The organism is Neisseria sicca, from assembly GCF_017753665.1.
In the GTDB taxonomy this organism is placed as follows: Bacteria; Pseudomonadota; Gammaproteobacteria; order Burkholderiales; family Neisseriaceae; genus Neisseria; species Neisseria flava.
In genome coordinates, this window is the sequence record NZ_CP072524.1 from 1,383,108 (window position 1) to 1,440,778 (window position 57,671).

The following is a 57,671-nucleotide window of genomic DNA, read 5'->3' on the forward strand; positions in this document are numbered from 1 at the left end:
CAAACCGAAGACATCGACATCCTGCGCGGCTTTTTCAATACCGTCAGCCATCGTTTGAAGAAGAAAGACTGAAAAAGGTCGTCTGAAAACTTGATTGCAAGTTTTCAGACGACCTCAGCCAAACTATCAACCAGATACAGCCATGAACTACGCCCTAGATGCCCTATGGTGGAAACTCACCACCCCGTCCGTCCGCGATCTCGCCAGCCTACTGACCGCTCCGCCGCTTTGGCAAAGCGGCTGTGAACTGAGCGTGCGCGAACTGTTGGGCGAACGCGGCTTCCGCTATCTTTTGGATTTGGACGGTAATCCCGCCCCGCTCAACGACTATCTCGCCGAACACGCCCCCTTCGGCAACCGACTCGGCATCTACGCCGAACGCCTGCTCGCATTTTGGTTCACCCACGCGCCGCATACCGAATTGCACGCCTATAATCTGCCCGTGTTTTCAGACGACCTCACGCAAGGCGCCGCCGATTTCATCACCTCCATCAACGGCAAACCCTACCACATCGAACTGACCTGCAAATATTACGGCAGCGACAGCGGCAAATCCGCAGAGATGCATGGACTCAATGCCAAAGACACCCTCGCCACCAAAGCCGCCAAACTGCCCCGCCAACTCGCCCTGTTTCAATCCTCCAATGGCAGCGAAACCCTGCGGCAAAACCGCCTCCCCGACGCGCCGCAACCCGCCTCAATAATACGTGGCATCGGCTTTTTCTCCATCGGTGCAGATTCCGCCGAAGCCCCGTTGAACCCATACTGCTGGCGCGGCGTCTTTATCCGAGACTGGTCGACATATCCGACCCACGACGGCGCACGTTACCACCTCATCGACCGCATGGCATACCTTGCCCCCGCCCGCGTTACCGAGGCGCAAACCCTGTCCGAGCGAGACGTCCGCCAAATCGAAAGCGGCTTAATCGCCAAACTCGAATTGCGCCCCGACGGCTTTTGGCATGAAATCGAACGCATCATGAAAGTTGTTTGAGTCCAAAGCATCCACACCTACAAACCATATAGCAAACATACTTAACTTTAAATACAGCATGCCATCAAATTCCGTCATTCCCGGTGAGTTGCGTATCGAAAATAAAGTAATTTAGCTGTATTTTCCAAATTGCCGATACAAAAAGGTCGTCTGAAACCTTTTGAGACCTTTGCAAAATTCCCCAAAATCCCCTAAATTCCCACCAAGACATTTAGGGGATTTTCCATGAGCACCTTCTTCCAGCAAACCGCACAAGCCATGATTGCCAAACACATCGACCGCTTCCCACTATTGAAGTTGGATCAGGTGATTGATTGGCAACTGATCGAACAATACCTGAATCGTCAAAGAACCCGTTACGTCCGAGACCACCGCGGCCGTCCCGCCTATCCCCTGTTGTCCATGTTCAAAGCCGTCCTGCTCGGACAATGGCACAGCCTCTCCGATCCCGAACTCGAACACAGCCTCATCACCCGCATCGATTTCAACCTGTTTTGCCGTTTTGACGAACTGAGCATCCCCGATTACAGCACCTTATGCCGCTACCGCAACTGGCTGGCGCAAGACGACACCCTGTCCGAATTGCTGGAACTGATTAACCGCCAACTGACCGAAAAAGGCCTAAAAATAGAGAAAGCATCCGCCGCCGTCATTGACGCCACCATTATTCAGACCGCCGGCAGCAAACAGCGTCAGGCCATAGAAGTCGATGAGGAAGGACAAGTCAGCGGCCAAACCACACCGAGTAAGGACAAAGATGCCCGCTGGACAAAGAAAAACGGCCTCTACAGACTCGGTTACAAACAACATACCCGTACCGATGAGGAAGGCTATATCGAGAAACTGCACATCACCCCCGCCAATACCCATGAGTGCAACCACCTGTTGCCTTTGCTGGAAGGTATAGCCGAAGATACGACCGTCTATGCCGACAAAGGCTACGACAGTGCGGAAAACCGGCAACATCTGAAAGAGCATCAGTTGTTAGACGGCATTATGCGCAAAGCCCACCGCAACCGTCCGCTGACGGAAGCGCAAACCAAACGTAACCGATATTTGTCGAAGACCCGTTATGTGGTGGAACAAAGCTTCGGTACGCTGCACCGTAAATTCCGCTACGCCCGGGCAGCCTATTTCGGGCTGATTAAAGTGAGTGCGCAAAGCCATCTGAAGGCGATGTGTTTGAACCTGTTGAAAGCGGCTAACAGGCTAAGTGTGCCTGTTGCCGCCTAAAAGGTGGCCCGGATGCCTGATTATCAGGCATCCGGGGAGGATTAAGGGGGTATTTGGGTAAAATTAGGCGCAATTAGGGGCGAAAACAGCCGAAAACCTGTGTTTGGGTTCCGGCTGTCGGGGGAAGGGCTTTTTTGCAAAGGTCTCCTTTTATCTAAAATAAAGGTTTCAGACGACCTTATCCGTCAGGCTGAGGATTGTCCCGCCCTACTCTTTCTTACCGGCCAAACCGATTTCCTGAATTTTACCGCCGTCGTTGATTTTAGCCTTACCGGCAATTTCTTCGGCTTTACTGCCGAAAAGCTTCAGCTCGTAACTGCCTTTTTCCACCCCATCCTTTATAGCCTTGCCGCTCAAGCCTGAGCCGTTGCCCATGGCTTGGATGTCGGTTTTCGCCAATTCGACGTTATAGCCGCTATGCATTCCGCTGATGCTGCCGCTACCTTGTTTCTTCTCAAAATCAACCGTGTAAGACAAATGCCCGCTGCGGTCGTCGCCGTTGAACGCGATACCTTTGTAGTTTATTTGTCCCAATTTAGGCAGATTACCGAAAGCAATGTCCTGCCCCTGAATTTCGTTAACATGAAAATCGAAAGCCTCGGAACGTGTGCCATCTTTCGGATTGGTTTTCTGCTTTGCCAAAGTGGCGGCAACGATGGAATGGTTTTGTTTATACACCAAGAAATCACCGCGTTCCAATTCGATAAGTTGTCCGTTTACATTGATTTTTTTCACATAGTCAAAATCGGAAACACGGTCGTTTTTCAGATAACCCGTATCCAAAACCCCGCCTTTTTTCAGGGTTTGGGTTTTACCGCCCCTGTCGGTCAACTCCAGTACGCCGCCGTCGGGAACAGATTCGGAAACAGTCAGTTGCTTCCAATCTTTTACATTAGGATCAAACGGCTTGGTCAGTCCGTCCGCCAAACTGCTGCCTGCGCTGCTGCAAGCGGACAAAATGCAGGTGGCAGCCAAAACCGCCAATAAAGATTTCGCTTTCATTCGTTTCCTTTCATTATCATGATTCATGACTATTGTGCCTCCGTATTTCGGCGGCAATGTCTGCAAACAAAATCCGTCCGAATCTTCGGATACACTCCATAAGTTATACTATAACGATTTTATGATGATATTCATGATTTAAATCAAAATAAATATACTGCATTATATCAATCCTCTTTTCTGCTTTTCTTGCCATTGCTCCCGCCCTGACCGGTAAATACCTTATGTGCTTATTTTTCCACTACAATCCGCTACAAAGCAAACAGATCGTCTGAAATTTGACGGCACTCTGCCTTGGTGCTATTAATAATTCCTATTTACAAACAAACAGGAATAAATATGAAAAAAGTTGGTAATAAAGTAGTGGTTGTAGGCTTAGGCGCGGTCGGTGTCAGCTACGCCTATTCCATGCTCAACCAAGCCTTGTGCGACGATATGGTTTTAATCGACATCAACCGTACGCGCGCGGAAGGCGAAGCGCGCGACTTCCGCCACGGAATGCCTTATGCCGCCTCGCCCGCGCGTATTTACGTCGGCGATTACGATGATTGCTCGGATGCAGATATCGTGTGTATTTGTGCGGGCGCGGCGCAGGCTCCCGGCGAAACCCGTTTGGACTTAATCGACAAAAACCTGCGCATCTTCCGCGACATCGTTTCGAAAGTCATGGCTTCGGGCTTTGACGGTATCTTCTTGGTCGCCTCCAATCCGGTGGACGTACTGTCTTATGCCGTCCTGCGCTTTTCAGGCCTGCCCAAAGAGCGCGTTATCGGCTCGGGCACTATCCTTGACTCCGCCCGTTTCCGCGTCTGTCTGGGCAACGAATTCGACGTCGCGCCTTGGAGCGTCGATGCCATGATGATCGGCGAACACGGCGACAGCATCATTGCGCTTTGGAGTACCGCCAACATCGCCGGTATGTCGGTTCAGAAGATGTTGGAACAATCAGAAGACGGGCAGGAGCGTATGGACAAAATCTATAACAACGTGCGCAATGCCGCCTACGAAGTCATCGCCGCCAAAGGTTCGACCAGCCACGGCATCGGTATGGGCTTGAGTCGTATCTCCAACGCCATCCTGCACAATCAAGGCGTCGTGTTGCCCGTTTCTACCCTGCTTGAAGGCGAGTTCGGACAAAACGGTGTGTATATCGGCGTACCGACCGTCGTCAACCGCCAAGGCGCGGTACGCATCATTGACCTGCAACTTTCAGACGACGAAATCGAACGCTTTGCCCGCTCGGCGGAGCTGTTGAAAAGCTATCAACGCAAAGTCGATGAAATGGTCGGATAAACAGAATAGCTTCTGAATAAAACGTCGTCTGAAAACTGGAAATTTGGTTTTCAGACGACGTTTGCTATGTAGGGGAAGTTAATCCGTCAATATTGTAAAAATACCTATACCGCAGCGGAAATCCGGACTTGCAATGTTCAAAAGTGTTTGAAGATTACTTTAATGGCAGACTGACGGATTCAGGACGTGCAAGCATGACGGCACTGACCCGCCCATGAAAAAACGTCGTCTGAAAACCGCATTTCCAGTTTTCAGACGACGTTTTTTGTACGCAAACCTAAGTCCTATTTTTCTGCTTTCAACACTCTTTGCCGGCGCGTTTCGCTCAACACCATGCCTGCGCTGACGGAGACGTTCATGCTTTCGACCATGCCGAACATGGGTATCGACACCAGCATGTCGCAATGTTCGCGCGTCAGGCGGCGCATGCCTTCGCCTTCGTTGCCCATCACCCATGCCGCGCTGTCGGGCAGGTCGCAGTGATAGAGGTCGGCGTCGCCGCCCATGTCGGTGCCGATGATCCAGATGCCGTATTCTTTCAGCTCGCGCAGGGTGCGGGCGAGGTTGGTTACGGTGATGTAGGGAACGGTTTCCGCCGCGCCGCAGGCGACTTTGCTGACGGTGGCGTTCAGTCCCGCACTTTTGTCTTTCGGCGCGATGACGGCGTGTACGCCCATTGCGTCGGCGGTACGCAGGCACGCGCCGAGGTTGTGCGGGTCGGTGATACCGTCGAGTATCAGCAATAGCGGCGGTTCGCTGAGATTTTCCAATACGTCTTCGAGGTGGACGTGGTTTTTGGAAGCGTCGATAAATCCGACCACGCCCTGATGCCGCGCGCCTTTGCTGATGGCGCTGAGGCGGTCGGCGTCGGCAAAGTGTACGCGCACGTTTTCGTTTGCCGCTTTTTCCAGTACATCACGCGTGCGGGCATCGTTTTTGCCTTCTTGGATGTAGAGTTCGGTAATCGATTTCGGGTTTTGCCACAGGCGGGCGTTGACGGCGTGGAAGCCGTAGATGAGTCTTTGGTTTGCCATGATTTTGCTTTATAAAAAATTTCAGACGACGGCGGATTCGCATTTGAAGTGCAACTTTCCCTAACAGGAAAAGGCCAGTATGCGGTAGCATACGGCCTTTCCTGCAAGAAAGATTGCCATGAGCTACACGCAACTGACCCAAGACGAACGATACCACATCCAATACCTGTCCCGCCACTGCACCATCGCCGAAATCGCCAAACAGCTTAACCGACACAAAAGCACCATCAGCCGCGAAATCAGACGGCACCGCACCCAAGGGCAGCAATACAGCGCCGAAAAGGCCCAGAAGCAGAGCCGGTCTATCAAGCAGCGTAAGCGACAACCCTATAAGCTCGATTCGCAGCGGATTCAACACATCGACACCCTTATCCGCCGCAAACTCAGTCCTGAACAAGTATGCGCCTACCTGCGCAAACACCACCAAATCACGCTCCACCACAGCACCATTTACCGCTACCTTCGCCAAGACAAAAGCAACGGCGGCACGTTGTGGCAACACCTCAGAATATGCAGCAAACCCTACCGCAAACGCTACGGCAGCACATGGACCAGAGGCAAAGTGCCCAACCGTGTCGGCATAGAAAACCGACCCGCTATCGTCGACCAGAAAACCCGCATCGGCGATTGGGAAGCCGACACCATCGTCGGCAAAGGACAGAAAAGCGCATTACTGACCTTGGTCGAACGCGTTACCCGCTACACCATCATCTGCAAATTGGACAGCCTCAAAGCCGAAGACACTGCTCTGGCAGCCATTAGGGTATTAAGGGCACATAAAGCCAGAGTGCACACCATCACTATGGATAACGGCAAAGAGTTCTATCAACACACCAAAATAGCCGAAGCATTGAAGGCGAAAACCTATTTTTGCCGCCCCTACCATTCTTGGGAGAAAGGGCTGAATGAGAACACCAACGGACTCATCCGCCAATATTTCCCCAAACAAACCGATTTCCGAAACATCAGCAATCGGGAGATACGCAGGGTTCAAGATGAATTGAACCACCGGCCAAGAAAAACACTTGGCTACGAAACGCCAAGTGTTTTATTCTTGAATCTGTTCAAACCACTGATACACTAGTGTTGCACTTGAAATCCGAATCCAAGGACATTATAACAAGATAAGGTCGTCTGAAAGGGAAAGGTCGTCCCGTCAGGAGGCTGCGCACTCTGAAAACAAGTGTATCCAGTTTCACTCAAATGCAACCACCTACCGCATCAAATACCCCAACAACCCCGAACTGCCCACGCCGATCAACACGGTAACCAACATAGAAAACCTACTAGCGGCAAGCACGGTCAGCGCAATGGCAATCAACTCGTGCGGCTTGTCGGACACGAAATAAGGCGCGATGACAGAAATCAACACGCAACCCGGCGCGGCTTCCATCACAATTTGTGCACGGCGGCTTAAAGTGCGATTGCGCAAGGCGAAAAAACCGATAAGGCGGGTGGAATACGTTACCGCCAGCATGCTGGCAAACAGCAGGAACGACTGCCAAGACAGCAAATCCTTCATTCCTTCTCTCCCCAAAGATAGGCGGCAAGCAGGCCGGAAATCGCGCCCATCGGCACATACCAATGCCCGTCCACCGACAAATAAGTCCCGCACGCCACAATCAGGCTGACAAACCAAGGGCGTGCCGCCTTAAAGCTTTTCCACATTCCGCGCAGCAGCACCAAAAACACGGCGGGAAATGCCATGCCGAAGCCCCATGCCGCGACATCGCCGAACATCGGTCCGACCGCCGCGCCAAACGCCGCAAAGCCGATCCAAGTGGTGTAGAGGATGAAACACACGCCCGCATAAAACGGCATATTGAATGCCGGCAACCCCATCGCCTTGCGTTTTTGGATTTCCGCAAACGCCATCGCCCAACTTTCGTCACACATAAAAAATAACGCAGGCATGGCTTTTTTCAGCGGCATATCGCGCATATAGGGCGCGATTGCCGCCCCCATCAGAATATGGCGCGAATTAATCATGAAGGTAACGGTGGCAATGAGCAGAATCGGCAACGGGTTTACCCACAGGTTGACCGCCGCAAATTCCGAGCCGCCGGCGAAATTCATGCCCGTCATCATCAGCATTTCCAGCCAACTCATGCCCTTCTGACCGCCCTGCATACCCAATATCAACGCCCACGGCAAAAGCCCGATGAGCATGGGCGAGGTTTCTTTGATGCCGCGTAGAAATTCGGATTGCGGGGAATTGGGGTGTGTCATTTTATTGGGGAGCTTAAAGAGGGTTTGAAGATAGAAAATGAGGGAAGGTATTATACACAGTCGGACAAACTTAAAAAGGTCGTCTGAAACGGGCTTCGATAAAGCAAAAATCATCTCCGCAAGACTTTAACACTTTTTAATCCTTGACAGGCATTTCACTATGAAAATATGCTAAATTTTTGATTAAAAACATCATTATTCATTAAGATAAACATTACGTTCAGCTTCGCACGGCAACCGCCCGGTCAATATGTTTCACACAAACAACAAAGTAAGCTACAATCCCAAGCATTTCCTTCCCTTTAGAAGCAAACCCTATTGCGCCCTACAAATAAAAGGTTTTCTTATGTTACAAGGCAGTTTGGTTGCCCTGATTACACCCATGAATCAAGACGGCAGCATCCATTACGAACAACTCCGCGATTTGATCGACTGGCATATCGAAAACGGTACTGACGGCATCGTCGCCGTCGGCACGACAGGCGAATCCGCCACCCTCTCCGTCGAAGAACATTTAAGCGTAATCGAAGAAACGGTCAAACACGTCAACAAGCGCGTTCCCGTCATCGCGGGCACCGGTGCCAACAACACTCTCGAAGCCATCGCGCTCTCCCGCGCCGCCGAAAAAGCCGGCGCAGACTACACCCTCTCCGTCGTCCCCTATTACAACAAGCCCTCCCAAGAAGGCATTTACCAACATTTCAAAACCATCGCCGAAGCCACTTCGATTCCGATGATTATCTACAACGTACCCGGCCGCACCGTCGTCGGCATGACCAACGACACCATCCTGCGCCTTGCCAAAATCCCGAATATCGTCGGCGTCAAAGAAGCCAGCGGCAACATCGGCAACAATCTCGAACTGATCAAACACGCGCCCGAAGGTTTCACCATCCTTTCCGGCGACGACCCCACCGGCCTGCCCTTCATGCTCTGCGGCGGACACGGCGTCGTTACCGTTGCCGCCAATGTCGCCCCCAAACTCTTCGCCGACATGTGCCGCGCCGCCCTTGCAGGAGATATTGCGACCGCTCGTCAATTAAATGACCGCCTGATTCCGATTTATAACACTATGTTCTGCGAACCAAGCCCTGCCGCGCCCAAATGGGGCGTATCCGCGTTGGGCAAATGCGACCCTTATGTCCGCCTGCCGCTCGTTCCCCTGACCGAAGCCGGACAGGCAAAAGTCCGCGCCGCATTGCAAGAATCCGGACAACTCACCGCATAAACCGCAAAGGTCGTCTGAAAACCGTTTCCAAATTTTCAGACGACCTGCCGTTAACCCATCACATCCCACAGGAAACCAATATGGCCTATATGAAACCTGTCGTCGTAGCAATCGCCCTGATCAGCATGACTGCCTGTTCAGGCAACAAAAAAGACCTGCCCAAGCTGGATTACCAAACCCAGACCCGCAAAATCGTCAAATTAGAAGTACCGCCTGATTTGACTAACCCCGATCAAGGCAATCTTTATCAAGTACCTGCGGGCAGCGGTGCCGTCCGTGCCAGCGACCTGAGCCGCCGCACATCCGCAGCCCAACAAGCCGCGAATTCCGACGTCCTTAAATCCGTCAAAGGTGTCCGTTTGGAGCGCGACGGCAACCAACGCTGGGTTGAAGTCCAAGGTAAATCCCCTGCCGAAATTTGGCCTCTGCTGAAAGCATTCTGGCAAGAAAACGGTTTCGACATCAAATCCGAAGAACCCGGTATCGGTCAAATGGAAACCGAGTGGGCTGAAAACCGCGCGAAAATTCCTCAAGACGGCCTGCGCCGCCTCTTGGACAAAGTCGGCTTAGGCGGCATCTATTCCACCAGCGAGCGCGATAAATTTATCATCCGTATCGAACAAAGCAAAAACGGCACGACCGACGTCTTCTTCGCCCACAAAGGCATGAAAGAAGTTTACGCAGACAAAAACAAAGACACGACCACATGGCAGCCTGCCGCCAACGACCCAAATCTTGAAGCCGCCTTCCTCGCACGCTTCATGCAATATATGGGCGTCGATCAGCAACAAGCCGAAAACGCGCTGACCCAAAGCGTTGCCAAACGCAGCGGCAACGAATTGGCGCGAATCGACGGCAACACCCTGCTCGTCTCCGGCGACTACGGCCGCAACTGGCGCCGCACCGCGCTCGCCCTCGACCGCATCGGCTTGAATGTCTTAGGTCAAAACATCGAACGCCACGCCTTCTTGGTTCAACAGGCACCTAACGAAAGCGAAGCCGTTTCCACGAAAAAACCGGGCTTCTTCGGCCGTATGTTCGGCAAAGGCAAAAAAGTTGAGAAACCGGCAGCCTACCCCGAAATCATCGTATTCGTCGAGCCTATCAACGGCGGTTCACGAATCCGCCTTCTCAACAAAGACGGCAGCGCATACAACGGCAGCGATGCCTCTACGCTCATCAGTCGCCTGCATACCGAATTGCGCTAACCCGCTTTTCAAAACCTCCTGTCCGCAGGAGGTTTTTTTTGCGCTTATCAAAAGCGACAAGCAAAATACAGTCATTCCCAAAATAGACCTGTCAATTTATGATTCAAGTATAAAATGAAGACATCAGATTGATTTTAAGGACGATTGACGCTTAAACATCAGCTAAGCGAAAGGTCGTCTGAAAACAGAAATCCTGTTTTCAGACGACCTTTCGCTTAAGCTTACCGTTTGATAATATTGCTGAATATCTTGCCCATATCGTTTAAGAAACGGGGTTCGCGCTGGATCAGGTAAACAATCAGGGGGATATTGCCGATGGCGACGATCAGGTAAAGCAGGGAAATGCTGTCGAACAGCATCAAGAGTACCGCGCTTAAAATGGCAGCCGATACCATGAACACGCCATTGATAATGTTGTTGGCGGCGACGGCGTGGGCGCGGAAGGATTCGCTGCTGGCGGTTTGCAGCCAAGTGTAGAGCGGGACGGAGAAGAAGCCGCCGAAGAAGCCGATCAGCGTCATGACGAGCATGACGGGATACGCCATGCCTTGCGACAGGAACCAGGTGATGCCGTTGAGTTCGGTAAAGCGTTGTCCTTGGGTCAGCCATACCAAAATCAAGCCGAATACGGTCAAACCGGTCGTGCCGACGGTTACCAAGCCCAAGAGCAGGCGTTCGTGGCTGAGTTTGGCGCACAACACCGAGCCGGCGGCGATGCCGATGGAGAATAGGGCGAGCATGAGGTTGAAGACGTTGTCGTTGCCGCCCAAATGGATTTGCGTGAAAGTCGGCAGTTGGGTGGTGTAAACCGAGCCGATAAACCAAAACCATGAAATGCCGATGATGGATGTGAAGACGGAATCATATTGCGCGGTTTCGCGCAGGAGCGCGTGCGTACCTTTGACGATGTTCCATTCGATTTTGGTGTTGGGGGCTTTGGCGGGGACGTTAGGCATGAAGAAGCTGGTCAACGTGCCACCGATGGCGACGAGCAAGACTAAGATACCGACGACGGAGGGCGGCAAGCCTGCGACGGACGTGCCTAAAATCTGACCGAACAAAATGGCGATAAATGTTCCCGATTCGATCAGGCTGTTGCCCATAATCAGCTCTTTGTCGTTGAGGTAATCGGGCAGGATGGCGTATTTCAGCGGGCCGAACAACGTCGATTGCGCGCCCATGCAAAACAGGCAGACCAAAAGCAGCGGGGCGGACTGGATATAGAAGCCGAACGCCGCCACCGCCATGATGACAATTTCCAATACTTTGATCCATCGCGCTAAGACGGCTTTGTCGAATTTGGTGCTCAATTGTCCCGACAGCGTGGAAAACAGGAAATACGGCAGGATAAACAGCAATGCGCCCAAGTTCAGCATTTGGCTGGCGGGCAAGAAGTCGTTTTTGCCCAAACCGTAAAAGCTGATCATCACAAACAGCGCGGTTTTGAACATATTGTCGTTGAACGCGCCCAGAAACTGCGTGCCGAATAATGGGGCGAAACGGCGGCTGGTCGGGAAATTCAGATTGTCTTTTTTGATGCTCATTTTTCGGATTCTTGTTCTTCTTTTTCTATTTCGTTTTCAAGCAGTTTGTCGGTGGAATCGTCGTCCATCAGAATGCGGTGTGCCGGTCCTTCGAGATCGTCAAACTGTCCGTTTTTGCCCGACCACCAGAAAAAATAGCCGATGGCAAACGCCAAAATGATGCTGATGGGCACCAAAATAAACATACTTTCCATCACATCGCTCCGGTCAAATCGGTTAAGACGAAAGTCTGCCCCGATACGGTCAGATATTCGTTGCGCAGCGAGCCGACAAGGGCGTCGTCGAAAAACAGCTCGATACGGTCTTTCACAACGCGCCAATATTGCGGAATCTCGGTTTGCTCGAAAGGAGTCAAAGCCTCCGCCGCCACGCCTTCTTCACTTTGCAGCTTGACGGCAAAACGCCCGCTCTGCGGCTGCGTTTCGGATTCATCATCCGGCAGCATGATGAAAAAGCCCACATGGGTGCCTTGTTGCGTATGGATACTGAAATAGTGCATATCAAAGAATCTTAAAAGGCTGCCGCTGTTTTCAGACGACATAGTGAACACAAAAACTGTCTAAATGTAACAGTTTGACACGCCCCTGCAAAGGGCTTTACGCCCCCGCGTTCGACGGGTCGTCTGAAAACAAACCGTTTCCCTTTAAACATCAATATCTTCCTTTATCGTCTCCAGACTGTTCCAAGTCAAACATTAAGCCAAGCAGCCGAACCCGTTTTTTGCTAGAATAGCGCGGTTTACATTCATCAACCGATTTCAGACGACCCCGCCGAATCAGCGGCGGCAGAAGCAACAAGGAAAGCAACATTCATAAAGTTGCCGCCATTCCGAATGTAACGATAATTTTTTCTTTCATAGATTTTACGCCACCAACCGATACGGCCTGCCGCGCAGACGCTCGGCGCCGCCCTCAACGCATCCACTATGCCTGCGGGAGATGTTTGGCGGGATATCGACGACAAAGAACAGATTGCCGATACTGCCTACACAGGTCGTCTGAAACCTTCAGGAGCCACAACAAATGACCCAAAAACTCATCTTAGTTTTGAACTGCGGCAGCTCATCCCTCAAAGGCGCCGTACTGGATAACGACAACGGCGAAGTCCTGCTCAGCTGCCTTGCTGAAAAACTCAACCTGCCCGACGCTTACATCACGTTCAAAGTAAACGGCGAAAAACACAAAGTCGACCTGTCTGCCAAGCCCGACCACACCGGCGCAGTTGAAGCGCTGATGGAAGAACTCAAAGCCCACGGCCTCGACAGCCGCATCGGCGCCATTGGCCACCGCGTCGTCAGCGGCGGCGAACTGTACAGCGAATCCATCCTCGTTGACGACGAAGTTATCGCCGGCATCGAAAAATGTATTCCGCTCGCTCCGCTGCACAACCCTGCGCACCTCTTGGGTCTGCGTGCCGCACAAAGCATTTTCAAAGGTCTGCCCAACGTTGTCGTTTTCGACACCGCCTTCCACCAAACCATGCCGGAACATGCCTACACCTACGCTATTCCGCATGAACTGTATGAAAAATACGGCTTGCGTCGCTATGGCGCACACGGCACCAGCTACCGCTACGTTTCTGATGAAACCGCCCGTTTCCTCGGCAAAGACAAAAAAGACCTGCGCATGGTGATTGCCCACTTGGGTAACGGCGCATCTATTACCGCCGTCGCCAACGGCGAATCACGCGATACCAGCATGGGCCTGACCCCGCTGGAAGGCCTCGTGATGGGTACACGCAGCGGCGACATCGATCCCGCAGTGTTCAGCTTCTTGGCTGAAAATGCCAACATGACCATCGCCCAAATCACCGACATGCTGAACAAAAAATCAGGTCTGCTCGGCATCTCAGGTTTGTCCAACGACTGCCGTACCATCGAAGAAGAAGCCGCCAACGGCCACGCAGGTGCTAAACTGGCTCTGGAAATCTTCATCTACCGCCTCGCCAAATACATCGGCAGCATGGCTGTCGCAGCCGGCGGTCTTGACGCACTCGTTTTCACCGGCGGTATCGGCGAAAACTCCGACATCATCCGCGAGCGCGTACTCGGCTACTTGGGCTTCCTCGGTCTGAAAGCCGACCACGAATCCAACCTGAAAGCCCGCTTCGGTAACGCAGGCGTGATTACGACTGCCGACAGCGCAGCCGTCGCCGTTGTGATTCCGACCAACGAAGAATTGATGATCGCACACGACACCGCCCGTCTGAGCGGCCTGTAATACAGCGCATCATCCGATAAAAAACCTGCCGAAAACGGCAGGTTTTTTTGTTGCTGACTGTTTTCAGAAAACCTATTTCAGACGACCTTGGATTCGGATTTCAAGTGCAACACTAGTGTATCAGTGGTTTGAACAGATTCAAGAATAAAACACTTGGCGTTTCGTAGCCAAGTGTTTTTCTTGGCCGGTGGTTCAACTCATCTTGAACCCTGCGTATCTCCCGATTGCTGATGTTTCGGAAATCGGTTTGTTTGGGGAAATATTGGCGGATGAGTCCGTTGGTGTTCTCATTCAGCCCTTTCTCCCAAGAATGGTAGGGGCGGCAAAAATAGGTTTTCGCCTTCAATGCTTCGGCTATTTTGGTGTGTTGATAGAACTCTTTGCCGTTATCCATAGTGATGGTGTGCACTCTGGCTTTATGTGCCTTTAATGCCCTAACGGCTGCCAGAGCAGTGTCTTCGGCTTTGAGGCTATCCAATTTGCAGACGATGGTGTAGCGGGTAACGCGTTCGACCAAGGTCAGTAATGCGCTTTTCTGTCCTTTGCCGACGATGGTGTCGGCTTCCCAATCGCCGATGCGGGTTTTCTGGTCGACGATAGCGGGTCGGTTTTCTATGCCGACACGGTTGGGCACTTTGCCTCTGGTCCATGTGCTGCCGTAGCGTTTGCGGTAGGGTTTGCTGCATATTCTGAGATGTTGCCACAAGGTGCCGCCGTTGCTTTTGTCTTGGCGAAGGTAGCGGTAAATGGTGCTGTGGTGGAGCGTGATTTGGTGGTGTTTGCGCAGGTAGGCGCATACTTGTTCAGGACTGAGTTTGCGGCGGATAAGGGTGTCGATGTGTTGAATCCGCTGCGAATCGAGCTTATAGAGTTGTCGCTTACGCTGTTTGATAGTCTGGCTTTGCCGCTGGGCTTTTTCGGCGCTGTATTGCTGCCCTTGGGTGCGGTGCCGTTTAATTTCGCGGCTGATGGTGCTTTTGTGGCGGTTAAGCTGTTTGGCGATTTCGGCGATGGTGCAGTGGCGGGACAGGTATTGGATGTGGCATCGTTCGTCTTGGGTCAGTTGCGTGTAGCTCATGGCAATCTTTCTTGCAGGAAAGGCCGTATGCTACCGCATACTGGCCTTTTTCTGTTAGGGAAAGTTGCACTTCAAATGCGAATCCGCCGACTTAATTTTGAAAGTGTTGTAAATAAAATAATAAAAATCAGATGTATAAAATTTCAATAAGAAAAATTTGAATAAATATAGAAAATCTTATTTAAACTACAAAAAATCTTAGTTATAATCAGCATATCTAAAGTTAGCCGCCGATGTGCGGTCGATTTACTAAGGAATACTACCATGCTGTTGGCACTTTCCCTGCGCGATTTTGTCATTGTTGAAAACCTCAATCTGGATTTCCAAAGCGGTTTTACCGTTTTGACCGGCGAGACAGGCGCGGGCAAATCGATTACGTTGGACGCAATCGGGCTTCTGTTGGGCGATAAGGCAGATTACAGCCAAGTCCGCAGTGGCGCGAAGGAAGCGCAGTTGTCGGCATTGTTCGATATCAGCCTTTTGCCCGAGCTTAAAGCCCAATTGCAGGAGCAGGGTTTTTTGGACGAAGACTCGGAAGAACTCAGTATCCGCCGCATCATCGATGCCAAAGGGAAAAGCCGCAGCTTTATCAACAATCAGGCAGCCACGCTGGCGCAGCTTAAAGCAATCGGCGGGCAGCTTATCGACATCCACGGGCAAAACGCCCACCATTCCCTCAATCAAGAATCCGCCCAGCGCGAATTGTTGGACGCATTTGCAGGTAGTAAGGCGCAGGCGGAAACCGTCAGACAGCTTTATCAAAACTGGGTCAATGCGAAAAAAGCCCTCCAAGAGGCGCAGGAACACGCCGAGACCATCATTATCGAGCGTGAGCGTTTGGAATGGCAGTTCAACGAATTGAACCAGTTGGATGTCAAACAAGGCGAATGGGAAGCACTCAGCCAAAGCCACGACAGCCTTGCCCATTCCGCCGAATTGCTGCAAGCCGCCGAAGAAGTCGGCGACTACATTGATGGCGACAACGGCATCCAACGTCAAATTTATCAATGCCAAAAACTGTTGACCAATCTGCAAAACATCGAGCCGCGTTTCGCCGAGAGCCTGAATATGCTGTCGAGCATTGAAGCCGAACTGGGCGAAATCAGTGCCAATATGCGCGACGTCGCAGGCCGCAGCGATATCGATCCCAATGAGTTGGCGGCGCAGGAACAGCGCATGGGCGAGCTGATGGGAATGGCGCGGAAATACCGCATTGAGCCTGAAGCCTTGCCGCAAAAGCTGGCTGAAATCGACGAGCGCCTGCAAAGCCTGCAAGCCGCTGCCGATTTGGAAGCGTTGACGCAAACCGTTGCCCGCAACCTTGCCGAATATCAGGAAGCCGCACATGTTCTTTCAGCCATGCGCCATCAGGCGGCGGGCAGATTGGGCGAGGAAACGACCGGACATATGCAGCATCTCGCCATGAAAGGCGCGCGTTTCGACATCGTCCTGCTGCCGTCTTCCCCGACGGCGCACGGTTTGGAGCAGGTACAGTTCCAAGTTGCCGCCAACAAAGGCAATCCGTCCCGTCCACTGAACAAAGTCGCGTCCGGCGGCGAACTTGCCCGTATCAGCCTTGCCTTGCAGGTTGTGACCAGCCAATACACGCAAGTTCCCACGCTGATTTTTGACGAAGTCGATACCGGTATCGGCGGCGGCGTGGCAGAAATGGTCGGCAAAGCCCTGCGTGCTTTGGGTAAAAAACATCAGGTGCTCGCCGTGACCCACCTGCCACAAGTCGCTTCCTGCGGTGAAAACCATTGGCAGGTACGCAAACACAGCGAAGGCGAACAAACCGTCAGCGAAATCAGCGTGTTGGATCACCAGCAGCGCATCGAAGAAATCGCCCGTATGCTTGGCGGCGAAATCATTACCGACACGACCCGCAGCCACGCGGCAGAGTTGATCAGCCTTGCCGCCGCTTAAACGCAAAATAGAGAGAGGTCGTCTGAAAAGGAAGTTTGTGTAACCATTCACAAACCGCTTTTCAGACGACCTTTTTGCCAAATCGCCCGCGCCCTTTCAGACGACCTCAATACAAGGTATGATTACGTCGTTTGTTTATAAGGAAGTTCCCATGAAAGTCCTGTTTATTGCCGATCCGATGGCAAGTTTCAAAACCTACAAAGACACCACCTACGCCATGATGCGCGAGATGGCAAAACGCGGCTGGCAGCTTTTCCATACCTTGAGCAGCGAATTGTCCGTACAGCAAGGATTGGTGACCGCTCAAGCTGCGCCGTTTGAATTTCTCGGCGCGAAAAACGACGATGACCATGAATGGTTTAAAGCGGCAGACAAAGTTCAGACGACCTTGAAAGACTTCGATGCCGTCATTATGCGCACCGACCCGCCGTTCGATATGCAATACCTCTACGCCACCCAATTCCTGACGCTGGCGGAACAGCAGGGCGCGAAGGTCTTTAACAGCGGACAGGCAATGCGCGACTTCAATGAAAAGCTGGCGATTTTGAACTTCAGCCAGTTCACCGCACCTACGCTGGTCACGACCCGTTCCGCAGATGTCCGCGCATTTTTGAAAGAACACGGCGACATCATCATCAAACCGCTCGACGGCATGGGCGGCATGGGCATTTTCCGCCTGACCGAAAAAGACCCAAATATCGGCAGTATCCTCGAAACCCTGATGCAGCTTGATTCCCGCACCATCATGGCGCAACGCTACATTCCCGAAATCATCCACGGCGACAAACGCATCCTGATTATCGGCGGCGAAGTCGTTCCCTATGCTTTAGCGCGTATTCCGCAACACGGCGAAACACGTGGCAATCTGGCGGCAGGCGGGCGCGGCGTGGCGCAGGAATTGAGCGACCGCGACCGCGAAATCGCCGAAACCCTCGCCCCTGAACTCAAACGCCGCGGCATCCTACTGGCAGGTTTGGACGTCATCGGCAGCAATCTGACCGAAGTCAACGTGACCAGCCCGACCGGTTTCCAAGAAATCATGAAACAAAAAAACTTCGACGTCGCCACGATGTTTGCCGACGCTGTCGAAGCTTGGTCCAAACAATAATCCCAAAAGGTCGTCTGAAATCCGAATCCGTTTTATCGAAACCCGCTTCGCTCGTTTTCAGACGGCCTCTTTTTACAAATATAAATATTGATACAAACATTACTTATGAAACCATCTTCTTACGCTGCCGATAAAAAAGGCAAAAGCGGCATCAAACGCATCATCAACGCATTCGGCTATTCCAAAGACGGGCTTGCCGCCGCCTACCGCTATGAAAGCGCGTTCCGCCAAGTATTGTGGCTGAACCTGATTTTGATTGTCTTGACCTTCATCCTCAATTTCGACTCCGCGACCAAAATGCTGCTGATTATCGCGTCGTTTGTTTCGCTGATTACCGAATTGTTCAACACCGCCGTCGAAGCTGCCGTCGATCACACGTCCACTGAAAAACACGAATTAGCAAAACGCGCCAAAGATGCCGGATCTGCCGCGCAATTACTCGCTTTGACGATGTTGGGCATCGTGTGGGCGATTGCATTGTGGCGCGAGTATGTTTGAATTTACTTTGAGATGATTTATACTTACTAAGTATTAATTCTCATGAATTAATTTGAATCATTTTGTTTAATCTGAGTCAAAGCATTCAGACGACCATTGCATGTAGGATGAGAACAGTATTACCGACATGCAATGTCACGCGGAAAGCTTTTGCCGCAACAAAACCACCCATTTCATCATAAAGGAGCAATACATGAAAAAATTATTGGCAACCCTGATCGCAGCAGGTTTGGTATCCACCGCTTCCGCAGCCGGTGTTCACGTTGAAGACGGTTGGGCGCGTTCTACTGTCGAAGGCATGAAAATGGGCGGCGCGTTCATGAAAATCCACAACGATGAAGCCAAAAAAGACTTCTTGGTCGGCGGCAGCAGCCCGGTAGCCGAGCGCGTTGAAGTGCATACCCATGTCAACGACAACGGCGTGATGCGCATGCGCGAAGTCAAAGGCGGCATCCCGCTGGAAGCAAAAGGCGTAACCGAGCTGAAACCGGGCAGCTACCACGTTATGTTCATGGGTCTGAAAAAACCGCTGAAAGAAGGCGAAAAAGTACCTGTTACCCTGAAATTCAAAAATGCCAAACCTCAAACCGTACAATTGGAAGTGAAAACCGCGCCGCAATCCGGCATGGATCATGATCACGGCCATGGTCACGGTGGCGCGCATCAACACTAATCGTTCATAGTTTGAATTCAAAAGGTCGTCTGAATATTTTCAGACGACCTTTTTGTTATTTGGGTTGGACAAATTCAATCATTACTTGCAATATGAAATTCATCCGAACGCCATTGCTCTTTTAGGGCCTTCCTTATCCCTTCATCAAAATGTGCTAAAATCCGCCTTTAAAAACTGCTGTTTCCTACCCATATTCCCTTCATGGACATTACTCAACAACCTTCAAACATCATCGTCGGGCTCTCCGGCGGTGTCGATTCCTCCGTAACCGCCGCCTTGCTTAAACAGCAGGGTTATCAGGTGCGCGGTGTGTTTATGCAAAACTGGGAGGACGACGACAATGACGAATATTGCAGCATCAAGCAAGACTCTTTCGATGCCATTGCCGTCGCCGACATCATCGGTATCGACATCGACATCGTCAATTTCGCCGCCCAATACAAAGACAACGTATTCGCTTATTTCCTCAAAGAATACAGCGCGGGACGCACGCCGAATCCGGATGTGTTGTGCAACGCCGAAATCAAATTCAAATGCTTTTTGGACTACGCCATAGAACAGGGCGCGGACACCATCGCCACCGGCCACTATGCACGCAAAGAAGTCCGAAACGGCGTGCATTACCTGCTCAAAGGCCTCGACCGAAACAAAGACCAAAGCTATTTCCTCTACCGCCTCAAGCCTTTCCAACTCGAACGCGCGATTTTCCCGTTGGGCGATTTGGAAAAACCTGAAGTCCGCCGCCTTGCCACCGAATTCAATTTGCCGACTGCCGCCAAAAAAGACAGTACCGGCATCTGCTTCATCGGCGAACGTCCGTTCCGCGAGTTCTTGCAAAAATACCTGCCGACCAACAACGGCAAAATGGTGACGCCTGAAGGCAAAACCGTCGGCGAACACGTCGGGCTGATGTTCTACACGCTCGGACAGCGCAAAGGATTGGGCATTGGCGGTGCGGGCGAGCCGTGGTTTGTCGCCGCGAAGGATTTGACGAAAAACGAACTCATCGTCGTACAAGGTCATGACCATCCGCTGCTCTATACCCGCAGCCTCATCATGAACGATTTGAGTTTCACCCTGCCCGCACGCCCGAAAGAAGGGCGCTACACCTGCAAAACCCGCTACCGCATGGCGGATGCGCCCTGCGAATTGCGTTATCTCGATGATGACACGGTCGAGCTGGTGTTCGACGAACCACAATGGGCGGTAACGCCCGGTCAATCCGCCGTGCTGTACGACGGCGACGTCTGCTTGGGCGGCGGCATTATCATGTCCACCGACAAGCCCGTCATTATTACCGCTTGAATAAAAAAGATAAAAGGTCGTCTGAAAGCTACTGCGGCAGGTTTGTTCCCGCCTTTTCAGACGACCTCAAGACAACCATAAAACCAACGAAATAAGATTATTTATATGGAAAAACTCTGGCTCAACAGCTACGAACAAGGCGTCAATGCCGAAATCGACATCACGCAATACAGTTCAATCAGCGACGTATTCCGTCAAAGCGTTGAAAAATTCGCGCATCAACCCGCGTTTCAAAACATGGGCAAAACGCTCACTTACGCCGAGGTCGGCAAGCTGGCGGAAAATTTCGCCTCCTATCTGCAAAACGTCCTGAAGCTGCCGCGCGGCGAGCGCGTGGCGATTATGCTGCCCAACCTGCTGCAATACCCGATTGCGCTTTTCGGCATCCTGCAGGCGGGGCTGGTGGCGGTGAACACCAATCCGCTCTATACCCCGCGCGAGCTGGAGCATCAGTTGAAAGACAGCGGTGCGACCACCATCATCGTTTTGGAAAATTTTGCCAACACGCTGGAGCTGGTGCTGCCGCGCACGCAAATCAAACACGTCATCGTCGCTTCTGTCGGAGAAATGTTCGGCTTCTTCAAAGGCACACTGATGAATTTCGTGCTGCGCAAAATCAAAAAAATGGTGCCCGAATACCGTATTTCCGGCGCCATCCCTTTTCAGACGACCCTGAAAGAGGGTGCGGCACATACCTTCCGCCCCGTTACCCTGACCCGCGAAGATACCGCGCTGTTGCAATATACGGGCGGAACGACTGGCGTCGCAAAAGGCGCCGTCCTCAGCCACGGCAACATCTGCGCCAATATGCTGCAGGCGAAAGAATGGATTAAGAACCAACTGCGCGAAGGTAAAGAAACCGTCATCGCCGCGCTGCCGCTTTACCACATCTTCGCCCTGACGGTGAACCTGATGATTTTTACCAACGCCGGTTCCAAAATCATCCTGATTACCAACCCGCGCGACATGAAAGGCTTTATCGGCGAACTCAAAAAAGAGCGCATCAGCGTCTTCATCGGCGTGAACACTTTGTTTAACGGCATGGTCAACCAACCCGATTTCGCCGCCGTCGATTTCTCCAACCTGCGCCTGACTTTGGGCGGCGGCATGGCGACTCAAAAAGCCGTCGCAGAAAAATGGAAAAAAATCACCGGTACGCCCATCGTTGAAGCCTACGGCCTGACCGAAGCCAGCCCCGGCGTGTGCTGCAACCCGCTCAATATCGAAGCGTACAGCGGCGGCATCGGATTGCCCGTTCCCTCCACCGAAGTCGAATTGCGCGATGCGGATGGCAAAGAAGTCCCCATCGGACAGCCGGGCGAACTTTGGGTGCGCGGCCCGCAAGTGATGAAAGGCTATTGGAACCGTCCCGAAGAAACCGCCAAAACCATAGATGCGCGCGGCTTTTTGGAAACCGGCGACATCGCCGTGATGGACGAAAAAGGCTGGCTGAAACTGGTTGACCGTAAAAAAGACCTCATCGTCGTTTCCGGTTTTAACGTTTATCCGAACGAAATCGAAGAAGTCGTTTCGCACAACGATAAAGTCATGGAAGTCGCCTGTATCGGCGTGCCCAACGAAAAAACAGGCGAAGCCCTCAAAGTCTTCGTCGTCAAAAAAGACCCAAGCCTGACCAAAGAAGAACTCATCGAATTCTGCCGTACCGAGCTGACCGCTTATAAAGTGCCGAAAGACATCGAGTTCCGTGACGAACTGCCCAAGTCCAACGTCGGCAAAATTCTGCGCCGCGAGCTTCGCGAACAAGCGCAAAACAAATAACACCGAAAGGTCGTCTGAAAAGCATCCCGCACCTTTCAGACGACCTTTAATCATCATGGAAACAAGATATGACCCATACCGTCCATCTTCAATTTGAAGACATCGACAACACCGTCCTCCAACGCCTCTGCGGCGCGCTCGACGGCAACCTCGAAGCCTTGGGCAAAGCCCTCGATATCCAAATCAGCCGCCGCTTCGAACACTTCACCTTCATGGGCGAACTCGCCCACGCCGGCCGCCGTGCCTTGCTTGCACTCGCCGAAGCCGCCGAACAAGGCGATTTGGACGACAACGCCATCCGCCTTGCCGCCGTCGAAGCCAAAACCGCTGACGAGAAACACGAAGAAAAGCATCATGACCAACAATATTATTTCCGTACCAAACGCGGCAGCATAGGCGGGCGCACCCCGCGCCAAAACGGCTACATTCGAGCCTTGTTAAACCATGACGTCGTCTTCGGGTTGGGCCCCGCGGGTACGGGCAAAACCTATCTCGCCGTCGCCGCCGCCGTCGATGCCATGGAAAAACACCAAATCGAGCGCATCGTCCTCGTCCGTCCCGCCGTCGAAGCAGGTGAGAAACTCGGCTTCCTGCCCGGCGATTTGGCGCAAAAAGTCGACCCCTACCTGCGCCCGCTCTACGACGCGCTCTACGATCTGATGGGCTTCGACCGCGTGACCAAACTGATGGAAAAAGGCTTAATCGAAATCGCCCCGCTCGCCTACATGCGCGGCCGCACGCTCAACGGCGCGTATGTGATTCTGGACGAAGCGCAAAACACCACGCCCGAGCAAATGAAAATGTTCCTGACCCGTATCGGCTTCGGCGCAAAAGCCGTCATTACCGGCGACATCAGCCAAATCGACCTCCCGCGCAACATCAAATCTGGCCTGAAAGATGCCCGCGAAAAACTGCGCGACGTAGAAGGGCTTTATTTCCACACCTTCACCAGCGAAGACGTCGTCCGTCATCCGCTAGTGCAGAAAATTGTGGAAGCGTATGAAGCGGCAGAAGAGCAAGCCGAAAGAAGCAGCGCCGCCGAACGGTAAACAAAGAGGCTAAAAAAGGTCGTCTGAAAACCGGAAACATGGTTTTCAGACGACCTTTGTGGCATTCGCGCATCCCGCCGATTTTGTTTTTGATTTTAAGAAAGACTTAAACCCTATCTGGCGGCAAAACAGTCTCAGCTTTGCCGCCCTTCTCACCTAGCTACGGACCACTTTGCGCACTTGGGGAATGGCGTGCAGGTTGTGAATGATTTGGTTGATTTGCGCCAAGTCCTTCACTTTGATGATGAACTTGAATTCGACAAATCCTTCCGTACCCGCCAGCGCTTTGTTGGGAGTTTCGACGGATTCGATGTCTGCGCCGGAGTTGGAGATGGCTTGCGCCATAAGGGCGAGCAGGCCGTGGGAGTCTTCGGACTGGATGCTGAGTCCGGTGCGGTAGGCATGGCTGCCTATGCCTTCCCAGTTCGCGTCAAGCTGCTGCTCGGGATCGGATTTGAGCAGGGTCGGGCAGGTATCGCGGTGGATAATCATGCCTTTGTCTTTGACCAAAAGGGCGCGGACGGAATCGCCCGGGACGGGGTGGCAACATTCGGCAAAATGGATGCGGCCGGTTTCTTGGTCGTTGACTTTGATGGGGCTGAGTTTGACTTCGCTGCCGAAGTGCTGCCCTGCCAGTTCGGCGATGTGCATGGCGACGTACACGGGCAGGGTGTGGCCCATGCCGACGTTGTAGAGGACTTCTTCAAACGAGGTTTGTTTGTCGTTGAGGTCGGCGAGGTATTTTTCTTTGAGGTCGTCTGAAAGCAATACGTCTTTGGGCAACAGGCTGGACAGGGCTTTTTGCAGGAGGTTTTCGCCGAGGATAATGGCTTCGTGGCGGTTGAGGTTTTTGACGTATTGGCGGATGGCGCTGCGCGCGCGGCTAGAAACGGTGAAATTCAGCCATGCCGGATTGGGCTTGGCGTGTTCGGAAGTGATGATTTCAACGGAGTCGCCGGTTTTGAGTTTGGTACGCAGGGGCATCATGGTGTTGTTGATGCGGGCAGCGACGGTTTTGTGTCCGATGTCGGTATGGACGGCGTAGGCGAAGTCTATGGGCGTAGAGCCTTTGGGCAGCGTGAGAATTTTGCCTTTAGGCGTCAGGATATAGACTTCGTTGGGGAACAGGTCGACTTTGACGTGTTCAAGGAATTCGATAGCGTTCGCGCTGCTGGCTTGCAAATCGAGGATGTTTTTCAGCCATTGGTTGGTATGGAGGACGGCTTGATCGACGGTATTTTCGCCGGATTTGTATATCCAGTGTCCGGCGATGCCGCCTTCGGCTACGGCGTCCATTTCGCGCGTGCGGATTTGTACTTCAATGGGCAATCCGTAAGGACCGACCAAAGTTGTGTGCAGGCTTTGGTAGCCGTTGCTTTTTGGGATGGCGATGTAGTCTTTGAAGCGCCCGGGCTTGGGCTGATAGAGATTGTGCAGCGCACCCAAAGCGGCGTAACAGGCGGGAATGCTGTTGACGATGACGCGGAAGCCGTAAATATCCATGACTTCGGCAAAGCGCAATTTTTTCGCCAACATTTTTTGATGGATGCTGTACAGGTTTTTTTCCCTGCCTTTGATTTTGGCTTCGATGTTCACGCCGACCAAACGCTGACTGAAGGCACGCAAAACTTTGCCGACGACGTCGCGGCGGTTTTTACGGCTGTTGTCCATCGCTTTTTTGAGGGTTTCGTAGCGGCTCGGGTGGAGGTTTTGAAACGATAAATCCTGAAGCTCTTGATAGGCGTTGTTCAAACCTAGGCGGTTGGCGATTTGTGCGTAAATTTCGAGGGTTTCTTTGGCAATGCGGCGGCGTTTGTCGGGACGCATGGAGCCGAGCGTGCGCATATTGTGCAGGCGGTCGGCGAGTTTGACGACAATCACGCGCACGTCTTTGGTCATGGCGAGGATGAGCTTGCGGAAACTTTCCGCCTGATGCTCGGCGTGATCTTCAAATTTGAGTTTTTCGAGTTTGGAAAGCCCGTCCACCATCTCGGAGATGGTTTCGCCGAATTCTGCCGCCATTTCGATTTTCGATACACCTGTATCTTCGAGTACGTCGTGCATCACGCCCGCGCACAAGCCTTGAATGTCCATGTGCCACAACGCAAGCTGGGTGGCGACGGCAAGGGGGTGGGTAATGTAGGGTTCGCCGCTTTTACGGGTTTGCCCGTCATGGGCGTGAAAGGCGTAGGCGACGGCTTTTTCAAGCTCGACCTGTTCGGATGGGCTGAGATAGGAGGCGGTGCGGAACAAAAGTTCGCGGGCTTCGGCAGTCAGCGCGTCGTAGGGGGCAGTGGGCTGGGGGGCGGGCATTTCAGACGGCCTTCGGTGTGTGTTTTGTTTTGAGCCGTCAGACTGTATCGGTCGGATGTCGCGCCGATACAATCCGCGCGGCGGTTGGGCAGATTTTGCCTGCCGGTATTATTTGTTGCGGGTCAGCAGTTCGGTACCGATTTGACCGGCGGCGATTTCGCGCAGGGCGGTAACGGTCGGTTTGTTGTTGCGGATGTCGTCAACCATAGGGGCGTTGCCGTTTTCAAGCTGGCGCGCGCGGCGGGCGGCGACGAGGGTCAGGTCGAAATGATTGGGGATTTTGCCAGTGCAGTCTTCAGTGGTGATACGGGCCATTTGTTTGCTTTCTTTCTATTAATTTGTGATGGAATGTAAATGCGTATTTTCGCTGTTTTTCAGGAATTTTCCAACAGGTTTGAGATAAATCCTTGCTGGGAAGATTTTTTCAGACGACCTGCTTTGATGATGTGGAGCAAATCGGCTTCTGCCCTGTCCAAATCATCGTTGACGACGATATAGTCAAACAGGACGGATTGTTCGATTTCGTGACGCGCTTTGGAGAGGCGGGTTTGGATGACTTCCTCGCTGTCGGTGCCGCGCCCGATAAGGCGTTCGGCAAGGACTTCGAACGAAGGCGGCAGAATGAAGATGCTGCTGGCTTCAGGCAGGGACTTGCGCACCTGCGCCGCGCCTTGCACGTCGATTTCCAAAATCACATCGTAACCCTCTTCGCTAAGGGAATTGACCCCCGCGATGCTGGTTCCGTAATAATTACCGAAAACGTTTGCGTGTTCGAGGAAGGCTTTTTGTTTGATTAAAGACTCAAATTCCTCTTTGGGAACAAAATGATAATGCACGCCATGCTGTTCGCCTTCGCGCGGCTGGCGGGTGGTGTGCGATACGGAGACGCGCAAATCGGCGTTGTTTTTCAAAAGACGGGAAACCAGCGTGGTCTTGCCCGTGCCGGAAGCGGCGGAGATGATGAAAATATTGCCTTTTTTATGGGGTTTCATGATTTTGGTACCGATGGGATTATCTGTTGATTGTAGCATACGGGGCGTGTAATTTCATGTTCAGACGACCTTTCAGCCCCGATGGATTTGGCAACCGACGGTCTGACGGCTACAATATCGCGTTAAAAACTTTTCATTTGGGAACACGCAAAATGTTGGTTCATCCTGAGGCGATGGGCGTCGCCGCATTGGCGGACAAAATCCGCAAAATCGAAAACTGGCCGCAAAAAGGCATTTTATTTCACGACATTACACCGGTACTTCAAAGCGCGGAATATTTCCGCCTTTTGGTGGATTTGCTGGTCTATCGCTATATGGGTCAGAAAATCGATGTCGTGGCAGGCTTGGACGCACGCGGCTTCATCATCGGCGCGGCGCTGGCGTATCAGTTGAACGTCGGCTTCGTCCCCATCCGTAAAAAGGGCAAGCTGCCTTTTGATACGATTTCGCAAAGCTACGCGCTGGAATACGGCGAAGCGACGGTCGAAATCCACAAAGACGCGGTCAAACCCGGCGCGCGCGTGCTGCTGGTCGATGACCTGGTCGCAACCGGCGGCACTATGCTCGCAGGCGTGGAATTAATCCGCAAACTCGGCGGCGAAGTCGTTGAAGCGGCGGCGATTTTGGAATTTACGGACTTGATCGGCGGCAACAAAATCCGTGAAAACGGCGTTCCCCTGTTTACCCTGCTGCAAAACGAAGGCTGCATGTAAACTTTGCCCATGCCTCAAAGGTCGTCTGAAACAGCCATTCCGCTTTTCAGACGACCTTTTGTTGTCCCTGATTACGCGGTTAATGTAAATATCGGTTTCAGATTCGGATAATGCCACCAAATCGTTTAGAATACGGTTCTAATTGATTCTAATAAAGATACGGCAAGTAATGAACGCACAACGCATATTTTCCCTCTCGCTCAGCCTGATTGCCGCCGCGATTTTGTCGGCGTGTGCCTCCGAAAACGACACGACTTCATCCAAAGAGCCTGGCTCTTCCCTGACCGAACCCGCTTCCATCCCCGCCCGCCGCGCCGAAGGCGAATCCAAAGTATTGTCCGATTACGGTCAATATCAAGGCGCGCTGGATGCTGCCAAGCGCGGCGACGATATGTGGGTGCAACAATTCTTGGCACAGGCGGGCGACAGCGCGATGGCTGAAAACGTCCGCAACGAATGGCTCAAAAGCCTCGGCGCGCGCGGACAATGGGATGTGTTCCGCCAAGAAAACAAAAAGCTTAATGCGGCGGGCCGGGTGCAGGAAGTGCAATGTTATGCCGAATTGAGCAGCGGCAGCTACAACATGGCGGCAGAGCTTATACGCCTTACCAACAAGCTGCCTGCGGGCTGTACCCGCTTGGTCGAAAGCGCGGCATCGGCAGGTCGTCTGAACAACAACGACGCATGGCGCCGCGTGCGCGGATTGTTGAGCAACAGCCAAACCAGCGACGCACGCAGCTTGGCAGCCGCATTGGGCAGCCCGTTTGAGGGCGGCTTGCAAGGTGCGCGCGAATACAGCCTTTTGAACGTCATCGGCAAAGACGCGCGCAAATCCTCCTCCGCAGCTTCTACGCTGTCCGGCATGGAATCCGGCTTAAGCCGAGAACAAAGTAGCTTCGCATGGGGCGTATTGGGACTCTACCAAGCGCAAAATCAAAACATGCAGACCGCGTTGAGCTACTACAACCGCGTTTCCGACCGCAAACAACTGACCGACGAGCAATTCGAATGGTACGCCCGCGCCGCCCTGCGCCTGCAACGCTGGAACGAATTGTCGGGCATCATCCAACAAATGCCCGACAACCTGCAAAAAGACCCGACTTGGCAATACTGGCTGGGCCGCAGCTACGCCGCACAAGGCAACCAAAGCCGTGCTAAAGAAATGTACGAAAAAGCCGCCACAAGCGGACGCAATTTCTACGCCGTCTTAGCAGGCGAAGAACTCGGCCGCCGCGTCAATACCAAAAACAACGTTTCCGACGCCGATAAAAAAGACGTCCGCCGCATGGCAGATGACGGCGCCATCAAACGCGCGCTGGTTCTGTTTAAAAACAGCCAAAGCAGCAACGATGCCAAAATGCGCCGTCAAGCGCAGGCGGAATGGCGTTTCGCCACCCGCGACTTCAACGAGGACAACCTCCTGACTGCCGCGCAAGTCGCCTTTGAAAACCAGTTTTACGACATGGCGATCAACAGCGCCGACCGGACCGAGCGCAAACTCAACTACAACCTGCGCTACCTCTCTCCGTTTAAAGAGACCACCGTCCGTTACGCCTCACAAGCAGGGGTCGATCCCGCTTGGGTTTACGGCCTGATCCGCCAAGAAAGCCGCTTCGTCATGGGCGCGCAATCCAGCGTCGGCGCGCAAGGCCTGATGCAGGTTATGCCCGCCACCGCCCGCGAAATCGCCGGCAAAATCGGCATGAGCAGCAGCGAACTCTACACCATGGATGGCAACATCCGCATGGGTACTTGGTACATGGCAGACGCCAAACGCCGCCTGCAAAACAACGAAGTGATGGCAACCGCAGGCTACAATGCCGGCCCCGGACGAGCCCGCAACTGGCAGGCTTCTACGCCTCTGGAAGGCGCGATTTACGCCGAAACCATCCCCTTTACCGAAACCCGCGACTACGTCAAAAAAGTCATGACCAACGCAACCTTCTACGCCTCCCTGTTCAACGAGCCGCAAACTTCGCTGGAACAGCGTATGGGAACCGTTCCGGGCCGTTATTGATTGGCGCGGCTGCATACTATTGGATTGTTCGATAGGTGCGAAAGCTAAAAGGTCGTCTGAAAAACCTGAATCAGGTTTTTCAGACGACCTTTTGTATAAACAGGGTCTGACAATGAGTTTATCGCAGAGATAGTTGGTTATAATGAGCCATTTGCTATCCGTTGCTGTTCTTAGTCCTGATTGCGCGGGGTGATATGACTGCTTTTTGTTTCATGGGGAAATAAAGAAAACCCGTCGAATAATCGACGGGTTTTGGTATGATGGCGGAGTAAGAGGGATTCGAACCCTCGATGCAGGTTGACCCCACATGCTTCCTTAGCAGGGAAGTGCCTTCAGCCTCTCAGCCATTACTCCTAAGGAAGTGCGTAATATACTGGTTTGGTTCGGACGTGTCAAGCCGAGCCTGAGTGTATTTTTTAACCGCATGAAATCATTTGTATAAAATATAAAGAAATGTGAAATTGTAGCCCGTATGCGGCGGCTGGTACAATTCATGCTTGGTTTCAGGATGTGATGAAAATGAATGATTTAATCGTATTGAACAAGCCTTATGGCGTGATTTGCCAGTTTTCGGCGCATGAAAAGTATGGATGTTTGAAAGATTATGTGTCGCTGCCGGACTTTTATCCGGCGGGGCGTTTGGATACGGACAGCGAGGGTTTGCTGCTGCTGACGAACGACGGGCGCTTGCAGGCGCGGATTGCGGATCCCAAGTTTAAGCTGGAAAAAACTTATTGGGCGCAGGTGGAAGGTTCGCCCGAAGAAGCGAAGCTGGATATGCTGCGGCGCGGGGTGGATTTGGGGGATTTTGTCACGCGTCCGGCAAAGGTTCGCGTATTAGAGGCGGGCGAAGCGGATGTTTTGTGGCCGCGCGTGCCGCCTATCCGCGTGCGCAAATCTGTGCCTGATTTTTGGGTGGAAATTCGGATTTCGGAAGGGAAAAACCGTCAGGTCAGGCGTATGACGGCTAAGGCGGGTTTTCCGTGTCTGCGTTTGGTCAGGGTGGCGATAGGTCGTCTGAATCTATTCGATTTGGGCTTGGCGCTTGGGCAATGGACGTTTGCGCCGCATAAGCCTTGATGAAAGGCTGCCCGTTAAATAAATGGGTCAATAACGAAAAGGTCGTCTGAAAACCCTGCAATACGGTTTTCAGACGACCTTTGTTATTGGATATTAATGATGCGTATGACCGATTTGGAAGGTCATAGTGGTGTAGTTCGCCTGTTTTTGGCACACGCTTTGATCGGGGAAATCGGCTTTGTGTTCTACGCTGGCTTTCCAGAAGCCTTGACGCAGGGGGATGATGCTGACTTCGCCTTTGTCGTCCGTAGTGTCGGAGAAGGCTTGGGCTTCGGTTTTGTGGGTTTTGCTGCGGTCGCTGGTGTCGAAACCGTCAAATGTGGCGGTAACGGTGGCGTTCGGCAGCGGCTCGCCGTTGAAAAGGACACGGACTTTGAAGCGTTCGCCGACGTGGACGTTTGCGGGGTTGTCCAGCGGAACGATTTCTAAATGTTGTCCAACTTGCTTGGTAATGACGGAGGTGTCTGCGCTTTCGTGTCCGACGTTGACGATGTTTTTACCGAACATTCGGGTTTGTTCGCAATAGCTGGCGTCAGGCATTTCTTTGATGCTCGCCTGTTTCCAGCCTGCGCTGTTTTTAGACCAGAAGGTCGGCTGGTATTCGGCGGTAACGAGGTAGCTGCCGTCTTTAACCGGCTGTTTGCTGCGGTATTGGTAGTTGAACGTCCCTTTTTGAATCAGATTTTCTTTGCCTTTTTCGGTAACGAGCTGCATGGGTTTGCTGAAAATGTGCAAGCGGTCTTTGGCGATGGGCTCGAGTTCTGGGAACTCGCCGTAGCCCAATTCGGCTTGAAGGTATTCGCCGCCGTGCGTATGAGCGGTTTCGACCCAGACGCGGTGTGCTTGGGCGGTTGTGCTGAACAGGAGCGCGGATGCGATGAACAATGCGGTTTTTTTCATTGGGTTCTCCAAATGTATCGGGTAGAAATTTGATTGGTTATAATATAACAATTTTATTTATAACGAAACGGTTTCACAAAAAAAAGGTCGTCTGAAAACAGGATTTCTGTTTTCAGACGACCTTTCGCTTAGCTGATGTTTAAGCGTTAACCGGCTTTAGAAGCAATCTGAGGTTTTCGTTTTTCACTTGCAACAGCAAATCGATATTGGGATGCTTGCCCGGATTGGCTTGCGCATCGGCAACGTGTTCGGCAAACCAATCCAAACCCTGCGCAGCAGCAGCGGCATCGAGCTTGCCGCCGAAATTCAATGCCAAAGCGTTGTAGAGTTTCAGCGAGCCTTGCTTGCCGGGCGCATTGGGAATGTGATGGACGGCTTTGCCTTGTGCGTCGAGGATGTCGAGTCCGCTCAAATGACCGATGTCGGGCATGGCGGCGAGGTTGTCTTGGAAGCTCATGGTTGTCCTTTCTAACATGGGATTTTCAACGAAAAATACCTTGTATAGTGGATTATAGTGGATTAACTTTAAACCAGTACGGCGTTGCCTCGCCTTAGCTCAAAGAGAACGATTCTCTAAGGTGCTCAAGCACCAAGTGAATCGGTTCCGTACTATCTGTACTGTCTGCGGCTTCGTCGCCTTGTCCTGATTTTTGTTAATCCACTATAAAAAGGTCGTCTGAAACCCATACATTCAGTTTCAGACGACCTCAAATCACGAATCAGCGCGTACCGAAAATCTTATCGCCCGCATCGCCCAAGCCTGGGATGATGTAGCCGTTTTCGTTCAGATGACTGTCGAGGGCGGCGGTGTAGATGGTGACGTCGGGATGCGCTTCATTGACGGCTTTGACGCCTTCGGGCGCGGCAACGAGTACCAACGCTTTGATATTTTTGCAGCCTTTCGCCTTCAGCAAATCAATAGTGGCAACCATAGAGCCGCCGGTCGCGAGCATGGGATCGATAATCAGCGCGGGACGCTCGTCCATGCTGTCCACAAATTTTTCAAAATAGGAAACGGGTTTGAGCGTTTCTTCGTCGCGCTGCAATCCGACCACGCTGATTTTGGCAGTCGGAATCAGGTCGAGTACGCCGTCGAGCATGCCCAAACCGGCACGCAAAATCGGCACGACAGTCAAGGTTTTGCCCTTGATGCGGTCGCCTTCAATTTGACCGCACCAGCCGTCGATAATGTATTTTTCAATTTCAAAATCACGGCTGGCTTCGTAAGCCATCAGGCGCGCCAGCTCGGTAGTGAGGGTACGGAATTTGTAAGTGCTGCAATCGGCCTCGCGCATGAGCGTGAGTTTGTGGCGGACAAGGGGGTGATTGATAACGGTTACGTTCATTTTGCAGGCCTCGGATTGTTTTTGAATGGGCGTGATTATACTTTTTTTTGAATACTCGGAAAAGCAGGCAGAACACGGAAAAAGGTCGTCTGAAAAAGTTTTCAGACGACCTTTTGCTATATTTCATCAGGCTTTCAGCAAATCTTGCAATTCGCCGGCTTCGTACATTTCCATCAAAATATCAGAACCGCCGACAAACTCGCCGTTGACGTAAAGTTGTGGGATGGTCGGCCAATCACTGTATTCTTTAATACCTTGGCGGACGGCATCGTTTTCCAAAACATTAACGGTTACATAATCAGTACAACCTGCGGCATTAAGAATTTGAACGGCGCGGGATGAGAAACCGCATTGCGGGAACTGCTTCGTGCCTTTCATAAACAAAACAACGCGGTGGGTGGTAACAACTTCTTTAATTTGGTCATGAATAGAGGTCATGGTGTGGTATTCCTTACTGACATAATCGGTTAATCGGTAGTTGCGCCATTATACGCAAATTAATGCGACTGGTGTCGGATGTTTAAAAAAGGTTTCCGAAACCCCGATACTGTTTTTCAGACAATCCACCAGCTTGACAGAAACTACCTAATCAAAGATAATCCCGCAATTAATTTGCAGCCGCATCGACGGCATACCCGGCGCCAAGCCGACTTGTTAGGAGGTGATGTTTACATCACGGCGCGTATCCCGCCGGTCGCAAGACACCCGAGATACAAACAACCACTTTTTTACAAACCGCCCTTTTTACTTTTATCCCTTTCGGCGGTTTGAAACCAGAATTCAATTTAAAGGAAATAAAATGCCTGCAATCCGCGTTAAAGAGAACGAACCTTTCGAAGTAGCCATGCGCCGTTTCAAACGTGCCGTAGAAAAAACCGGTCTGTTGACCGAGCTGCGCGCCCGTGAAGCTTACGAAAAACCAACTACCGAGCGCAAACGCAAAAAAGCCGCAGCCGTAAAACGCCTGCAAAAACGCCTGCGCAGCCAACAACTGCCTCCTAAAATGTACTAAACATCAATTGCAGGTCTGCCCTGTGATGCCGAAACACACCGCAAGGCTTTTCCTGCGGTGTGTTTTGTTTTTCAGACGACTTCCAAGACAAGGGGTCGTCTGAAAAATAGAGAATCCACTAAGGCAGTATGTGCAATACCATCTTCCATCTTTTCCTGAAAGTCATCCCATGAGCCTGAAAGCACAATTAACCGAAGACATGAAAACCGCGATGCGTGCCAAAGATCAAACTACGTTAAGCACCATCCGCCTCATCAATGCCGCCATCAAGCAATTCGAAGTGGACGAGCGCACCGAAGCCGATGACGGCAAAGTGATCGCCATCATCACCAAAATGGTCAAACAGCGCAAAGACAGCGCCAACATCTACACCGAAGCAGGCCGTCAGGACTTGGCGGACAAAGAAAATGCCGAAATCGAAATCCTGCACCGCTACCTGCCGCAAATGATGTCTGCCGAAGAAATCCGCACTGCTGTGGAAACCGTAATCGCCATGACCGGGGCTTCCGGTATGGCCGACATGGGTAAAGCCATGGGCGTATTGAAAACCCAGTTGGCAGGCAAAGCCGATATGGGCGAAGTCAACAAAATCCTCAAAGCTGCGCTGACTTCATAATTGAATGAAGTCTGACCACCTTGGGTGGATTCAAGAAAAACAAAAAGGTCGTCTGAAACCGATATTTCGGGTTTCAGACGACCTTTTTCCTTCTACTGAACTGTTTTGTTTTTTAAATCGCTTCAGCTTCTTCTGCGAGGAAACCGCGCAGTTTTTGCATGGCTTTGGCTTCTATTTGGCGGATGCGCTCGGCAGATACGCCGTATTCGGCTGCCAATTCGTGCAGGGTCAATCCGCCATCGTCTTGCAGCCAGCGGCTTTCTACGATGCGGCGGCTGCGGTCGTCCAGTTGCGCCAATGCGTTTTGCAGACCTTCGGTTTGCAGGGCGTAGTGGGCTTGCTTGGACAGTTGGCGGCTGGGTTCGGCATCGTGGTCGGCAAGCCAGTCGATGGGGGCGAAGCTGTCTTCGTCATCGTTGTTGTCCGCCATGATGGCAATGTCGTGTCCGGTCATGCGTTGTTCCATTTCCATGACTTCAGACAATTTGACGCCCAAATCGTCGGCGATGTCTTGCGCTTCTTTCGGAGACAAGGCATTCAGGTTTTTACGCATGCTGCGCAGATTGAAGAACAGTTTGCGTTGCGGCTTGGTGGTCGCTACGCGTACCAGTCGCCAGTTGCGTAGGATAAATTCGTGGATTTCGGCCTTAATCCAGTGTACGGCGAATGAAAACAGGCGCGCGCCACGACTCGGCTCGTAGCGTTTGACCGCTTTCATCAGTCCGATGTTGCCTTCTTGAATAAGGTCGGCTTGGTTCAGACCATAGCCGTCGTAGCCTCGTGCGATGGATACGACGACGCGCAAATGGGAAAGAATGAGTTGTTTGGCGGCGTTAAGGTCGCCTTTTTGTTGACGCTCCGCGAGTTGGCTTTCTTCTTCGGGCGTCAGCATGGGAATGCTGTTAACAGTGTGAATGTATTGCTCAAGGCTGCCGTTGCCGCTGTGAATGACGGGTAATGCAAAGGCGTTGTTCATAAGAAGTGCTTTCCTTTATATGATGCAGAGACTGTTGTTTACTTGTTGTTTGCCGTGCAGTATATCACTGCCTGTTACCCTATCGTATGTTGTCAAATGCCTTTTTCTGTAAAAGACTGTTTGATAGGTGAATTTTTATCTTTTATAAAATTCGATTGATTTTGAAAATTTGACTGGTTTACTGGGAATAAGTTCAGTATATTACAAACATTCTTGTATGTGAATATTAAAGTTCAAGAAAAACGGCCTTATAAAAAGACCGCTTTTTCAAACTCAATCTGCTTTTTTCCTGATTAAAAACAGTGCGATGGCAATAATTGACAATACCCCGATCAGCCACAGCGAACCGCCTGCCTTCATATAAGGGGTTTCGCCGACATAGCCTTTGACATGCCCTTCCAAGACGGCATCGGTATTGGGTTCGCTCTCGGCGATGATGCTGCCTTTGGGAGAAATAATGGCGGTTGCGCCGGTATTGGTGGCACGGACCATATAGCGTCCAAGCTCCATCGCGCGGGCTTGGGATTGCTGGAGCTGTTGATACATCGCGTTAGAATCGCCGTACCACGCCATATTGCTGACGTTGGCAAGCAGTGTGGCGTTTTTGGCGGTGGCGATGAGTTCGTCGCCAAAGCCGTCTTCATAGCAGATATTGAAGGCGACTTTTTGACCTTTCATGGTTAAGGGAGCCTGCCCCGCTCCGCCGCGACGGAAGTCGGCAAGCGGCATATTCATCAGCTTATACAGCGGTTCGGTCAAAAAAGGCAGCGGTTTGTATTCACCAAAGGGAACCAAATGATTCTTGGCGTAATACGGGAGATCGTCTGAAACATCATCGTAGTCGCTCAAATTGATTACGGCATTTTCATAGCCGCTGCCGTCGGCAGTGTATTGACCGATACCGACAGCCAACGCGCTGCCGTTCGTGCGCGCCTGTTCGGCAAACTGGGTCAGGATGTTTTCCGGCAAATCCTGACGCATCACGGGCAATGCGGTTTCGGGCAGGATAACGATGTCGGCGGATGTTTTGCTGATTTGACCGTAGTATTTCTGAATGGTAGGGACGACTTGTTCTTCTTCCCATTTCAGGCTCTGCTCGATATTGCCCTGCACGAGCGCGACAGTACTGGTGCTGCCGTCGGGTTTGGTAAAGTCGGTTTGTTGGGCGATAAAGCCGACAGTGCAAAGCATGACAATCATACACATTGGCAGCAGGCGCTGTTTCAGACGACCCGTATTGTCAATCAGCAACACCAGCCATGCGCTGACAAATGCCGTCGCAAGCGTAACCAGATGAATACCGCCCAAAGGTGCAAAACCGGCAAGCGGGCTTTCTTTGACGATTTGCGAATAGCCGATCGCACCCCAGCCGAAGCCGGTCAATAATCGTTCGCGGGCAAATTCCGCCAGCGTCCACAAAATCGGCAACACGATGCCAACCTTAACCCAGCGCGGCAGATGAAATTTCTTCCACAGCCAAAAACAGGCGGCAGGATACAGTGCAAGAAACGCAGGCAGCAGGAAAGTCAGCGGAATTGCGTATAAATTAGGCAAACCGGAGACATCGTGCAGCGCGGTATGTACCCAGTAAAACTGCGTCGTATAAGCAATCAGCCCAAACAGATAGGCGGTGGAAACAGCAAAGCGCGGACGCAGTTCAATCAGTCGGATCAATGCGCCAAACAGCAAGGGCATCAACCAAAAATGGTAATAAGGCGCGAAAGTCAACGGCGTGGCGGCGGCAATCAGGATCACCAGTGGCCAGTACAGCACGGGATGCTGCCAATATTGTTCGAGTTTGCGGAAAATGTTCATTGCAGAGAAAAGAAAATAAGAGGTCGTCTGAAAATACAGATTCAACAAAGTTAAACCATTTTCAGACGATGTATCGGTTGTTTAGTGTTTTTGAAACAGCTTCATCAAAGGCAGTGCAACGGCGCAGGCGACGGCACCGGCAATCAGCCCGACGGCAAGGTTGGCGATATGCTCCATCAAGCCGCTGTCCCAATGTTGCGCGTGTAAGAAATCATGCAAAAAGCCCAAGTTGTGCGCAATCAGACCGCCGCCGACAAGGAACATGGCAAGCGTACCCACCACGCTCAAACCGCGCATAAACCAAGGCATAAAGGCAATCAGACCCTGTCCGACCGTTTGGATGCCCGTACTTTTTTGACGCATCAGCAGCATACCGAAGTCGTCGAGTTTGACGATAATGCCGACCAAACCGTATACAAAAGCGGTCATACCGATGCCGATTGCCGCCATCACCAGCGAACGGGTCATCAGGTCGTATTTTTCGACCACGCCCAAAGCAATAATAATGATTTCGGCAGACAGGATGAAATCCGTACGAATCGCGCCTTTAATCTTGGTTTTTTCGTCCAACGTTTCGGCGGCGGCTTCCTCGTCGTCGTGCGCTTCGTGGCGGTGCAAAAACTTATGCAACAGCTTCTCCACACCCTCGAAACACAAATAAATCCCGCCTATCATTAATAAAGGCGTAATGAGCTTCGGCAAAAAGGCGGATAGCAACAAAGCCAGCGGCACCAAAATCAGCTTGTTCACCAAAGAACCTTTCGCTACCGCCCAAATAATCGGCAGCTCGCGTTCCGCCGACACGCCCGTAACCTGATTTGCATTAAGCGCCAAATCATCGCCGACCACGCCCGCCGTTTTCTTGGCGGCCATTTTGGTCATCAGGGCAACATCGTCCAAGACAGCGGTAATATCGTCCAAAAGGGTGAAAAGCGAGGCAAAGGCCATGATATATTTCCGAAAAAGGGTCAGATTGAAGAAGCCGGCTATTATAACCGAGAAAGTATGACACCGAAGGCTTTCAGACGACCTTTAATGGAAATTAACGGAATTTGGCGAGAAGGTTGAAGCATTTTGGAAGGCAACTGCCCGATATGGGCAACAATTCAAATCATCACGGCTTCCATAACAGTAAAACAACCGCTCTGCCTTTTTCAGACGACCTTTCCATATAGAAAATAATCAGAAATGTCATGCAGTTTCGCCCGAAACAGACAGTCAATGCTATACTTGCCAACTTATTTCGATGAAAACCGGCTTGAAGCAGCCGTTACGGAAACGAGAAATCAAGATGAGCAGAATCCAGCAAACCTTTGCCGCGCTTGACGGCGCAAAAGCCCTGATTCCCTATATCACCGTAGGCGATCCCAATCTCGACACCACTCTTGCGCTGATGCACAGTTTGGTTGAAAACGGCGCCGACATCCTCGAATTGGGCGTTCCTTTTTCCGACCCGATGGCGGACGGTCCGACCATCCAGCGCGCTGCCGAGCGTGCGTTGGCAAACAAAGTTTCCCTCAACGACGTATTGAATATCGTACGCCGCTTCCGCGAAACAAACGGCAACACACCCGTCGTCTTGATGGGTTATCTGAACCCGATTCACAAAATAGGTTATCAAGCATTTGCCCAAGCGGCGGCCGAAGCCGGCGTGGACGGCGTGCTGACTGTCGATTCTCCTGTTGAAACCATCACCCCGCTGCACGACGAACTCAAAGCGCGCGGCATCGATTGTATCTTCCTGATTGCCCCGACCACGACCGAAGAGCGCATTCAAACCATCGCCCGAGTTGCAGGCGGCTTTGTCTATTACGTTTCGCTCAAAGGCGTTACCGGCGCGGCAAGTTTGGATACCGAGGAAGTTTCGCGTAAAATAGAGCTTTTGCGCAAGTATATCGACATCCCGATCGGCGTTGGCTTCGGCATCAGCAATGCCGAAAGCGCGCGCAAAATCGGTGCTGTTGCCGATGCTGTCATCGTCGGCAGCCGCATCGTCAAAGAAATTGAAAATAACGCAGGCCGCGAAGCAGAAGCCGTCGGCGCGTTGGCGAAAGAATTAAAAGACGCAATCCGTTAAGGCCTTTTCCGAAAACACACGCAAAGGTCGTCTGAATCCCGAATTCCAAGGAGTCATCCATGAGTTGGTTAGACAAAATCCTACCGCCCAAAATCAAAAACCGCAGCAAAGACGAAGGCTCGTCCAACGTTCCCGAAGGTCTGTGGCACAAATGCCCGTCCTGTTCGGCAACCATCTACTCGACCGAGCTTCAGCAAAACGACCGAGTTTGCCCAAAATGTAACCACCACAACCCACTTTCCGCACGCGAACGCCTCAATTTGCTTCTGGACGAAGAGGGCCGCGAAGAAATCGCCGCCAACATCAAACCGACCGACCCGCTGAAATTTAAAGACAGCAAAAAATACCCCGAACGCCTGACCGCCGCGCGTAAATCCACCGGCGAAGATGACGCGATGGTCGTGATGAAAGGCTTTATGAACGGCTTGCCGGTCGTGATTGCCGCATTTGAATTCCGCTTTATCGGCGGCTCTATGGGGTCCGTTGTCGGCGAACGCTTCGTCCAAGGCGTGCGCCGTGCCGTAGCCGACAACTGCTCTTTCATCTGCGTTGCCGCATCGGGTGGTGCGCGTATGCAGGAAGGTGTCAACTCATTGATGCAGATGACCAAAACCAGCGCGGCATTGCATCTCCTGACTGAAAAACACCTGCCGTTCATCTCCGTCCTGACCGACCCGACCATGGGCGGCGTATCCGCCAGCTTCGCCTTCCTCGGCGACGTTGTACTTGCCGAACCCAATGCCCTTATCGGTTTTGCCGGTCCGCGCGTTATCGAACAAACCGTCCGCGAAACCTTACCCGAAGGCTTCCAACGCGCAGAATTCCTGCTGGAAAAAGGCGCTATCGACCAAATCGTCGACCGCCGCAATATGAAACAGCGCATCAGCGACCTGATTACCCTGCTGCGCCGCGAAGACAAAGTCAACGCCGCTTAAATCGAGGAAGTTTGAGCCAAACAAAGGTCGTCTGAAAACTGATTTTTCGGTTTTCAGACGACCTTTACGATTTGGACGGCTTCTATGAAATACACACATTAAATAAATACGCCTTAAACACATACGGCAATTCAAAATTCCATTATTTCCAAAATAAGCAAAAAACATATAATAACTTTGTTTTCTATTTCTATTTGCAATTAAATCAGACCCATATCGATATACTCACAAAGTATTACTTACCACCAAAACCAGGTTTTAAGATTTGTAAATTTGATATAAGTCAAACTATCGCGTTTTGTAGATTCATATAATATTAATGTTTAGAGTATCGAATAATCGGGGATAGTCATGTCCTGCCTTAAAACGAAACGCACATCCGGCATCTTGAATACGATGCTGTCGATGTTTGCCGTATTTGTCCTACTGTTTTCGACACTGCCCGCCTATGCCGAGCGTTTGCCGGAATTCCTGTCAAAAATCCAGCCTGCGGAAATTTTTCCAGGTGCAGACCGCTATGGCAAGCCGGAAGGCAAACCTATGGTTGCCCGCGTTTATAAGGGCGACGAGCAGTTGGGCTTGGTGTATATCACAACGGACGTGGTCAACACGCGCGGTTATTCGAGCAAACCGATTGATACGATGGTGGCTTTGGCCAACGATGGAACGGTCGCCGGTGCGAAGCTAGTCGACCACCACGAGCCGATTATGCTTATCGGTATCCCGCAATCGCGCGTGGATAAATTCATCGATAAATATATCGGTTTGAATTTCATTAAGAATCCGCCTACTCCGGGCGTTGCTCCCGGGGACATCATTAGCGGCGCGACCGTTACGCTGATGGTGATTAACGACAGCATCCAGCGTTCGTTCAAAGTGGTTGCCGGCAAATATGGTTTGGGTACCGACAAAGCCGTTCAGACGACCTCTGCCAGTCCTGTGGATACGCAACAGGCTACCGAACCTGCAACTCAAACCCGCCCTCGCCGCGCTGTCAATCCGGACAAACAGGACATCCAATCTTGGAATGCCCTTTTGGAACAAAAAGCCATCGGTCATCTGCATATTTCAGTGGATGAAATCAACAAGCTGTTTGAAAAAGGCGGCAAAGCCGGTGTTGCCGACCACGCCGAACAAGGCGCAGGCGACGATACCTTTATCGATTTGTATACTGCCGTAGTCAGCCAACCCTCCATCGGTAAAAGCCTGCTGGGCGAACAAGGATGGAAAAACCTGCAAAGCCGTCTGCAACCGGGTCAACAAGCTGTCTTGGTCGCCGGTGAAGGCCGCTATTCTTGGAAAGGTTCGGGTTATGTCCGCGGCGGTATTTTCGACCGTATCGAGATGATTCAGGGCGAAAACAGCTTCCGCTTTACCGACGCAGAACACGAACGCTTGGTCAGCCTGGCTGCCGAAGGTGCACCCCACTTTAAAGAAGTATCATGGTTTACCATTCCTGCCAATGTGGAATTCGACGCTGCCGAACCTTGGCGTTTACAGTTGATGGTTCAGCGTGTATTGAGCGTAAACGACAAAGCATTCGTCACTGCCGACTTGGATTACGAACTGCCTAAAGGTTACTATGTCGATGACCCGAAAGCACCGCCCGTTGAAATCAGCGCACCGGTAGAACCTGCCGCAGCTGCAGGTGCTGCAGATGCCGGCAACGGTATTGCCGACCAAGCCAGTGCCGACGACGGCGCATCCAACCAACTGTGGAAACAAGTTTGGAAAGCAAAACAGGGTCAAATCATCGTAGTCAGTATCGCATTGACCATCCTGCTTTTGGTATTCCTGTTCCAAGACTGGATTGTTCGCTACGAAAAATGGTACGACCGTTTCCGCTTGGTATTCCTGACATTTACCCTGTTGTATATCGGCTGGTACGCTCAGGCGCAACTGTCGGTCGTCAATACGCTGACGCTGTTCTCCGCTATCCTGACCGAATTCCGTTGGGACTTCTTCCTGATGGATCCGATTGTGTTCATCCTGTGGCTGTTTACCGCCGCAACCATGCTGCTGTGGAACCGCGGTACATTCTGCGGCTGGCTCTGCCCCTTCGGTTCACTGCAAGAGTTGACCAACCGTATTGCCAAAAAATTGGGCGTGAAACAGATTACCGTGCCGCACCTGCTGCACACACGCCTGACCGCGATTAAATATGTGATTTTCTTCGGCCTATTGGCGATTTCGCTGTATGATTTGGGCACTGCTGAAAAATTTGCCGAAGTAGAACCTTTTAAAACAGCGATTATTTTGAAATTCGTCCGCGAATGGTGGTTTGTCGCGTTTGCCGTTGCCCTCTTGGTTGCCGGCTTGTTCATCGAACGCTTCTTCTGCCGCTATCTGTGCCCGTTGGGCGCAGGCATCGCCCTACCCGGCCGCTTCCGCGTATTCGACTGGCTGCGCCGCTACAAAATGTGTGGCAACCCTTGCCAAATCTGTACGCACGAATGCCCCGTTCAAGCGATTGCACCGGAAGGCGACATCCATCCGAACGAATGTATCCAGTGCCTGCACTGCCAAGTCATGTATCACCATGACACACGTTGTCCGCAAGTTGTGGCAACCAACAAGAAAAAACAAAAACAGGCGGCGGCGAAAGCCGAACCCGAAACCGCATCTGCAAAACAACAGCCTACCGAGCAGATTGTGCAGTTTGTGAAAAAATAAACCGCCCCACGGCCGGCAAATAATCTAAACCCCTAAAGAACCCTGAAAAAATGCCGCGCCACCCGTAACCATACTTATAAACATAAATTCGTTTTTTTGATCGGCAGGTCGTCTGAAAACGCCGGCTGCCGAATTTTATCCAAGGAGTGTTGTATGTCAGACGAAAAATTAGAACAAAACGGTTTAAGCCGTCGTTCATTCTTAGGTACTGCCGCCGCTTCCGGCGCAGGTATTGCGGGCGCCGGTCTGTTGGGATTGGCAGGCTGTTCCAAAGAGGGTGGCGATAAAGCCGCCGCTTCAGGTGCTGCACCTGCCGCCAAAACCGAGTCTCATGCCTCTGCCGAACCGGGTAAACAGACTTCCGAAGTCGGTCCGGGCGAACTCGACCAATACTACGGCTTCCTCTCCGGCGGCCAATCGGGCGAAATGCGCTTGATCGGTGTGCCCTCCATGCGCGAACTGATGCGTATCCCTGTGTTTAACATGGACAGCGCGACCGGTTGGGGCCGTACCAACGAGAGCCTGCGTATTTTGAATGAAAAAAATACGCCGGAAACCAACCAGTTCCTGAAAGACAGCGGCTTGCGCTGCTATCCTAACGGCGACTTGCACCATCCGCACTTGTCGTTTACCGACCAAACTTACGACGGCCGCTACGCCTATGCCAACGACAAGGCTAATAATCGTGTCTGCCGAATCCGTCTGGATTTCATGAAAACCGACAAAATCACCGAAATCCCTAATGTTTCCGGCGTACACGGCCTGCGTCCGCAACGTTATCCGAAAACCGGCTATGTCTTTGCCAACGGCGAACACATCGTACCGGTAAGCGGCGTGGGTACTTGGAACGATCCTAAAACTTGGAATGCCGTTTACACCGCCATCGACGGCGAAACCATGGACATCGCATGGCAAGTATTGGTGGACGGCAACTTGGACAACGGCGATGCCGACTACCAAGGCAAATACTCCTTCTCCACCTGCTACAACTCCGAACGCGCCCTGACCGTTGCAGGTGCGTCTTCCAACGAACAAGACTGGTGCGTGGTTTTCAATATTGCCGCCATCGAAGAAGGCATCAAAAACGGCGACTTCAAAGAAGTCAACGGCGTAAAAATGCTGGACGGCCGTGCAGAAGCGAACTCCAAATATACCCGCTACATCCCCGTGCCAAACTCTCCGCACGGCTGTAACGCGTCTCCTGACGGCAAATACATCATGCTCAATGGTAAACTGTCTCCGACCGTTACCGTATTGGATGTCAGCAAACTGGACGATTTGTTCGCAGGCAAAATCAAAGAACGCGACGTAGTCGTTGCCGAACCCCAACTGGGTCTCGGTCCTTTACACACCGCGTTTGACGGTCGCGGCAACGCCTACACCACGCTGTTTATCGACAGCCAAATGGTCAAATGGAACATCGACGACGCCATCAAAGCCTACAAAGGCGAAAAAGTGGATCCGATCAAACAGAAACTCGACGTCCACTACCAACCCGGCCACAACCATACGACCATGGGCGAAACCAAGGAAGCCGACGGTAAATGGCTGGTATCTTTGAACAAATTCTCCAAAGACCGCTTCCTCAACGCCGGCCCGCTGAAACCGGAATGCGACCAGTTGATCGACATTTCCGGCGACGAAATGCGCCTGGTACACGACAACCCGACCTTTGCCGAACCGCATGACCTGTGTCTAGTTGCCGCTTCCAAAGTCAACCCGAAAAAAACCTGGGACCGCAAAGACCCATGGTTCTGGCAAGACGCTGTGGAACAAGCGAAAAAAGACGGTGTCGAGCTGGAAAAAGCCGCCAAAGTCATCCGCGAGGGCAACAAAGTCCGCGTATACATGACTGCCATCGCACCTGCGTACAGCGTTCCGCAATTCGAAGTCAACCAAGGCGACGAAGTAACCGTATATGTTACCAACGTCGAAACCATCGAAGACTTGACCCACGGCTTCACTTTGGAAGGCTACGGCATCGCGATGGAAATCGGCCCGCAGGCTACCCAGTCGGTAACCTTCAAAGCCGTCCGTCCGGGCGTACACTGGTACTACTGCCAATGGTTCTGCCACGCCCTGCATATGGAAATGTCCGGTCAAATGATCGTTAAACCCCGATAATCGGGTTTGACGGTGTATCATTGACTTAACGAAAAGGTCGTCTGAAAAAACTTTCAGGTCTTAGCGAAACCCGCTGCCCTCGTTTTCAGACGACCTTTTATAGCAGAACCGTTTGACGCAACAGACTGTTCCGCTATAAAACAAAAACACAGCCCTTACAGGCAGGCATCACCATGCCGACGCACACCGCACGAATCAGAGGAACTCCATGCACATACCCCAATTCAAAACATGGCGACGCGCTGTCCTGACGTTTATGTTCGGCAGCATGATTCAGACGACCTTTGCAGCCACCATCGACGTTTCCCCGAACGACAACCTGCCCGAAGTTATTGCGCGCGCGCAAGCAGGCGATACGCTCAAACTCGCCTCCGGCACTTACAAAACCAAGCTGCTTATCGACAAACCCATCACTCTTGAAGGTCCTGCCGACCGCTCCGCCAAAATCGAAGGCGACCGCACCGGACGCACCATAGCCGTCACTGCCCCCGACGTTACCCTGCGCAATCTTACCGTCACCCGTTCCGGCATGAGCCTGCCTGCCATGGACGCCGGCATCTACCTCGAAGAAACCGCACCCCGCGCCCTGATCGAACACAACAACATCCTCGACAACTCGGTCGGCGTGTATATCCACGGCTCGGCGGAGTCTATGGTGCGCGAGAATAAAATCGTCGGCGACTCCACTTTGCGCGTCAACGAACGCGGCAACGCCGTCACTGTCTGGAACGCCCCCGGCGCGCAAGTTATCGGCAACGACATTTCCAAAGGCCGCGACGGCATTTTCTCCAACACCAGCAAAAACAACACCTACAAAAACAACCGCTTCAGCGACCTGCGTTTCGCTGTCCACTACATGTACACCAACGACAGCGAAGTCAGCGACAACATTTCCGTCGGTAATAACATGGGCTACGTTTTGATGTTTTCCGACCGCCTCAACGTGTACGGTAATATCGCCGTCGGCAGCCGCGACCAAGGCATCATGCTCAACTACGTCAACTATTCCGACATCCACGACAACATCATCAACAAAGCCGGCAAATGCGTTTTCGCCTACAACGCCAACTTCAACAAAATCGTCTCCAACCATTTTGAAAACTGCGAAATCGGCATCCACTTCACCGCCGCCATCGAAGGCACGACCCTTTCCGACAACGCCTTCATCAATAACGAAAGCCAAGTCAAATACGTCAGCACACGTTTTCTTGACTGGGGCGAAGGCGGACGCGGCAACTACTGGAGCGACAACAGCGCGTTCGACCTTGACGGCGACGGCTTCGGCGACAGCGCATACCGTCCCAACGGCATCATCGACCAAATCGTCTGGCGCGCCCCTGTTGCCCGCCTCCTGATGAACAGCCCCGCCATCAGCATCGTCAAATGGGCGCAATCGCAGTTCCCCGCCATCCTTCCCGGCGGCGTGATCGACAGCAAACCGCTGATGAAAGCGGGCAGCAACAAAACCACCACCAAATACGAAGCGATGAAAGAACAACTGTTGCAAGAAGCCAAAACCAATCAATCCAAATGGGGCGATGCCGAAAACGGCGCATTAAACTGAGCGGAACGCCGTGAATACCTCCTGCAAGGTCGTCTGAAAACTTTTCAGACGACCTGATCGACAAACCGCAGCAAAGCTTTGCCCCATCATTTCCGTATCCATGGGAATCCGCCGAGAAAACGGTGCAACCCGCGATGCAGGCAACAGTCAAAACGCCAACCCATAACAAACGTCGTCTGAAACCCTTCTCCCTTTTTCAGACGACCCCATACAAAGAACGCCCTTTTCAGACGACCCCCAACGTCGTCTGAAACCCAATCCACACAAGGAAGCACTCATGAGCGCACACCATGTCGAATTGAGAAACGTAACCAAACGCTTCGGCGCACAAAAAGCCGTCAACCAAGTCGATTTAGTCTTGAAGGCGGGCGAAAGTGTCGGTCTTGCCGGACACAACGGCGCAGGCAAGTCCACGCTCATCAAATTGATACTCGGGCTGATTACCCCCACCGAAGGCGAAGTCATGCTGCTGGGCGAGCGCACCGGAAGTAAAGCGGGCGCGCAGTTGCGCAGCCAAATCGGCTATCTGCCCGAAACCGTCGCCCTGCACCCTTCCCTTAGCGGCATCGAAACCCTCAATTTCTACGCCAAACTCAAAAAACAGCCGCTCACCAAAAACCACGAACTCCTCGAACGCGTCGGCATTTCCCAAGCCGCCCGCCGCCGCGTCGGCACCTACTCCAAAGGTATGCGCCAACGCCTCGCCCTCGCCCAAGCCTTGCTCGGAGAACCCAAAGTATTGCTGTTTGACGAACCCACCACAGGCCTCGACCCCGCCTCGCGCCAAATGTTTTACGAAGTCGTGCGCGAACTCAACGGACGCGGCGCCACCGTCCTTCTCAGCACCCACGCCCTCGCCGAACTCGACGGCCACGCCGACCGCATCGTCGTCATGAAAAACGGCGTCAAAGTCGCCGACGGCAGCATGGACGAGCTGCACGTCCAAAGCGGACTCCCCCTCACCGTCAACATCCGCCTCAAAGCTCCGCGTCCGTTAAGCGGACGCTGGCAGCCGCTTTCAGACGACCTCAGCTATCAGGCGCAATGTCAGGCTGAAGAACGCATGGCATTACTCAGCGAACTGGGCAACCTGTCCGACCTCGCCTACCTCGACATCCACACACCCACACTCGACGACATGTACGCACAATTCTTAAAAAGGGAGGACGTATGAACCCCGTTTGGATTATCACCGGAAAAGAAGTCCGCGACAGCCTGCGCAACCGCTGGGTACTCGCCGCCTCCGTCCTGCTTGCCGCCCTCGCCCTCTCATTGGGCTTCCTCGGCAGCTCGCCCACAGGCTCGGTTAAAGTCGATCCGCTGACCGTAACCGTCGTCAGCCTCTCCAGCCTATCCATCTTCCTGATTCCGCTCATCGCCATGCTCCTCTCCTACGATTCCCTCATCGGCGAAATCGAACGCGGCACCATGGCGCTGCTGTTGAGCTACCCCGTTTCCCGCAACCAAATCCTTGCCGGAAAATTCATCGGACACCTCATCATCCTCGCCCTTGCCACCACCGCAGGCTACGGAATCGCGGGCATCACGCTCCAACTCGCCAACGGCAGCTTCGACATCGCCGCGTGGAAACCCTTTGCCCTGCTGATTGCCGCCAGCGTCATCTTGGGCGCGGCATTCCTGTCCATGGGCTACCTCATCAGCGCAAAAGTGAAAGAACGCGGCACCGCCGCCGGTATCGCCATCGGCGTTTGGCTGTTTTTCGTCGTCATCTTCGACATGGCGCTTTTGGGCATCCTCGTCGCCGATACCCAGCAAACAATCACCGCACCCGTCGTCGAAACCGTCCTTCTTTTCAACCCCACCGACATCTACCGACTGCTCAACCTGACCGGTTACGAAAACACCGCCATGTACGCCGGCATGGCAGGCTTAAGCAAACAAATCAGCCTGACCATGCCCGTATTGCTGACCGCGCAGATATTATGGGTTATCATTCCCCTTATCTTGGCAGCAAGAATTTTTGGAAAGCGACAAATATGAAAAAGATTTTACCTGCGCTCCTCGCCGCCCTGCTCCTGAGTGCCTGTCCTAAAGAGGATGATACCCCGCCGCCTGAGCCTCAGCAAATCAGCGACCGCGCCGTGGGGCACTATTGCAGCATGAACCTGACCGAACACAACGGCCCTAAAGCCCAAATCTATCTCAACGGCAAACCCGACCACCCCGTCTGGTTCTCGACCATCAAACAGATGTTCGGCTACACCAAGCTGCCCGAGGAGCCTAAAGGCATCCATATCATCTACGTTACCGACATGGGCAAAGTCAAAGACTGGAGCAAACCCAATGCCGACACCGCATGGATAGACGGCAAAAAAGCCTATTACGTCATCGAAAGCGGCTTCATCGGCGGCATGGGTGCGGAAGACGCCCTCCCCTTTGCCGACAAAGCCCAAGCAGAGAAATTTGCCAAAGAAAAAGGCGGCCGCGTCGTCAGCTTCGACGAAATGCCCGATTCCTACATCTTCAAATAATCCCTTCCCATCAAAAAGGTCGTCTGAAAACCTTATCCATCAGGTTTTCAGACGACCCTTTCGTATATGGAATACAAAAAAGCGTATTCAATAAAACAATGTGTCAGACCTCATCTCCAAACTGTTTGATAGGCGGATTGAGACCTTTTCAATAAACTGTAATACTATAAAAAAATTTGAATCAACTCATTGCATTATTTAAAAAATGAAAATAAAATATTTATTTTTTTCAAAATCATAACTTTAAATAAAATAATCAGTCAAACCATTCATGCCATATTTATATCCGTTCGTACCTAAATACAACAATTTTCCCAATGCTGTGCTAAATTGTTTTATTTAATCAGAAATATCAACAACTTAAATATAGTAGATTAAATTTAAACCAGTACGGCGTTGCCTCGCCTTGCCGTACTATTTGTACTGTCTGCGGCTTCGTCGCCTTGTCCTGATTTAAATTTAATCCACTATAGTTTCTCATCATCACCGTTTAATCTTTCATTTTTACGGAAAACAATATTTATGAATATCAAAAAAACTCCTTCAACACAGCACATGCACGGCGTATCCACATTGGCAGATACGGTAAACATCAATAACGGAACCTACATTCGCAGCAATACCAGCCGTACACTTGCTGCCGGAGAAAAAAATCTAATTCTAGAAGGCGATGCCAATATCTTCGGGGCAGGGAATAACGGGGATAATATCCTTATTGGCAATAGCGGACGTAACCGTCTTAATAGCGGACGCGGCAATGATACCGTTTACGGTGGCGGTGGCGATGACACCATCAACGGTGGGGAAGGCTTTGATTTACTGTTCGGTGAAGATGGCGACGATACATTAAACGGGGAAGCCGGTGACGATATACTTAACGGTGGTGCGGGTAACGATACCTACATTTTCAATGCGGCAGGCGGCAGGGATACCATTATCGATACCGAGGGAAACAACCGCATCCGCTTTACCGGAGGCTTGCATGCCGAAGATTTGACAATAACGGCTGTTTCCAACAATGACGGTGGGCAAGATTGGAAAATCTCCATTAAAAACACAGATTCCGTACTGACCATCAGCAACCAATATACTGCCGGAAGCAGCGTCCCTTCCATCCATCAATTTGTTTTTGACAGCGGTGTTTTGAATGTAGCCGAATTTATTCGTGCAACAAAAGCCAATATTGAAACAGCGAAACCACAAAACCTGACCATCAATGGAACCGATTCAGACGACGTTTTAAATGGTAGTGATGGCAATGACATTATTGACGGCAAAGCTGGTGCCGATACGATGAGCGGAGGATGGGGAGACGATACTTATTATGTTGATAATGTCAAAGATGTCATTATCGAAGGAAAAGGTGCAGGTACCGATACAGTAATCAGCAGCGTTTCCTACACAGCGGCAACCAATGTTGAAAATGTTACCTTGACCGGCAATGCCAATATTTTCGGCGCAGGCAACAACAGCGACAATATTTTGACCGGCAATGCCGGACACAACCGTCTCAACAGCGGACGCGGCAACGATACTGTTTACGGCATGGGTGGAAATGACAACCTTAACGGCGGTGATGGTGATGATTACCTGGATGGTGGCGAAGGAAACGACAACATCAATGGCGACGCAGGCAACGACACCTTAATCGGCGGCAAAGGAAAAGATACCCTGAAAGGCGGCGCAGGTAACGACACCTATATTTTCGGTGACGATGATACGATTATCGACGACCAAGGAAACAACACTTTGCGTTTTTCAGACGACCTCCGTATCAAAGACCTCAAAATCAGTGCCAATGACAACGCACAAGGCGGGAAAGACTGGTTGATTACGTCCGCAAACGGCTCCGCATTGATTCGAGACCAAGTCGGCTCAGACGGCAAAGTTGCTATCGGACGTTTTGAACTGCTCGGCGAAACCTATACCCACGAATCCCTGCTCAAAGCTGTTGCCAATTCAAACAAACAAGGTTCCACCATCACCGGTACGGCAAGAGACGACATCCTCACCGGTACGGAGCAAAACGATACCATCGACAGCGGAATCGACGGACGCGACCGTCTGTACGGACTAGGCGGAGATGACATATTGCGTGATAGCGGAACAAGCTATTTCGGTAATGAACGCGATGACGAACTCTACGGCGGCGACGGCAATGATAAATTGTATGCCGACGTCGGTGATGATTATCTGGACGGCGGCGCCGGCGATGACCATCTAGAAGGCGGACAACACAGAGATACTTACGTCTTTAGTAAAGGATACGGACACGATACCATCTTTGACTACAATTTCAATCTTGATCCCGAATTCAACCCAAACGGAATGCAAAACGCCAATACCGTTAAATTTACCGGCGGCCTGACTTTGGATGATTTAGAAATTTCGATGACCCAAGGCTATGACAAATCCGGCATTGATCATATCCCTTCCGATTCCGAATTCATTATTATTCCCCGTCTGAACGGCGATACTTGGAACATTTCAATCAAAGGGACAAACGATGTCCTGACTATTAAAAACCAATCCGGCATTTACGGCGCAATCAGCGAATTCCAGTTTGATTCCAAAACCTATACCGTTGGCGAAATCATTGAGCATTTCGGTCTGAATGTGCCTCACTTTGACAAAGCCGGTAACCTTGTCCACGACCTTACCGATAAGATTGACTGGTATGGTGTTGACCAGAGGGGATACAACCGCGTTGTTTACGGATCGGCTGATAATGATACTGCGGACTTTTCAGGCGTGATCGGTAAAGTTACCTTCTACGGTGGTAAAGGGGAAGATAATATCACCTTAGGAAGATACAATGTCATTGACGGCGGTGCGGGTAATGATGCCATTTTCGACTCCGGACACTCGGTTAAAAATACCATTATGTTAGGAAAAGAAAGCGGACACGATACATTGCACAATATCCGTACAGAAGCAGATACTACCGTTCTCTTCTCAGGAAATTTAACGATTAAAGATGTCGAATTGACCACAGGCAAAGACTGGGTTGTGAAGCTGAAAGGTTCAAATAACGCATTGACTATCAAGGATATGGTTAATTCCCCATCCGGTCATGATACGATTGACACCTTTAAATTTGAAGGTGGCGAAAGCTATACCACTACCCAATTCCTGAAAGCTTTAGGTATGGATAGTACCGTCAATCACGGCTTGATTTAACCGTCTGAAAGGTCGTCTGAAACTTCTCCCATTATCGGTGGAAAAGGTTTTCAGACGACCTTTTGTTTTGTCTTAATGATAATTCTTCAAAGTCAAATGCTACTATTTTCCGATACTGATGCAATATGTTGCATATAATGCAACAATTTACGAATTTTCATAAAAACCATTGACAAGACTTTTTTATTGTATCATAATGACGCCCGTTGAGTTGCTTGATGCAGCTTGATTTTTCTCCTCTATTTCTCCTTTGTAGACTTGGCGCATATCCCAAACGATATGCGCATTTTTTTATCTTGATTTTCCAAGTTTAAAAATAACCTCAAACAAAACAAAATATTCCTCCCCTACTACCATTCTCACGCATATAAAAACCCATCTTTAAAAAACGTGTAATCACCGATAAAAAATCAACGAACATCCACCGTTTACCCTCCCCTGTCAAAACAAAAATAATAGGCGCAAAGCGTGTCCCCTCTGCCCCTCCTCCATTGATTTGAAATACCAATAAAAAAGGTCGTCTGAAAACAGAAAATCCGTTTTCAGACGACCTTTTAAAAGCAATTCGGTATTATTCGGCGTTGTTTTGTGCCGCTTCTTCAGTTTCGGCTGCTGCGCCGACTTGTTCGGCTTCTACTGCCTCAGTTTGCGCTGCCTGTTTGGCGGCTTGACGCTCGGCTTGTTCTGCCAAAGCCTGTTGGACAAACGGATGCTGTTGGGCGATGGCTTGTTCTTCCGCGCTGACTTCGCCTTTGAAGCGGTTGTTCAAATCAAAACGTTTTCCACCGCGCGCGAGGGCTTTGAGGTAGCGGGGACGGCGGCAATGGTTGGCGAGGACGCGGGCGATCAGTGCAGGATCGTATTGGGGCAATGCGGCAACAAGGTCTTGGTCGATACCGACGGCCAGCGGTTTGAATCGTTTGAAGACGTCGTATTTGCCGTAGATGTGATCGGCAATCATGTCGGTCTGTTTTTTCTTGCTCATGGTTTGGACGGCGGATTTCAAAGCTGCGCCCAAAGCGGTTTCTTGTGTCATGTCGTTTGTATTCCTCTAAAATAAAGCCGTGCGTTTCGCTATGGCACGGTAATGGTGGTATTTTAGTATAAAGCCTGTGTTTTGGCTAAGTTTTTTTGCGAATGTTCGATTGTAAATGTTTATTTTGCGGACAAGCCGGCACACTTATCTTAATAGGCGTTGCGAAAGGTCGTCTGAAAATGTTCGGCACAATCCGTCATGTTTGTTTTCAGACGACCTCTTTCAATTTTATCTATGCTGCTTGGCGATGTCGGGCGTATCGGCCACTACGTCAGCATTTTGCGCGCGATGGCGTAGGGTGTGGTCGATAAGCACGAGCGCGAGCATGGCTTCGGCGATGGGGGCGGCGCGCAGGCCGACGCAGGGATCGTGTCTGCCGTGGGTGGCGAGTTCGACGGGGTTGCCGTTGATGTCTATGCTGCGGCGCGGGGTGGCGATGGAGCTGGTGGGTTTGATGGCGATGTTGACGTGGATGTCTTGTCCGGTGCTGATGCCGCCGAGGATGCCGCCGGCGTGGTTAGACAGGAAGCCTTGCGGGGTGAGTTCGTCGCCGTGTTCGCTGCCGCGTTGGACGACGCTGCCGAAACCTGCGCCGATTTCCACGCCTTTGACGGCGTTGATGCCCATCATGGCGTAGGCGATTTCGGCATCGAGGCGGTCGAAAACGGGTTCGCCCAAGCCGACGGGGACGTTGGCTGCTTCGATATGCAGCTTCGCACCGACGGAATCCAAGGATTTGCGCACGCTGTCCATATAGTTTTCCAGCTCGGCGATTTGGCTTTGGTTGGCGGCGAAGAAGGGATTTTGGGAAATGTGTTCGTAGCCTTCAAACTGAATTTCTTTTTCGCCGACTTGGGTAACGTAGGCGGTAATTTCCGTGCCGAATTTTTCTTTCAGCCATTTTTTGGCGACGGCTCCGGCGGCAACGCGGGCGGCGGTTTCGCGGGCGGAGCTTCTGCCGCCGCCGCGGTAGTCGCGCGTGCCGTATTTGTGCCAATAGGTATAGTCGGCATGGCCGGGACGAAAGCTGGTGGCGATGTTGCCGTAGTCTTTGCTGCGCTGGTCGGTATTGCGGATTAAGAGGGCGATGGGTGTGCCGGTGGTTTTGCCTTCGAAGACGCCGGAGAGGATTTCGACTTGGTCGGCTTCGCGGCGTTGGGTAACATGGCGGCTGGTGCCGGGTTTGCGCCGGTCGAGATCGGCTTGGATGTATGATTCGGTCAATGCCAGCCCAGGCGGGCAGCCGTCGATGATGCAGCCCAAACCTGCGCCGTGGCTTTCGCCGAAGGTGGTAACGGTAAAGAGTTGTCCGAAAGTGTTGCCTGCCATGTTGCCCTCTATCGGTTATATGCTGAAAGATGACGGATTTTAGCATACAAAGGTCGTCTGAAACGCTTTCAGGACGCGAATCCTGCTATGGTGCGCCTTATCTCTATCGAATCAAATCCCAAGCGAACTTGCCTATGGTCAGACACAACAACACCATAAATCCGTAACGCAGAAACTTGGTTCCGCCGCGTATCGCCAATTTCGCACCGACCATGCCGCCGCACAAATTCGCCAGCGCAAGCGGAATTGCCCACGCCCAAACAACATGCCCTTGCGGGATGAAAAATGTCAGCGCGGCGAGATTGGTGGTCGAATTGATGACTTTTGCCGATGCGTTTGCCGTCAAAAAATCGTAGCCGTAAAAACGGACGAACACGAAAGCCAAAAGGCTGCCCGTTCCCGGCCCGAAAATACCGTCGTAAAACCCGATTAATGCGCCGAAAAACAAACCCCACAAGGTTTCTCGACGCGTCAGTTTTTCAGTGCGCACCGTCTGCCCCAAATCTTTTTTGATAAAGGTATAAACACACATGGCAATCATGATGACCAGCATCGCCGGTTTCATATATTGCACAGGGAGGAAGACCACGGTTTTCGCGCCCAGATAGGAAGCGGCAAAAGCCAGCGCGGCGGCGGGCAGCAGCATTTTCCACGGTACAGGGATTCTGCGCAGATATTGCCCCGTCGCAGTAACCGTCCCGCAGCAGGAGGCAAACTTATTCACGCCCATCACCGAAGCGACAGGTGTGGAATTCGGCAGCAGGTTGAACAGTCCGGGAATTTGCAACAGCCCGCCGCCGCCAACCGCCGCGTCCATCAGTCCGGCACAAAATCCGGTGAGCAGTAAGAAGTAGAAAAAGGAATCTACGGGCATGATGATTCAGGCTTTATTGGAAATTTCTTATCAGGGAAAAGGTCGTCTGAAAACAGTTTTGCACATGAAATCCATGTTTTTAAAATGTTCAGACGACCTTTTTCAACCCCGCTTCTTTATTTCTTCTTCAAATAAACGCCGCTTTCGATATGGTGCGTAAACGGGAACTGATCAAACAACGCAGCGCGTTCGACAGTATGGGTTTGGCAAAGTCTGTCGAGGTTCGCGCGCAAGGTTTCAGGATTGCAGGAAATATAGATAATGTTGTCGAACCGGGAAACCAGCTTCAGCGTTTCATCATCGACGCCGGCGCGGGGCGGATCGACAAAAATCGTGGAGAATCCGTAATCTTTCAACGAGATACCCTGCTCTTGCAGGCGGCGGAATTCGCGGCTTTGCGTATAGGCTTCGGTAAATTCTTCCGCAGAGAGGCGGGCGATTTTGATGTTGTCTCTTTGGTTCGCTTCGATGTTCCATTGCGCGGCGTAAACGGAAGTTTTGGACACTTCGGTTGCTAACACCTGACGGAAATGCTGCGAGAGCGGCAGGGTGAAATTGCCGTTGCCGCAGTAGAGTTCGAGCAAATCGCCGTCGAGATTTTGCGCAACATCACACGCCCAGCCAAGCATTTTTTCGCACACGCGGGCATTGGGCTGGGTAAAGCTGCCTTCGACTTGGCGGTAGCGAAAGGTTTTACCGTTTACGTTCAGCTCTTCGGTTATATAGTCTTGAGTCAAAACGATTTTCTGCCCCCTACTCCGACCGATGATATGAATGCCCAATTCACGCGCCAAGGTTTCGGCGGCACGCTGCCACGCTTCGTCCAGTTTTCTGTGGTAAATCATGGTAACGAGCATCTCGCCGCTTAGTGCAGACAGAAATTCTACAGCGTACCAGCGGTTTTTGAGTTCGGGATTTTGCGTGGCAGCTTCGATGAGTTTGGGCATCAAAGCATTGATGGACTCCGAAGCAGCAGGAAATTGGTCGCAACGTATGAGACTTGCGCCGCTTGCTTTCTGCCCACGCTCGAACATGGCATAAAACATTTCGCCGCCTTCGTGCCAAATGCGGAATTCGGCGCGCATACGGTAATGCTGTTCGGGGGATTCGAAAACTTGAATTTCAGGAAAATCCAAACCTTGGAAAAGCTGTTGCAAGTATTGGATTTTTTGGTCGAGCTGTTGCGTATAAGCGGTCATTGGAGAAATGTCTCATGAAAAAATGCCGTAATGTCGGTTTGGTCGGCAGGTTGGCGTAAAGATGTTTGACAACACCGAAAATGCTGACAAAGGTCGTCTGAAAACCTACCCACGCTCGTTTTCAGACGACCTTTTATTGGTGTTTGATTACTCGCCTTCGTATTTGCGTTCCAAACGCTCCACGCACGCGCTTAAATGCTTGCGCATGACTTTGACGACGCGGTTGCGTTTGCCGTTGACCAACAGGTCGAGGATTTCGCGGTGTTCGGAATGGGTATGGGGATTGATGGCGCGTTTTTCATTACGCTGCGCATCGAAGACGGCGACGATGAGCGAAGAACGAGCACACAGGGTGTTCATGATGTCGAACAAGACGTGGTTGTCGATCAGGCGCGCGAGTTCGACGTGGAAGGCGTTGGATAAGCGGTTCCAACCCACGCGGTCGCCACTGTCGGACGCCTGCTCTTCACGCTCGATCATGGCGTAAAGCGGCTGGAGGCGGGTTTCCAAATCGGGCATATCGGACAGAAGGTTTAAAATCATGCTTTCCATTTCGATACGCGCGTTGAACACGTCCTGCATTTCCTTCAAATCGGGAACATGGACGAATGCGCCGCGATTGGGCTGCAAATCGACGATTTTGTCGTGCGCCAACAGGGACAGCGCGCCGCGCACGGTATTGCGCGAGCAAACCATCTGGCGGCAAAGCTCGGATTCGGTCAGTTTTTTGCCGGGCAGTAAAACATGGTCGGTAATGCCGTCGAGTATCAGGGCGTAAACGCGAAACAGCTCCGAATCGTGCCTGCCTGCGGGCATCATGGAAGAAGGGGTGGGCGCATGAAGGGTTTCGTTATCGGCATTCATTATTTAAGCTCTCCTCATTGTCTGCGTGTCATATCGTTTGAAATAACAGAAATTTTGCGACGGCGGCAATCCGACCCGTACCGCTTTTTGCTTGATTCCATTTCGATATAGCACGAAACCTGATTAAGATATAATTAAAAATTG

General features: G+C 51.8%; 53 protein-coding genes, 1 tRNA gene and 1 pseudogene (1 of these 55 only partly in view). 29 read left to right on the forward strand and 26 right to left on the reverse strand.

Annotated features, from left to right (window positions below; genetic code table 11):
• The 3 genes from J7445_RS06515 to J7445_RS06525 all read left to right on the forward strand — a co-directional run.
• Positions 1-72 carry the 3' portion of an RNA methyltransferase gene (locus J7445_RS06515; RefSeq protein ID WP_209282785.1) on the forward strand. The gene continues 744 nt to the left of window position 1, outside the view, so 72 of the gene's 816 nt are visible here — the last part of the coding sequence; its start codon lies beyond the left edge, outside the window; its stop codon occupies positions 70-72.
• Between the two features lie 70 nt (positions 73-142).
• Positions 143-994 carry a DUF1853 family protein gene (locus tag J7445_RS06520; RefSeq protein ID WP_209282786.1) on the forward strand — a complete coding sequence of 284 codons (852 nt, stop codon included), beginning with the start codon at positions 143-145 and terminating at the stop codon, positions 992-994.
• Between the two features lie 225 nt (positions 995-1,219).
• Entirely contained in the window at positions 1,220-2,227 is a 1,008-nt protein-coding gene (locus J7445_RS06525) for an IS5 family transposase (RefSeq protein WP_209282787.1), read from the forward strand.
• Positions 2,228-2,434: 207 nt separating this feature from the next.
• Here the strand turns inward: J7445_RS06525 and J7445_RS06530 are convergent, their stop codons facing one another.
• Positions 2,435-3,229: a factor H-binding protein gene (locus tag J7445_RS06530; protein WP_209282788.1), complete on the reverse strand. Its 795-nt coding sequence runs from the start codon at positions 3,227-3,229 to the stop codon at positions 2,435-2,437.
• A gap of 339 nt (positions 3,230-3,568) precedes the next feature.
• Between J7445_RS06530 and J7445_RS06535 the strand changes: the two genes are divergently transcribed.
• A complete protein-coding gene (locus J7445_RS06535) occupies positions 3,569-4,522 on the forward strand; it encodes an L-lactate dehydrogenase (protein WP_209282789.1) in 954 nt (317 codons plus the stop codon).
• Between the two features lie 284 nt (positions 4,523-4,806).
• Here J7445_RS06535 and rlmB read toward each other — a convergent pair whose 3' ends face one another.
• Positions 4,807-5,556 (reverse strand): 23S rRNA (guanosine(2251)-2'-O)-methyltransferase RlmB, encoded by a 750-nt coding sequence (rlmB, locus tag J7445_RS06540; protein WP_209282790.1) that lies wholly within the window; start codon positions 5,554-5,556, stop codon positions 4,807-4,809.
• Positions 5,557-5,674: 118 nt separating this feature from the next.
• Between rlmB and J7445_RS06545 the strand changes: the two genes are divergently transcribed.
• On the forward strand, positions 5,675-6,640 hold the full coding sequence (locus J7445_RS06545) for an IS30 family transposase (protein WP_209282791.1): 966 nt from the start codon (positions 5,675-5,677) through the stop codon (positions 6,638-6,640).
• 129 nt (positions 6,641-6,769) lie between these two features.
• Here the strand turns inward: J7445_RS06545 and J7445_RS06550 are convergent, their stop codons facing one another.
• Together J7445_RS06550 and J7445_RS06555 are read right to left on the reverse strand one after the other, a co-directional pair.
• Positions 6,770-7,078: an AzlD family protein gene (locus J7445_RS06550; RefSeq protein ID WP_003740656.1), complete on the reverse strand. Its 309-nt coding sequence runs from the start codon at positions 7,076-7,078 to the stop codon at positions 6,770-6,772.
• Positions 7,075-7,785, reverse strand: a complete 711-nt coding sequence (locus J7445_RS06555; RefSeq protein ID WP_209282792.1) for an AzlC family ABC transporter permease — start codon at positions 7,783-7,785, stop codon at positions 7,075-7,077. The genes J7445_RS06550 and J7445_RS06555 overlap by 4 nt, the downstream gene beginning before the upstream one ends.
• A 346-nt stretch (positions 7,786-8,131) precedes the next feature.
• Between J7445_RS06555 and dapA the strand changes: the two genes are divergently transcribed.
• Positions 8,132-9,013, forward strand: a complete 882-nt coding sequence (gene dapA / locus J7445_RS06560) for a 4-hydroxy-tetrahydrodipicolinate synthase (RefSeq protein WP_019270225.1) — start codon at positions 8,132-8,134, stop codon at positions 9,011-9,013.
• Between the two features lie 80 nt (positions 9,014-9,093).
• Positions 9,094-10,221 carry an outer membrane protein assembly factor BamC gene (gene bamC / locus J7445_RS06565; protein WP_070655249.1) on the forward strand — a complete coding sequence of 376 codons (1,128 nt, stop codon included), beginning with the start codon at positions 9,094-9,096 and terminating at the stop codon, positions 10,219-10,221.
• 221 nt (positions 10,222-10,442) lie between these two features.
• Here the strand turns inward: bamC and J7445_RS06570 are convergent, their stop codons facing one another.
• The 4 genes from J7445_RS06570 to J7445_RS06585 form a co-directional block, all read right to left on the reverse strand.
• A complete protein-coding gene (locus J7445_RS06570; RefSeq protein ID WP_209282793.1) occupies positions 10,443-11,765 on the reverse strand; it encodes an MFS transporter in 1,323 nt (440 codons plus the stop codon).
• The gene (ccoS, locus tag J7445_RS06575; RefSeq protein WP_003744897.1) at positions 11,762-11,959 is read right to left on the reverse strand and encodes a cbb3-type cytochrome oxidase assembly protein CcoS; all 198 of its coding nucleotides are present in this window, start codon (positions 11,957-11,959) and stop codon (positions 11,762-11,764) included. The genes J7445_RS06570 and ccoS overlap by 4 nt, the downstream gene beginning before the upstream one ends.
• On the reverse strand, positions 11,959-12,264 hold the full coding sequence (locus J7445_RS06580) for an HLGFF motif protein (RefSeq protein WP_209282794.1): 306 nt from the start codon (positions 12,262-12,264) through the stop codon (positions 11,959-11,961). The genes ccoS and J7445_RS06580 overlap by 1 nt, the downstream gene beginning before the upstream one ends.
• Before the next feature lie 248 nt (positions 12,265-12,512).
• On the reverse strand, positions 12,513-12,728 hold the full coding sequence (locus tag J7445_RS06585; RefSeq protein WP_180949637.1) for a hypothetical protein: 216 nt from the start codon (positions 12,726-12,728) through the stop codon (positions 12,513-12,515).
• Between the two features lie 59 nt (positions 12,729-12,787).
• Here J7445_RS06585 and J7445_RS06590 point away from each other — a divergent pair, with 59 nt between their 5' ends.
• Entirely contained in the window at positions 12,788-13,984 is a 1,197-nt protein-coding gene (locus J7445_RS06590) for an acetate kinase (protein ID WP_209282795.1), read from the forward strand.
• 112 nt (positions 13,985-14,096) lie between these two features.
• On the opposite strand, the gene J7445_RS06595 is transcribed toward J7445_RS06590, so the two are convergent.
• A complete protein-coding gene (locus J7445_RS06595; RefSeq protein WP_209282796.1) occupies positions 14,097-15,062 on the reverse strand; it encodes an IS30 family transposase in 966 nt (321 codons plus the stop codon).
• 264 nt (positions 15,063-15,326) lie between these two features.
• On the opposite strand from J7445_RS06595, the gene recN reads away from it, so the two are divergent.
• The 7 genes from recN to J7445_RS06630 all read left to right on the forward strand — a co-directional run bounded on the left by recN (position 15,327) and on the right by J7445_RS06630 (position 23,400).
• Entirely contained in the window at positions 15,327-16,988 is a 1,662-nt protein-coding gene (gene recN / locus J7445_RS06600) for a DNA repair protein RecN (protein WP_209282797.1), read from the forward strand.
• A gap of 151 nt (positions 16,989-17,139) precedes the next feature.
• Positions 17,140-18,096: a glutathione synthase gene (gene gshB, locus J7445_RS06605; protein ID WP_209282798.1), complete on the forward strand. Its 957-nt coding sequence runs from the start codon at positions 17,140-17,142 to the stop codon at positions 18,094-18,096.
• Between the two features lie 105 nt (positions 18,097-18,201).
• Positions 18,202-18,594: a diacylglycerol kinase gene (locus J7445_RS06610; RefSeq protein ID WP_209282799.1), complete on the forward strand. Its 393-nt coding sequence runs from the start codon at positions 18,202-18,204 to the stop codon at positions 18,592-18,594.
• A gap of 193 nt (positions 18,595-18,787) precedes the next feature.
• Complete coding sequence (locus J7445_RS06615; protein WP_209282800.1) at positions 18,788-19,267, forward strand: copper chaperone PCu(A)C; 480 nt, start codon at positions 18,788-18,790, stop codon at positions 19,265-19,267.
• Between the two features lie 201 nt (positions 19,268-19,468).
• On the forward strand, positions 19,469-20,572 hold the full coding sequence (gene mnmA, locus J7445_RS06620; RefSeq protein ID WP_209282801.1) for a tRNA 2-thiouridine(34) synthase MnmA: 1,104 nt from the start codon (positions 19,469-19,471) through the stop codon (positions 20,570-20,572).
• 105 nt (positions 20,573-20,677) lie between these two features.
• Positions 20,678-22,351, forward strand: coding sequence for an AMP-binding protein (locus J7445_RS06625; protein ID WP_209282802.1), 1,674 nt, complete (start codon positions 20,678-20,680; stop codon positions 22,349-22,351).
• Positions 22,352-22,419: 68 nt separating this feature from the next.
• Entirely contained in the window at positions 22,420-23,400 is a 981-nt protein-coding gene (locus tag J7445_RS06630) for a PhoH family protein (RefSeq protein WP_039409279.1), read from the forward strand.
• Positions 23,401-23,556: 156 nt separating this feature from the next.
• On the opposite strand, the gene J7445_RS06635 is transcribed toward J7445_RS06630, so the two are convergent.
• The 3 genes from J7445_RS06635 to gmk form a co-directional block, all read right to left on the reverse strand.
• Entirely contained in the window at positions 23,557-25,713 is a 2,157-nt protein-coding gene (locus J7445_RS06635) for a RelA/SpoT family protein (protein ID WP_209282803.1), read from the reverse strand.
• A 108-nt stretch (positions 25,714-25,821) separates the two neighbouring features.
• On the reverse strand, positions 25,822-26,028 hold the full coding sequence (rpoZ, locus tag J7445_RS06640) for a DNA-directed RNA polymerase subunit omega (protein WP_003740638.1): 207 nt from the start codon (positions 26,026-26,028) through the stop codon (positions 25,822-25,824).
• Positions 26,029-26,087: 59 nt separating this feature from the next.
• Positions 26,088-26,705, reverse strand: coding sequence for a guanylate kinase (gmk, locus tag J7445_RS06645; protein WP_009312424.1), 618 nt, complete (start codon positions 26,703-26,705; stop codon positions 26,088-26,090).
• A 152-nt stretch (positions 26,706-26,857) separates the two neighbouring features.
• Between gmk and J7445_RS06650 the strand changes: the two genes are divergently transcribed.
• On the forward strand, positions 26,858-27,418 hold the full coding sequence (locus tag J7445_RS06650; protein ID WP_029609623.1) for an adenine phosphoribosyltransferase: 561 nt from the start codon (positions 26,858-26,860) through the stop codon (positions 27,416-27,418).
• A 169-nt stretch (positions 27,419-27,587) separates the two neighbouring features.
• Complete coding sequence (locus tag J7445_RS06655; protein ID WP_209282804.1) at positions 27,588-29,435, forward strand: lytic transglycosylase domain-containing protein; 1,848 nt, start codon at positions 27,588-27,590, stop codon at positions 29,433-29,435.
• Positions 29,436-29,696: 261 nt separating this feature from the next.
• On the opposite strand, the gene J7445_RS06660 is transcribed toward J7445_RS06655, so the two are convergent.
• Positions 29,697-29,789 (reverse strand) — tRNA-Ser (locus J7445_RS06660).
• A gap of 165 nt (positions 29,790-29,954) precedes the next feature.
• Between J7445_RS06660 and J7445_RS06665 the strand changes: the two genes are divergently transcribed.
• Positions 29,955-30,515, forward strand: coding sequence for a pseudouridine synthase (locus J7445_RS06665; RefSeq protein WP_209282805.1), 561 nt, complete (start codon positions 29,955-29,957; stop codon positions 30,513-30,515).
• 93 nt (positions 30,516-30,608) lie between these two features.
• On the opposite strand, the gene J7445_RS06670 is transcribed toward J7445_RS06665, so the two are convergent.
• The 4 genes from J7445_RS06670 to grxD all read right to left on the reverse strand — a co-directional run bounded on the left by J7445_RS06670 (position 30,609) and on the right by grxD (position 33,199).
• On the reverse strand, positions 30,609-31,415 hold the full coding sequence (locus J7445_RS06670) for a DUF4198 domain-containing protein (RefSeq protein WP_209282806.1): 807 nt from the start codon (positions 31,413-31,415) through the stop codon (positions 30,609-30,611).
• Positions 31,416-31,554: 139 nt separating this feature from the next.
• Positions 31,555-31,872, reverse strand: coding sequence for a DUF2322 family protein (locus tag J7445_RS06675; RefSeq protein WP_003763340.1), 318 nt, complete (start codon positions 31,870-31,872; stop codon positions 31,555-31,557).
• 262 nt (positions 31,873-32,134) lie between these two features.
• The gene (gene upp / locus J7445_RS06680) at positions 32,135-32,761 is read right to left on the reverse strand and encodes a uracil phosphoribosyltransferase (protein ID WP_003744890.1); all 627 of its coding nucleotides are present in this window, start codon (positions 32,759-32,761) and stop codon (positions 32,135-32,137) included.
• Between the two features lie 126 nt (positions 32,762-32,887).
• Positions 32,888-33,199 carry a Grx4 family monothiol glutaredoxin gene (grxD, locus tag J7445_RS06685; RefSeq protein ID WP_016688349.1) on the reverse strand — a complete coding sequence of 104 codons (312 nt, stop codon included), beginning with the start codon at positions 33,197-33,199 and terminating at the stop codon, positions 32,888-32,890.
• Positions 33,200-33,560: 361 nt separating this feature from the next.
• On the opposite strand from grxD, the gene rpsU reads away from it, so the two are divergent.
• Positions 33,561-33,773 (forward strand): 30S ribosomal protein S21, encoded by a 213-nt coding sequence (rpsU, locus tag J7445_RS06690; RefSeq protein WP_002214819.1) that lies wholly within the window; start codon positions 33,561-33,563, stop codon positions 33,771-33,773.
• Positions 33,774-33,942: 169 nt separating this feature from the next.
• On the forward strand, positions 33,943-34,389 hold the full coding sequence (locus J7445_RS06695; RefSeq protein WP_019271722.1) for a GatB/YqeY domain-containing protein: 447 nt from the start codon (positions 33,943-33,945) through the stop codon (positions 34,387-34,389).
• Between the two features lie 112 nt (positions 34,390-34,501).
• Here J7445_RS06695 and rpoH read toward each other — a convergent pair whose 3' ends face one another.
• The 3 genes from rpoH to J7445_RS06710 all read right to left on the reverse strand — a co-directional run bounded on the left by rpoH (position 34,502) and on the right by J7445_RS06710 (position 38,128).
• On the reverse strand, positions 34,502-35,365 hold the full coding sequence (gene rpoH, locus J7445_RS06700; protein ID WP_209282807.1) for an RNA polymerase sigma factor RpoH: 864 nt from the start codon (positions 35,363-35,365) through the stop codon (positions 34,502-34,504).
• A gap of 273 nt (positions 35,366-35,638) precedes the next feature.
• A complete protein-coding gene (gene lnt, locus J7445_RS06705; protein ID WP_209282808.1) occupies positions 35,639-37,180 on the reverse strand; it encodes an apolipoprotein N-acyltransferase in 1,542 nt (513 codons plus the stop codon).
• A gap of 81 nt (positions 37,181-37,261) precedes the next feature.
• Positions 37,262-38,128 carry a DUF808 domain-containing protein gene (locus J7445_RS06710; protein WP_209282809.1) on the reverse strand — a complete coding sequence of 289 codons (867 nt, stop codon included), beginning with the start codon at positions 38,126-38,128 and terminating at the stop codon, positions 37,262-37,264.
• Positions 38,129-38,471: 343 nt separating this feature from the next.
• Here J7445_RS06710 and trpA point away from each other — a divergent pair, with 343 nt between their 5' ends.
• The 8 genes from trpA to J7445_RS06750 all read left to right on the forward strand — a co-directional run bounded on the left by trpA (position 38,472) and on the right by J7445_RS06750 (position 49,045).
• Positions 38,472-39,257 (forward strand): tryptophan synthase subunit alpha, encoded by a 786-nt coding sequence (trpA, locus tag J7445_RS06715; RefSeq protein ID WP_101810479.1) that lies wholly within the window; start codon positions 38,472-38,474, stop codon positions 39,255-39,257.
• 59 nt (positions 39,258-39,316) lie between these two features.
• Positions 39,317-40,192, forward strand: a complete 876-nt coding sequence (gene accD / locus J7445_RS06720; RefSeq protein WP_019271726.1) for an acetyl-CoA carboxylase, carboxyltransferase subunit beta — start codon at positions 39,317-39,319, stop codon at positions 40,190-40,192.
• Positions 40,193-40,588: 396 nt separating this feature from the next.
• A complete protein-coding gene (locus J7445_RS06725; protein WP_244969544.1) occupies positions 40,589-42,865 on the forward strand; it encodes a NosR/NirI family protein in 2,277 nt (758 codons plus the stop codon).
• A gap of 153 nt (positions 42,866-43,018) precedes the next feature.
• Complete coding sequence (nosZ, locus tag J7445_RS06730; RefSeq protein WP_209282811.1) at positions 43,019-44,989, forward strand: TAT-dependent nitrous-oxide reductase; 1,971 nt, start codon at positions 43,019-43,021, stop codon at positions 44,987-44,989.
• 208 nt (positions 44,990-45,197) lie between these two features.
• Complete coding sequence (locus J7445_RS06735) at positions 45,198-46,553, forward strand: nitrous oxide reductase family maturation protein NosD (RefSeq protein WP_019271727.1); 1,356 nt, start codon at positions 45,198-45,200, stop codon at positions 46,551-46,553.
• 277 nt (positions 46,554-46,830) lie between these two features.
• A complete protein-coding gene (locus J7445_RS06740) occupies positions 46,831-47,727 on the forward strand; it encodes an ABC transporter ATP-binding protein (RefSeq protein WP_009311593.1) in 897 nt (298 codons plus the stop codon).
• Entirely contained in the window at positions 47,724-48,554 is an 831-nt protein-coding gene (locus J7445_RS06745) for an ABC transporter permease (protein ID WP_209282812.1), read from the forward strand. Before J7445_RS06740 ends, J7445_RS06745 begins: the two co-directional genes overlap by 4 nt.
• The gene (locus J7445_RS06750; RefSeq protein ID WP_209282813.1) at positions 48,551-49,045 is read left to right on the forward strand and encodes a nitrous oxide reductase accessory protein NosL; all 495 of its coding nucleotides are present in this window, start codon (positions 48,551-48,553) and stop codon (positions 49,043-49,045) included. Before J7445_RS06745 ends, J7445_RS06750 begins: the two co-directional genes overlap by 4 nt.
• A gap of 361 nt (positions 49,046-49,406) precedes the next feature.
• Here J7445_RS06750 and J7445_RS12540 read toward each other — a convergent pair.
• A pseudogene (locus J7445_RS12540) lies at positions 49,407-49,517 on the reverse strand (IS5/IS1182 family transposase); the annotation flags it as partial.
• A 50-nt stretch (positions 49,518-49,567) separates the two neighbouring features.
• On the opposite strand from J7445_RS12540, the gene J7445_RS06755 reads away from it, so the two are divergent.
• A complete protein-coding gene (locus tag J7445_RS06755) occupies positions 49,568-52,225 on the forward strand; it encodes a calcium-binding protein (RefSeq protein WP_209283361.1) in 2,658 nt (885 codons plus the stop codon).
• A 571-nt stretch (positions 52,226-52,796) separates the two neighbouring features.
• Here J7445_RS06755 and J7445_RS06760 read toward each other — a convergent pair.
• The 5 genes from J7445_RS06760 to J7445_RS06780 all read right to left on the reverse strand — a co-directional run bounded on the left by J7445_RS06760 (position 52,797) and on the right by J7445_RS06780 (position 57,527).
• Entirely contained in the window at positions 52,797-53,261 is a 465-nt protein-coding gene (locus tag J7445_RS06760; RefSeq protein WP_003741045.1) for a ProQ/FINO family protein, read from the reverse strand.
• A gap of 228 nt (positions 53,262-53,489) precedes the next feature.
• On the reverse strand, positions 53,490-54,590 hold the full coding sequence (gene aroC, locus J7445_RS06765; RefSeq protein WP_209282814.1) for a chorismate synthase: 1,101 nt from the start codon (positions 54,588-54,590) through the stop codon (positions 53,490-53,492).
• A 103-nt stretch (positions 54,591-54,693) separates the two neighbouring features.
• Positions 54,694-55,464 carry a sulfite exporter TauE/SafE family protein gene (locus tag J7445_RS06770; protein WP_209282815.1) on the reverse strand — a complete coding sequence of 257 codons (771 nt, stop codon included), beginning with the start codon at positions 55,462-55,464 and terminating at the stop codon, positions 54,694-54,696.
• 116 nt (positions 55,465-55,580) lie between these two features.
• A complete protein-coding gene (gene trmA, locus J7445_RS06775) occupies positions 55,581-56,663 on the reverse strand; it encodes a tRNA (uridine(54)-C5)-methyltransferase TrmA (RefSeq protein WP_209282816.1) in 1,083 nt (360 codons plus the stop codon).
• A gap of 147 nt (positions 56,664-56,810) precedes the next feature.
• A complete protein-coding gene (locus tag J7445_RS06780; RefSeq protein WP_209282817.1) occupies positions 56,811-57,527 on the reverse strand; it encodes a GntR family transcriptional regulator in 717 nt (238 codons plus the stop codon).
• Between the last annotated feature and the right edge of the window lie 144 nt (positions 57,528-57,671).

Coding starts and splice junctions, on each gene's coding strand:
- J7445_RS06530 (WP_209282788.1), bottom strand. CDS start 3,229: ATGAAAGCGAAATCTTTATTGGCGGTTTTGGCTGCCACCTGCATTTTG.
- rpoZ (WP_003740638.1), bottom strand. CDS start 26,028: ATGGCCCGTATCACCACTGAAGACTGCACTGGCAAAATCCCCAATCAT.
- J7445_RS06735 (WP_019271727.1), top strand. CDS start 45,198: ATGCACATACCCCAATTCAAAACATGGCGACGCGCTGTCCTGACGTTT.
- bamC (WP_070655249.1), top strand. CDS start 9,094: ATGGCCTATATGAAACCTGTCGTCGTAGCAATCGCCCTGATCAGCATG.
- J7445_RS06525 (WP_209282787.1), top strand. CDS start 1,220: ATGAGCACCTTCTTCCAGCAAACCGCACAAGCCATGATTGCCAAACAC.
- J7445_RS06665 (WP_209282805.1), top strand. CDS start 29,955: ATGAATGATTTAATCGTATTGAACAAGCCTTATGGCGTGATTTGCCAG.
- J7445_RS06710 (WP_209282809.1), bottom strand. CDS start 38,128: ATGGCCTTTGCCTCGCTTTTCACCCTTTTGGACGATATTACCGCTGTC.
- ccoS (WP_003744897.1), bottom strand. CDS start 11,959: ATGGAAAGTATGTTTATTTTGGTGCCCATCAGCATCATTTTGGCGTTT.
- J7445_RS06570 (WP_209282793.1), bottom strand. CDS start 11,765: ATGAGCATCAAAAAAGACAATCTGAATTTCCCGACCAGCCGCCGTTTC.
- lnt (WP_209282808.1), bottom strand. CDS start 37,180: ATGAACATTTTCCGCAAACTCGAACAATATTGGCAGCATCCCGTGCTG.
- J7445_RS06595 (WP_209282796.1), bottom strand. CDS start 15,062: ATGAGCTACACGCAACTGACCCAAGACGAACGATGCCACATCCAATAC.
- J7445_RS06695 (WP_019271722.1), top strand. CDS start 33,943: ATGAGCCTGAAAGCACAATTAACCGAAGACATGAAAACCGCGATGCGT.
- J7445_RS06610 (WP_209282799.1), top strand. CDS start 18,202: ATGAAACCATCTTCTTACGCTGCCGATAAAAAAGGCAAAAGCGGCATC.
- J7445_RS06580 (WP_209282794.1), bottom strand. CDS start 12,264: ATGCACTATTTCAGTATCCATACGCAACAAGGCACCCATGTGGGCTTT.
- upp (WP_003744890.1), bottom strand. CDS start 32,761: ATGAACGTAACCGTTATCAATCACCCCCTTGTCCGCCACAAACTCACG.
- rpoH (WP_209282807.1), bottom strand. CDS start 35,365: ATGAACAACGCCTTTGCATTACCCGTCATTCACAGCGGCAACGGCAGC.
- rlmB (WP_209282790.1), bottom strand. CDS start 5,556: ATGGCAAACCAAAGACTCATCTACGGCTTCCACGCCGTCAACGCCCGC.
- recN (WP_209282797.1), top strand. CDS start 15,327: ATGCTGTTGGCACTTTCCCTGCGCGATTTTGTCATTGTTGAAAACCTC.
- J7445_RS06750 (WP_209282813.1), top strand. CDS start 48,551: ATGAAAAAGATTTTACCTGCGCTCCTCGCCGCCCTGCTCCTGAGTGCC.
- J7445_RS06650 (WP_029609623.1), top strand. CDS start 26,858: ATGTTGGTTCATCCTGAGGCGATGGGCGTCGCCGCATTGGCGGACAAA.
- J7445_RS06755 (WP_209283361.1), top strand. CDS start 49,568: ATGAATATCAAAAAAACTCCTTCAACACAGCACATGCACGGCGTATCC.
- J7445_RS06545 (WP_209282791.1), top strand. CDS start 5,675: ATGAGCTACACGCAACTGACCCAAGACGAACGATACCACATCCAATAC.
- aroC (WP_209282814.1), bottom strand. CDS start 54,590: ATGGCAGGCAACACTTTCGGACAACTCTTTACCGTTACCACCTTCGGC.
- J7445_RS06670 (WP_209282806.1), bottom strand. CDS start 31,415: ATGAAAAAAACCGCATTGTTCATCGCATCCGCGCTCCTGTTCAGCACA.
- J7445_RS06630 (WP_039409279.1), top strand. CDS start 22,420: ATGACCCATACCGTCCATCTTCAATTTGAAGACATCGACAACACCGTC.
- J7445_RS06745 (WP_209282812.1), top strand. CDS start 47,724: ATGAACCCCGTTTGGATTATCACCGGAAAAGAAGTCCGCGACAGCCTG.
- J7445_RS06625 (WP_209282802.1), top strand. CDS start 20,678: ATGGAAAAACTCTGGCTCAACAGCTACGAACAAGGCGTCAATGCCGAA.
- gmk (WP_009312424.1), bottom strand. CDS start 26,705: ATGAAACCCCATAAAAAAGGCAATATTTTCATCATCTCCGCCGCTTCC.
- trmA (WP_209282816.1), bottom strand. CDS start 56,663: ATGACCGCTTATACGCAACAGCTCGACCAAAAAATCCAATACTTGCAA.
- J7445_RS06550 (WP_003740656.1), bottom strand. CDS start 7,078: ATGAAGGATTTGCTGTCTTGGCAGTCGTTCCTGCTGTTTGCCAGCATG.
- mnmA (WP_209282801.1), top strand. CDS start 19,469: ATGGACATTACTCAACAACCTTCAAACATCATCGTCGGGCTCTCCGGC.
- J7445_RS06615 (WP_209282800.1), top strand. CDS start 18,788: ATGAAAAAATTATTGGCAACCCTGATCGCAGCAGGTTTGGTATCCACC.
- J7445_RS06635 (WP_209282803.1), bottom strand. CDS start 25,713: ATGCCCGCCCCCCAGCCCACTGCCCCCTACGACGCGCTGACTGCCGAA.
- J7445_RS06555 (WP_209282792.1), bottom strand. CDS start 7,785: ATGACACACCCCAATTCCCCGCAATCCGAATTTCTACGCGGCATCAAA.
- J7445_RS06675 (WP_003763340.1), bottom strand. CDS start 31,872: ATGAGCTTCCAAGACAACCTCGCCGCCATGCCCGACATCGGTCATTTG.
- J7445_RS06520 (WP_209282786.1), top strand. CDS start 143: ATGAACTACGCCCTAGATGCCCTATGGTGGAAACTCACCACCCCGTCC.
- dapA (WP_019270225.1), top strand. CDS start 8,132: ATGTTACAAGGCAGTTTGGTTGCCCTGATTACACCCATGAATCAAGAC.
- J7445_RS06590 (WP_209282795.1), top strand. CDS start 12,788: ATGACCCAAAAACTCATCTTAGTTTTGAACTGCGGCAGCTCATCCCTC.
- J7445_RS06740 (WP_009311593.1), top strand. CDS start 46,831: ATGAGCGCACACCATGTCGAATTGAGAAACGTAACCAAACGCTTCGGC.
- gshB (WP_209282798.1), top strand. CDS start 17,140: ATGAAAGTCCTGTTTATTGCCGATCCGATGGCAAGTTTCAAAACCTAC.
- rpsU (WP_002214819.1), top strand. CDS start 33,561: ATGCCTGCAATCCGCGTTAAAGAGAACGAACCTTTCGAAGTAGCCATG.
- trpA (WP_101810479.1), top strand. CDS start 38,472: ATGAGCAGAATCCAGCAAACCTTTGCCGCGCTTGACGGCGCAAAAGCC.
- J7445_RS06780 (WP_209282817.1), bottom strand. CDS start 57,527: ATGAATGCCGATAACGAAACCCTTCATGCGCCCACCCCTTCTTCCATG.
- accD (WP_019271726.1), top strand. CDS start 39,317: ATGAGTTGGTTAGACAAAATCCTACCGCCCAAAATCAAAAACCGCAGC.
- J7445_RS06770 (WP_209282815.1), bottom strand. CDS start 55,464: ATGCCCGTAGATTCCTTTTTCTACTTCTTACTGCTCACCGGATTTTGT.
- J7445_RS06725 (WP_244969544.1), top strand. CDS start 40,589: ATGCTGTCGATGTTTGCCGTATTTGTCCTACTGTTTTCGACACTGCCC.
- J7445_RS06760 (WP_003741045.1), bottom strand. CDS start 53,261: ATGACACAAGAAACCGCTTTGGGCGCAGCTTTGAAATCCGCCGTCCAA.
- nosZ (WP_209282811.1), top strand. CDS start 43,019: ATGTCAGACGAAAAATTAGAACAAAACGGTTTAAGCCGTCGTTCATTC.
- grxD (WP_016688349.1), bottom strand. CDS start 33,199: ATGACCTCTATTCATGACCAAATTAAAGAAGTTGTTACCACCCACCGC.
- J7445_RS06535 (WP_209282789.1), top strand. CDS start 3,569: ATGAAAAAAGTTGGTAATAAAGTAGTGGTTGTAGGCTTAGGCGCGGTC.
- J7445_RS06655 (WP_209282804.1), top strand. CDS start 27,588: ATGAACGCACAACGCATATTTTCCCTCTCGCTCAGCCTGATTGCCGCC.